This window comes from Streptomyces sp. NPDC031479 (assembly GCF_055581065.1).
This window is the reverse complement of sequence record NZ_JBVIKC010000014.1, coordinates 115,344-172,393: the sequence shown is the minus strand read 5'-3', so window position 1 is coordinate 172,393 and position 57,050 is coordinate 115,344. Positions and strand designations below refer to the sequence as shown.

At 73.5% G+C, this 57,050-nt stretch carries 47 protein-coding genes and 2 tRNA genes (2 of these 49 cut by a window edge); 33 read left to right on the top strand and 16 right to left on the bottom strand.

What is annotated here, in order from left to right; all coding sequences use genetic code 11:
- From sepX to ACZ5D2_RS18255, 3 genes are all read left to right on the top strand, one after another.
- On the top strand, positions 1-971 hold the 3' portion of the coding sequence (gene sepX / locus ACZ5D2_RS18265) for a divisome protein SepX/GlpR (RefSeq protein WP_371678169.1). It extends 73 nt beyond the left edge of the window; only the last 971 of its 1,044 coding nucleotides appear in the window; the start codon falls outside the window, past its left edge; the stop codon is at positions 969-971.
- Between the two features lie 74 nt (positions 972-1,045).
- Positions 1,046-1,119: transfer RNA gene (locus ACZ5D2_RS18260), tRNA-Ala, on the top strand.
- A gap of 221 nt (positions 1,120-1,340) precedes the next feature.
- Complete coding sequence (locus tag ACZ5D2_RS18255) at positions 1,341-2,666, top strand: CoA transferase (protein WP_468930372.1); 1,326 nt, start codon at positions 1,341-1,343, stop codon at positions 2,664-2,666.
- Positions 2,667-2,838: 172 nt separating this feature from the next.
- On the opposite strand, the gene ACZ5D2_RS18250 is transcribed toward ACZ5D2_RS18255, so the two are convergent.
- Positions 2,839-3,333, bottom strand: coding sequence for a GNAT family N-acetyltransferase (locus ACZ5D2_RS18250; RefSeq protein ID WP_371678171.1), 495 nt, complete (start codon positions 3,331-3,333; stop codon positions 2,839-2,841).
- A gap of 38 nt (positions 3,334-3,371) precedes the next feature.
- Here ACZ5D2_RS18250 and ACZ5D2_RS18245 point away from each other — a divergent pair, with 38 nt between their 5' ends.
- A complete protein-coding gene (locus ACZ5D2_RS18245) occupies positions 3,372-4,175 on the top strand; it encodes an exodeoxyribonuclease III (protein WP_371678172.1) in 804 nt (267 codons plus the stop codon).
- On the opposite strand, the gene ACZ5D2_RS18240 is transcribed toward ACZ5D2_RS18245, so the two are convergent.
- On the bottom strand, positions 4,157-4,882 hold the full coding sequence (locus ACZ5D2_RS18240; RefSeq protein ID WP_371681244.1) for a MerR family transcriptional regulator: 726 nt from the start codon (positions 4,880-4,882) through the stop codon (positions 4,157-4,159). The genes ACZ5D2_RS18245 and ACZ5D2_RS18240 overlap by 19 nt on opposite strands.
- 200 nt (positions 4,883-5,082) lie before the next feature.
- On the opposite strand from ACZ5D2_RS18240, the gene ACZ5D2_RS18235 reads away from it, so the two are divergent.
- The 4 genes from ACZ5D2_RS18235 to ACZ5D2_RS18220 all read left to right on the top strand — a co-directional run bounded on the left by ACZ5D2_RS18235 (position 5,083) and on the right by ACZ5D2_RS18220 (position 8,784).
- The gene (locus tag ACZ5D2_RS18235) at positions 5,083-6,720 is read left to right on the top strand and encodes a flavin-containing monooxygenase (RefSeq protein WP_371681245.1); all 1,638 of its coding nucleotides are present in this window, start codon (positions 5,083-5,085) and stop codon (positions 6,718-6,720) included.
- Positions 6,717-7,643 carry an alpha/beta fold hydrolase gene (locus ACZ5D2_RS18230; protein WP_468930368.1) on the top strand — a complete coding sequence of 309 codons (927 nt, stop codon included), beginning with the start codon at positions 6,717-6,719 and terminating at the stop codon, positions 7,641-7,643. The genes ACZ5D2_RS18235 and ACZ5D2_RS18230 overlap by 4 nt, the downstream gene beginning before the upstream one ends.
- On the top strand, positions 7,640-8,524 hold the full coding sequence (locus tag ACZ5D2_RS18225) for an SDR family oxidoreductase (RefSeq protein ID WP_371678174.1): 885 nt from the start codon (positions 7,640-7,642) through the stop codon (positions 8,522-8,524). The genes ACZ5D2_RS18230 and ACZ5D2_RS18225 overlap by 4 nt, the downstream gene beginning before the upstream one ends.
- Positions 8,525-8,598: 74 nt before the next feature.
- Positions 8,599-8,784 (top strand): hypothetical protein, encoded by a 186-nt coding sequence (locus ACZ5D2_RS18220; RefSeq protein WP_468930365.1) that lies wholly within the window; start codon positions 8,599-8,601, stop codon positions 8,782-8,784.
- 257 nt (positions 8,785-9,041) lie between these two features.
- On the opposite strand, the gene ACZ5D2_RS18215 is transcribed toward ACZ5D2_RS18220, so the two are convergent.
- Positions 9,042-12,326 (bottom strand): S41 family peptidase, encoded by a 3,285-nt coding sequence (locus ACZ5D2_RS18215; protein ID WP_468930362.1) that lies wholly within the window; start codon positions 12,324-12,326, stop codon positions 9,042-9,044.
- Positions 12,327-12,506: 180 nt separating this feature from the next.
- Here ACZ5D2_RS18215 and ACZ5D2_RS18210 point away from each other — a divergent pair, with 180 nt between their 5' ends.
- Positions 12,507-13,085 carry a TetR/AcrR family transcriptional regulator gene (locus tag ACZ5D2_RS18210; protein ID WP_371681246.1) on the top strand — a complete coding sequence of 193 codons (579 nt, stop codon included), beginning with the start codon at positions 12,507-12,509 and terminating at the stop codon, positions 13,083-13,085.
- 149 nt (positions 13,086-13,234) lie between these two features.
- On the top strand, positions 13,235-15,433 hold the full coding sequence (locus ACZ5D2_RS18205) for an MMPL family transporter (RefSeq protein WP_371678177.1): 2,199 nt from the start codon (positions 13,235-13,237) through the stop codon (positions 15,431-15,433).
- Between the two features lie 129 nt (positions 15,434-15,562).
- Here the strand turns inward: ACZ5D2_RS18205 and ACZ5D2_RS18200 are convergent, their stop codons facing one another.
- Positions 15,563-16,021, bottom strand: coding sequence for an SsgA family sporulation/cell division regulator (locus tag ACZ5D2_RS18200; RefSeq protein ID WP_468930358.1), 459 nt, complete (start codon positions 16,019-16,021; stop codon positions 15,563-15,565).
- Between the two features lie 176 nt (positions 16,022-16,197).
- Here ACZ5D2_RS18200 and ACZ5D2_RS18195 point away from each other — a divergent pair, with 176 nt between their 5' ends.
- The 4 genes from ACZ5D2_RS18195 to ACZ5D2_RS18180 are packed head-to-tail and all read left to right on the top strand — an operon-like array spanning position 16,198 to position 20,005.
- A complete protein-coding gene (locus ACZ5D2_RS18195; protein ID WP_468930355.1) occupies positions 16,198-17,259 on the top strand; it encodes an energy-coupling factor ABC transporter permease in 1,062 nt (353 codons plus the stop codon).
- A gap of 1 nt (position 17,260) precedes the next feature.
- Entirely contained in the window at positions 17,261-18,022 is a 762-nt protein-coding gene (gene cbiQ, locus ACZ5D2_RS18190; protein ID WP_468930352.1) for a cobalt ECF transporter T component CbiQ, read from the top strand.
- Positions 18,010-18,810: an energy-coupling factor ABC transporter ATP-binding protein gene (locus ACZ5D2_RS18185; protein ID WP_371678181.1), complete on the top strand. Its 801-nt coding sequence runs from the start codon at positions 18,010-18,012 to the stop codon at positions 18,808-18,810. The genes cbiQ and ACZ5D2_RS18185 overlap by 13 nt, the downstream gene beginning before the upstream one ends.
- Positions 18,811-18,838: 28 nt before the next feature.
- A complete protein-coding gene (locus ACZ5D2_RS18180) occupies positions 18,839-20,005 on the top strand; it encodes a serine hydrolase domain-containing protein (protein ID WP_371678182.1) in 1,167 nt (388 codons plus the stop codon).
- Between the two features lie 155 nt (positions 20,006-20,160).
- On the opposite strand, the gene ACZ5D2_RS18175 is transcribed toward ACZ5D2_RS18180, so the two are convergent.
- Positions 20,161-21,807, bottom strand: a complete 1,647-nt coding sequence (locus ACZ5D2_RS18175) for a penicillin-binding transpeptidase domain-containing protein (RefSeq protein WP_468930347.1) — start codon at positions 21,805-21,807, stop codon at positions 20,161-20,163.
- 134 nt (positions 21,808-21,941) lie between these two features.
- Positions 21,942-23,708: a dolichyl-phosphate-mannose--protein mannosyltransferase gene (locus ACZ5D2_RS18170; RefSeq protein ID WP_371678184.1), complete on the bottom strand. Its 1,767-nt coding sequence runs from the start codon at positions 23,706-23,708 to the stop codon at positions 21,942-21,944.
- Between the two features lie 141 nt (positions 23,709-23,849).
- Here ACZ5D2_RS18170 and rsmI point away from each other — a divergent pair, with 141 nt between their 5' ends.
- From rsmI to ACZ5D2_RS18105, 13 genes are all read left to right on the top strand, one after another.
- The gene (gene rsmI / locus ACZ5D2_RS18165; RefSeq protein ID WP_371678185.1) at positions 23,850-24,749 is read left to right on the top strand and encodes a 16S rRNA (cytidine(1402)-2'-O)-methyltransferase; all 900 of its coding nucleotides are present in this window, start codon (positions 23,850-23,852) and stop codon (positions 24,747-24,749) included.
- Between the two features lie 265 nt (positions 24,750-25,014).
- Positions 25,015-25,404: a hypothetical protein gene (locus tag ACZ5D2_RS18160; protein WP_468930442.1), complete on the top strand. Its 390-nt coding sequence runs from the start codon at positions 25,015-25,017 to the stop codon at positions 25,402-25,404.
- 10 nt (positions 25,405-25,414) lie between these two features.
- Positions 25,415-26,302: a TatD family hydrolase gene (locus tag ACZ5D2_RS18155; protein ID WP_371678186.1), complete on the top strand. Its 888-nt coding sequence runs from the start codon at positions 25,415-25,417 to the stop codon at positions 26,300-26,302.
- 674 nt (positions 26,303-26,976) lie between these two features.
- Positions 26,977-28,686, top strand: coding sequence for a ubiquitin-like domain-containing protein (locus ACZ5D2_RS18150; protein WP_468930342.1), 1,710 nt, complete (start codon positions 26,977-26,979; stop codon positions 28,684-28,686).
- 216 nt (positions 28,687-28,902) lie between these two features.
- A complete protein-coding gene (gene rsmA, locus ACZ5D2_RS18145) occupies positions 28,903-29,805 on the top strand; it encodes a 16S rRNA (adenine(1518)-N(6)/adenine(1519)-N(6))-dimethyltransferase RsmA (RefSeq protein WP_371678188.1) in 903 nt (300 codons plus the stop codon).
- A 38-nt stretch (positions 29,806-29,843) separates the two neighbouring features.
- Positions 29,844-30,785 carry a 4-(cytidine 5'-diphospho)-2-C-methyl-D-erythritol kinase gene (locus ACZ5D2_RS18140; protein ID WP_371681248.1) on the top strand — a complete coding sequence of 314 codons (942 nt, stop codon included), beginning with the start codon at positions 29,844-29,846 and terminating at the stop codon, positions 30,783-30,785.
- 74 nt (positions 30,786-30,859) lie between these two features.
- Positions 30,860-32,200, top strand: a complete 1,341-nt coding sequence (locus ACZ5D2_RS18135) for an acyltransferase family protein (protein ID WP_371678189.1) — start codon at positions 30,860-30,862, stop codon at positions 32,198-32,200.
- A gap of 28 nt (positions 32,201-32,228) precedes the next feature.
- On the top strand, positions 32,229-34,028 hold the full coding sequence (locus ACZ5D2_RS18130) for an ABC-F family ATP-binding cassette domain-containing protein (RefSeq protein ID WP_371678190.1): 1,800 nt from the start codon (positions 32,229-32,231) through the stop codon (positions 34,026-34,028).
- Between the two features lie 185 nt (positions 34,029-34,213).
- Entirely contained in the window at positions 34,214-35,896 is a 1,683-nt protein-coding gene (locus ACZ5D2_RS18125) for an outer membrane protein assembly factor BamB family protein (protein ID WP_468930336.1), read from the top strand.
- Positions 35,897-35,939: 43 nt separating this feature from the next.
- Positions 35,940-37,733: an outer membrane protein assembly factor BamB family protein gene (locus ACZ5D2_RS18120; RefSeq protein WP_468930333.1), complete on the top strand. Its 1,794-nt coding sequence runs from the start codon at positions 35,940-35,942 to the stop codon at positions 37,731-37,733.
- A 171-nt stretch (positions 37,734-37,904) separates the two neighbouring features.
- A complete protein-coding gene (locus ACZ5D2_RS18115; RefSeq protein WP_371681249.1) occupies positions 37,905-38,609 on the top strand; it encodes a response regulator transcription factor in 705 nt (234 codons plus the stop codon).
- Between the two features lie 98 nt (positions 38,610-38,707).
- A complete protein-coding gene (gene galE / locus ACZ5D2_RS18110) occupies positions 38,708-39,667 on the top strand; it encodes a UDP-glucose 4-epimerase GalE (RefSeq protein WP_468930330.1) in 960 nt (319 codons plus the stop codon).
- Between the two features lie 498 nt (positions 39,668-40,165).
- Positions 40,166-40,933, top strand: coding sequence for a LuxR C-terminal-related transcriptional regulator (locus ACZ5D2_RS18105; RefSeq protein ID WP_371678194.1), 768 nt, complete (start codon positions 40,166-40,168; stop codon positions 40,931-40,933).
- On the opposite strand, the gene ACZ5D2_RS18100 is transcribed toward ACZ5D2_RS18105, so the two are convergent.
- Positions 40,892-41,389 carry a MarR family winged helix-turn-helix transcriptional regulator gene (locus tag ACZ5D2_RS18100; protein ID WP_030231940.1) on the bottom strand — a complete coding sequence of 166 codons (498 nt, stop codon included), beginning with the start codon at positions 41,387-41,389 and terminating at the stop codon, positions 40,892-40,894. The two genes, ACZ5D2_RS18105 and ACZ5D2_RS18100, sit on opposite strands and share 42 nt — an antisense overlap.
- A gap of 145 nt (positions 41,390-41,534) precedes the next feature.
- On the opposite strand from ACZ5D2_RS18100, the gene ACZ5D2_RS18095 reads away from it, so the two are divergent.
- Positions 41,535-42,401 (top strand): trans-aconitate 2-methyltransferase, encoded by an 867-nt coding sequence (locus ACZ5D2_RS18095; protein WP_468930325.1) that lies wholly within the window; start codon positions 41,535-41,537, stop codon positions 42,399-42,401.
- 2 nt (positions 42,402-42,403) lie between these two features.
- Positions 42,404-42,775, top strand: a complete 372-nt coding sequence (locus tag ACZ5D2_RS18090; protein WP_371678196.1) for a VOC family protein — start codon at positions 42,404-42,406, stop codon at positions 42,773-42,775.
- Positions 42,776-42,847: 72 nt separating this feature from the next.
- On the opposite strand, the gene ACZ5D2_RS18085 is transcribed toward ACZ5D2_RS18090, so the two are convergent.
- Both ACZ5D2_RS18085 and ACZ5D2_RS18080 read right to left on the bottom strand, forming a co-directional pair.
- Positions 42,848-43,522 (bottom strand): TetR/AcrR family transcriptional regulator, encoded by a 675-nt coding sequence (locus tag ACZ5D2_RS18085; protein WP_285539054.1) that lies wholly within the window; start codon positions 43,520-43,522, stop codon positions 42,848-42,850.
- Complete coding sequence (locus tag ACZ5D2_RS18080; RefSeq protein ID WP_371678197.1) at positions 43,519-44,505, bottom strand: acyl-CoA desaturase; 987 nt, start codon at positions 44,503-44,505, stop codon at positions 43,519-43,521. Before ACZ5D2_RS18080 ends, ACZ5D2_RS18085 begins: the two co-directional genes overlap by 4 nt.
- A gap of 336 nt (positions 44,506-44,841) precedes the next feature.
- Here ACZ5D2_RS18080 and ppc point away from each other — a divergent pair, with 336 nt between their 5' ends.
- Positions 44,842-47,604: a phosphoenolpyruvate carboxylase gene (gene ppc, locus ACZ5D2_RS18075; RefSeq protein ID WP_468930320.1), complete on the top strand. Its 2,763-nt coding sequence runs from the start codon at positions 44,842-44,844 to the stop codon at positions 47,602-47,604.
- Between the two features lie 62 nt (positions 47,605-47,666).
- On the opposite strand, the gene pth is transcribed toward ppc, so the two are convergent.
- The 5 genes from pth to ACZ5D2_RS18050 all read right to left on the bottom strand — a co-directional run bounded on the left by pth (position 47,667) and on the right by ACZ5D2_RS18050 (position 51,902).
- Positions 47,667-48,257 (bottom strand): aminoacyl-tRNA hydrolase, encoded by a 591-nt coding sequence (gene pth / locus ACZ5D2_RS18070; protein WP_468930317.1) that lies wholly within the window; start codon positions 48,255-48,257, stop codon positions 47,667-47,669.
- Positions 48,258-48,357: 100 nt separating this feature from the next.
- A complete protein-coding gene (locus ACZ5D2_RS18065) occupies positions 48,358-48,942 on the bottom strand; it encodes a 50S ribosomal protein L25/general stress protein Ctc (protein ID WP_280917463.1) in 585 nt (194 codons plus the stop codon).
- A 182-nt stretch (positions 48,943-49,124) separates the two neighbouring features.
- Positions 49,125-50,102, bottom strand: coding sequence for a ribose-phosphate diphosphokinase (locus tag ACZ5D2_RS18060; protein WP_030231925.1), 978 nt, complete (start codon positions 50,100-50,102; stop codon positions 49,125-49,127).
- Positions 50,103-50,236: 134 nt separating this feature from the next.
- The gene (gene glmU / locus ACZ5D2_RS18055) at positions 50,237-51,685 is read right to left on the bottom strand and encodes a bifunctional UDP-N-acetylglucosamine diphosphorylase/glucosamine-1-phosphate N-acetyltransferase GlmU (protein ID WP_371678200.1); all 1,449 of its coding nucleotides are present in this window, start codon (positions 51,683-51,685) and stop codon (positions 50,237-50,239) included.
- A gap of 145 nt (positions 51,686-51,830) precedes the next feature.
- Positions 51,831-51,902 (bottom strand) — tRNA-Gln (locus ACZ5D2_RS18050).
- Positions 51,903-52,047: 145 nt separating this feature from the next.
- On the opposite strand from ACZ5D2_RS18050, the gene ACZ5D2_RS18045 reads away from it, so the two are divergent.
- Positions 52,048-53,319: a sensor histidine kinase gene (locus ACZ5D2_RS18045; protein ID WP_468930312.1), complete on the top strand. Its 1,272-nt coding sequence runs from the start codon at positions 52,048-52,050 to the stop codon at positions 53,317-53,319.
- Positions 53,320-53,406: 87 nt separating this feature from the next.
- Here the strand turns inward: ACZ5D2_RS18045 and ACZ5D2_RS18040 are convergent, their stop codons facing one another.
- Positions 53,407-53,919, bottom strand: a complete 513-nt coding sequence (locus ACZ5D2_RS18040; protein WP_266839497.1) for an SUKH-3 domain-containing protein — start codon at positions 53,917-53,919, stop codon at positions 53,407-53,409.
- Between the two features lie 5 nt (positions 53,920-53,924).
- Positions 53,925-54,473: a YwqJ-related putative deaminase gene (locus ACZ5D2_RS18035; protein WP_371678202.1), complete on the bottom strand. Its 549-nt coding sequence runs from the start codon at positions 54,471-54,473 to the stop codon at positions 53,925-53,927.
- A gap of 230 nt (positions 54,474-54,703) precedes the next feature.
- Between ACZ5D2_RS18035 and ACZ5D2_RS18030 the strand changes: the two genes are divergently transcribed.
- Together ACZ5D2_RS18030 and ACZ5D2_RS18025 are read left to right on the top strand one after the other, a co-directional pair.
- A complete protein-coding gene (locus tag ACZ5D2_RS18030; RefSeq protein ID WP_371678203.1) occupies positions 54,704-55,699 on the top strand; it encodes an SMI1/KNR4 family protein in 996 nt (331 codons plus the stop codon).
- Positions 55,700-55,706: 7 nt separating this feature from the next.
- Positions 55,707-57,050, top strand: partial view of an SUKH-4 family immunity protein gene (locus ACZ5D2_RS18025; protein WP_468930307.1) — the 5' portion only. 1,101 nt of this gene lie beyond the right edge of the window; only the first 1,344 of its 2,445 coding nucleotides appear in the window; its start codon is at positions 55,707-55,709; its stop codon lies beyond the right edge, outside the window.

The following is a 57,050-nucleotide window of genomic DNA, read 5'->3' as shown; positions in this document are numbered from 1 at the left end:
GCAGGCAGGACGAGCTGAACGAAGCCCGTCCGACGGAACGCTTCTCCACTGCCATCCGGCTTCTTTCCGGCCGGGCGGGAATGGAGCGCCGTTATGCCAAGGGGCTGCGTGAGCGCGGTGAGGAACAGGCGGAGCCCCAGCCCCACGCGGACCCGGAAGCGGCGACGGAAACGGTGAATTCCGTGGACGCCGACGCCCGGGCCTTCGGCATGTCCCCGACCAGGACCGAGCCGAGAACGAGCGAGGCCGAGCGGGTCCGCCGGCAGCAGCGCCTCCAGGTGCTCGCGCGCCGCCGGCGCACCACCGCGCTCCTCTTCCTCGCCTTCAGCGGCGGGGCGATCGCCGCCGCCGTCTGCGGGCTGCGGTACCTGTGGGCCCCGGCCGTACCCGCCCTGCTGCTGAGCGCGTACATCGTGCACCTGCGGGTCCAGGAGCGGCGGCGCTACGAGTTCACGATGGACCGGCGCCGCGCCGAGGCGGCCGCGCGCCAGCTGCGCGAGAGCCGCCTGCGCCGCCGGCCCGCCGAGGAGGCCCCCGAGGCCGGTGCCGAACCGGACCCCGCGCCGCCGGTCTCCCCGCAGGAGGCCGGGCGGCGGGCCCTCGTCGAGCAGACCGACCACGCCGAGTGGGTGGACCAGCAGCGCGAGCGGGAGCGCGGACCGGCGCGCGGGGACAGCTGGGAGCCGGTGCCGGTCCCGCTGCCGACCTACGTGACCGCCCCCGTCGCCCCCCGCGCCACCGGCCCGACGGCCCCCGACGGCTGGAGCGCGACCCGCTCCAGCACCGCGGAGCCGACCGACCCGCGCCTGCGCGCCCAGCCGGCCCTCCCGAAGCCGGCGCCCGGCCCGGACCAGAAGACCCCGGACCAGAAGACCCCGTCCACCCCCCGCCCCCGGGGCCAGGGCCGGGGCCGCACCCCGCTCTTCGACCAGTACGAGGGCGAGGACCGGCCCCGCGCCGCCAACGAGTGACGGGGTGCGGGTGACCTGCGCGGAACGCGTTTTGGAGCACCCGCCCGGGGATGCTAATGTTTCACACGTCGCAAGGGCCTGTGGCGCAGTCTGGTAGCGCACCTCGTTCGCATCGAGGGGGTCTGGGGTTCAAATCCCCACAGGTCCACAGACGACAGTTCGCGGGTTGCTCCCGTGGGCGTCACGAAATCCCGTCCGGTCGAAAGACCGGGCGGGATTTCGGCGTTTGCGGGGCTGGCGGGAACCCGTTGCCGGTGACGCCGGTCGAAGGCCCGGTCACCCGCACCGTGTGGACGCTCGCTGTCGTCGGCCGGGCGCTGGCCGGTGAGCGCCCGATCTTCCGCCCCGTGCCGGGCCCACAATGGCCGGATGCGGAGTTTTGACGGTGCGACAGGGCAGGCGTGGGCGGCGCTCGGTGGGGTGGCCGACGAGGCGGAGCGGGTGCGGTACCGGGGGGCCGGCGGCTGGGAGGGGCCCTTGCCGGTACGGGAGTTGGCGCGGGCCTGCGTGGGGGTGTGCGGGCTCGCGGCGGCGGAGCTGGGCGCCGTACGGGCCGGGGGCACGGTCCGGGACGCGGAGCCGGTGGTGGTGGACGAGGGGGCCGTGGCGACCGCGTTCGTCAGCGAGAGGCACCTGCGGGTGGACGGCCGGGCGCCGGTCTCCTTCGCGCCGCTGTCCGGGTTCTGGCGGACCGCCGACGGATGGGTGCGGACCCACGCCAACTACCCCCACCACGAAGCCGCCCTGGTACGGGCCCTGGGTGTGCCCGCCACCCCGGAGGCGGTGCGCGGCGCGCTCGCGGCGCGTCGCGCCGTGGAGGTGCAGGAACTGGTCTGTGCCGAGGGCGGGCTGGCCGTCGCCGTGGCGCGGGAGTACGGGGAGCCGCTGCCGCTGGTGGAGACCGTACGGGGTGCCGGGCGGGGGCGGGTACTGGAGCCGGCGGCGCTGCCCGCGGCCGGGGTACGGGTGCTCGACCTGACCCGGGTCATCGCCGGACCGGTCGCCACCCGGACCCTCGGGGTGCTCGGAGCGGACGTGCTGCGGATCGACCCGCCCGGGCTGCCCGAGTCCGACGACGCGTACGCCGACACCGGGTTCGGGAAGCGGTCCGCGCTGCTGGACCTCGCGCGGGCGGACGGCCGGGCCGTGCTGGAAGGGCTGCTCGGCGAGGCCGACGTGGTGGTGTCCGGGTACCGGCCGGGGGCGCTGGAACGGTTCGGGCTGGGCGGTGGGGAACTGCTCGCCCGGTGGCCCGGCCTGGTGGTGGCGGAGCTGTGCGCGTGGGGGTGGAACGGGCCGTGGGCCGGCCGGCGCGGCTTCGACTCGCTGGTGCAGGCCGGGTACGGGATCGCCGCCGCGTGCGGTGAGGACGGCCGGCCGGGGGTCCTGCCGGCGCAGGCGCTGGACCACGGGACGGGGTACCTGATGGCGGCCGGCGTGCTGCGGGCGCTCGCGGAGGGCGGCGGGCGGCTGCTGCGGTTCTCCCTCGCGGGGACGGCGTCGTGGCTGGTCCGGGACGTGCCGAGGGACGAGGGCGAGGGCGAGGGCGGGGCGGCGGGATACACGGCGGAGCCGTGGCTGCGGGAGGCGGTGTCCGGGTACGGGGTGCTGCGGCACGCCGCCAGTCCCTTCGGGGAATGGGAGCGGGGGCCGTCGCGGTGGGGGACCGACACGGCCGAGTGGCTCCGCCGCTAGGGGCGGGCCCGGGGCGGGTACGGGGCGGGCCCGGGGCGGGGGTGCCGCTGCGCGGAGCCGGGCCCTGCCCCGCCCTTTCTCCGTTTCCCGGGGTTCCGCCCCCGGACCCCGTTTCGGGGGCGGAACCCCGGACCCCGCGCCTCGACCGCCGGCGGGCCCGGTGGGTGGGCGGTCAGGGGTGCAGGGGCTTCGTCATGCAGCGGCTGGACTCGTGGAAGCGGTAGTAGCCGAACTTCTCCGACAGGGAGTACCCCGACGAGAGGTACAGGGCGATCGCCTCCGGCTGCTGGTCGCCCGTTTCGAGGACCATGCGGGTGCGGCCCGCCGCGCGGGCGTCCGCTTCGAGTTCCGCCAGGATGCGGCGGGCCAGGCCCGTGCCCCGGGCCTCCGGGACCACGTACATGCGCTTGATCTCGGCGTCGCCGTCCGAGTAACCCTCGTCACTGTGCTCCTGGCGGCGCCAGCCACCGCTCGCCACCGGGGCGTCCGAGGCGTCGTAGGCGAGGAGGTACAGGCCGATCGGCGGGACGAACATCGCCGGGTCGAGGAAGGTGGCGTCGCCCTCGCCCTCGTAGCGCGTCCGGTACTCGACCTGGACCTGGGCATCGAGCTCGACCGCGTCCGGGTGGTCGTACGGTACGGCGCGGAGGTTTATACCGTGAGACATTTGAATATCGTACGGAACCATCCCGCTATGGTGCAGGGATGCTCACTGTGACCTCCGTGAATGTGAATGGGATCCGCGCCGCCGCCAAGAAGGGCTTCGTGGAGTGGCTCGCCGGATCCGATGCCGACGTCGTGTGCCTCCAGGAGGTACGCGCCGAGGAGGGGCAGATTCCGGCCGAGGCCAGGGAGCCCGAGGGCTGGCACACCGTGTTCGCGCCGGCCGCCGCCAAGGGACGGGCGGGGGTCGCGCTGTACACGCGGCGGGCGCCGGAGCGGGTGCGGGTCGGCTTCGGGAGCGACGAGTTCGACGGCAGCGGCCGGTACCTGGAGATCGATCTCCCCGGAGTGACCGTGGCGAGCCTGTACCTGCCCTCCGGGGAGGCCGGGACCGGGAAGCAGGACGAGAAGTACCGGTTCATGGAGGAGTTCCTCCCCTACCTGCGGGGGCTGAAGGAGCGGGCGGCCGCCGACGGGCGGGAGGTCGTGGTGTGCGGTGACTGGAACATCTGCCACCGGGAGGCCGACCTCAAGAACTGGAAGACCAACCGGAAGAACGCGGGCTTCCTGCCCGAGGAGCGGGAGTGGCTCGGGAAGGTGTACGCGGAGGCCGGGTACGTGGACGTGGTGCGCGCCCTTCACCCGGACGCCGAGGGGCCGTACTCCTGGTGGTCCTACCGCGGGCGGGCCTTCGACAACGACGCCGGCTGGCGCATCGACCTGCAGGTCGCGACCCCGGGGCTGGCCGGCAAGGCCGTGAAGGCCTTCGTCGAGCGTGCCGAGACACACCCCGAGCGCTGGTCCGACCACGCGCCCGTGACCGTGGTCTACGAACTCGGCGTCTGAGGGGCCGGTGGCCTAAGGGCCGACGGGTGGGAGTGGCGCTGGTGCAGGCGGTCCATCGCCATCGTGAGTTCCGCCTCCACCACGCTCTTCGCCAGCGGGCGCAGGCGGGTGACCGGGTCGTCGGCGGTGTCGGCGCCGTCGCCGAGGTGGGTGGAGATCAGGTCGGTGAACAGGGCCGCCAGGGCGTCCGCGTGCTCGCGCACCCGGCGGCCCGTCTCCAGGACCGCCGCGAGCGGGACGCCCTCGCGGACCAGCGCCGAGGAGACGTCCAGCAGCCGGCGGCTGACGTGCACGATCTCCTCGCCGTCGGCGGCGACGTAGCCGAGGTCCAGGGACGCGGCGAGGTTCTCCGGGGTGACCTCGCCCTCGAAGTAGTCGGCCAGGGCCTCGGGGGTCAGCCGGACGGGGGTCTCCTCCGACCAGCCGATGCCGAGCAGCTCGCCGAGCTGGCCGACGTCGCGGCCCTGTTCGAAGGCGGCGGTCAGCTCCGCTATGCCGCCGAGGGTGTGGCCGCGCTCCAGCAGGGCGGCGATGGTGCGCAGCCGGGCCAGGTGGTGGTCGTCGTACCAGGCGATCCGGCCCTCGCGGCGCGGCGGAGGGAGCAGTTTGCGCTCGCGGTAGAAGCGCAGGGTGCGGACGGGTATGCCGGCCGCCTCGGCCAGTTCATCCGTCCGGTATTCGCGCACTGTGCTCCCCGACTCGGCCATAGGGTTCTCCGCCACACGCGCAGCCTAGGGCGTACCCGCAGTAACTTTCCGGGCGCGACCCCTACCCATGGGTACGGGGCTGCTCTACCCTCCCGATTGTGCCAGTGATTGCTGGCAGTGTTGCGGTGTGGTGGCTGGGACTGCGGAAGCGGAGGGCGGCGGGCATGGGCGGCATCGACGGCATCGACGGCATCGACGGCATGGGCGGACGCGAGCACGTACGCGTGGCGGTGATCGGGTCCGGTTTCGGCGGGCTCGGGGCCGCCGTACGGCTGCGGCGCGAGGGGATCACGGACTTCGTCGTCCTGGAGCGGGCCGGCTCCGTCGGCGGCACCTGGCGCGACAACAGCTATCCGGGATGCGCCTGCGACGTCCCGTCCCACCTGTACTCCTTCTCCTTCGCCCCCAATCCCGACTGGCCGCGGACCTTCTCCGGGCAGCCGGCGATCCGGGAGTACCTGGAACACGTCGCGGACGTCTTCGGGCTGCGCCGGCACATCCGGCTGAACCACGAGGTCCGGATGATGCGCTGGGACGCCGACGAGCTGCGCTGGGAGATCGAGACCTCCGGCGGGAACCTGACGGCCGACGTCGTCGTCTCGGCCACCGGGCCGCTGTCCGACCCGAAGATGCCGGAGATACCGGGACTCGCGGAGTTCCCCGGCAAGGTCTTCCACTCGGCCCGCTGGGACCACGACTACGACCTGCGGGGCAAGCGCGTCGCCATGATCGGGACCGGCGCCTCGGCCATCCAGATCGTGCCCGCCATCGCACCCGAGGTGGAGCGGCTCACCCTCTTCCAGCGGACCCCGCCGTGGGTGATGCCGCGCACCGACCGGGCGATCAGCGCGGTGGAGCGCTGGCTGCACCGGCAGCTCCCCTTCACCCGGGCGGCGCGGCGCGGGCTGCTGTGGGGGATCCGTGAGCTCCAGGTCAGCGCGTTCACCAAGCGGCCCGGCCAGCTCGGGCTGATCGAGTCCCTGGCCAAGGCCAACATGGCGCGTTCGATCAAGGACCCGGAGCTGCGGGCCAGGCTGACGCCCTCGTACCGGATCGGCTGCAAGCGGATCCTGCTCTCCAGCGAGTACTACCCGGCGCTCGCCCGGCCGGACGTGGACCTGGTCGCCTCCGGGCTGAAGGAGATCCGGGGCTCGGTGCTCGTGGCCGCCGACGGGACGGAGACCGAGGTCGACGCGATCATCTTCGGCACCGGCTTCCACGTGACGGACATGCCGATCGCCGACCGGGTGGTGGGCGCCGACGGGAAGACCCTGGCCGACGCCTGGAAGGACGGGATGCAGGCGCTGCGCGGGGCGACCGCCGCGGGCTTCCCGAACTGGATGACGATCATCGGGCCCAACACCGGCCTCGGGAACAGTTCGATGATCCTGATGATCGAGTCGCAGCTGAACTACATGGCGGACTACATGCGCCAGCTCGGCGTCCTGGGCGGGCGGACCGCGCTCGCGGCCCGGCCGTCCGCGGTGAACCAGTGGAACCGGCGCGTCCAGGCGCGGATGGAGCGGACGGTGTGGAACACCGGCGGCTGCACGAGCTGGTACCTGGACGCGCAGGGCCGCAACACCACCGTCTGGCCGGGGACGACGGGCGAGTTCCGCAAGGAGACGCGGAGCGTCGACCTGTCCGAGTACGAGGTCGTCCGCGGCCGGGAGAGGGCCGGAGAGACGGGCGGAGCGAGGGGGCCGGCCGCGGAACGGGCGGCCGCGAAGGCGGGGCGCGGCGCTGCCGGCGCCGCCGCCGCGAAGGCCGGGCCCGGGGACGCCGCCGCCGCGAAGGCCGCCTCCGCGAACACCGGTGCCGGGGAGGCGGCGGCATGAGCGGGCCCGCGCACGTCACCGCCGGGCGGTACGCTCCCCCCGCCCCCGGCCGCACCCTGACCGCCGTCTCCGCCGACGGGTCCCGCCTGCACGTCGAGGTGCACGGCGCCGAAGGGGCCCCGCCCGTGGTGCTGTCCCACGGCTGGACCTGCTCCACCGCCTTCTGGGCCGCCCAGATACGCGAACTGGCCCGGGACCACCGGGTCGTCGCCTACGACCAGCGCGGCCACGGCCGCAGCCCGGCCGGCGCGAGGACGTACAGCACCACCGCCCTCGCCGACGACCTCGCCGCCGTGCTGAAGGCCACCCTCGCCCCCGGCGAGCGGGCCGTCGTCGCGGGACACTCCATGGGCGGCATGACCGTGATGGCCTCCGCGGGCCGCCCCGAGTTCGTCGAGCACGCCGCGGCCGCCCTGCTGTGCAGCACCGGGAGCTCCGGGCTGGTCGAGGGGTCCACCGTGCTGCCGCTGCCCCCCGGGCGCGTGCGGACCCGGCTGACCCGCGCGGTGCTGGGCTCGCGCGCCCCCCTCGGGCCGGTCACGCCCGCCGCGCGCGCCGTGCTCCGGTACGCGACCATGGGCCCCGGCTCCGCGCCGGACCGGGTCGAGGCCTGCGCCCGTATCGTCCACGGCTGCCCCACGGCGGTGCGCCACGCCTGGTCGGTGGTGCTGGCCGGACTGGACCTGGACGAGGGACTCGCCCGGCTGACCCTGCCCACCGCGGTGCTCGCCGGCCGCGACGACCGGCTCACCCCGGTGGCGCACGCCCGCGGGCTGGCGGCCGCGCTGCCGCACTGCGTCGGCCTGACCGAACTCACCGGCATGGGCCACATGACCCCGGTCGAGGCGCCGGAGGCCGTGACCGGCGCCATCCGCGAACTGACGTCCCGCTATCTCGAAACCGAGAAGGAGAAGACCGCGTGAGCGCTCACAGGAGTCTGGAAGGCCAGGTCGCCGTCGTCACCGGAGCCGCCCGCGGCGTCGGCGAGCTGCTCGCCCGCAAGCTGTCCGCGCGCGGGGCGAAGGTGGCGCTGGTCGGGCTGGAGCCGGAGGCGCTCAAGGAGGTCTCCGAACGGCTGCACACCGACAGCGACCACTGGTACGCCGACGTCACCGACCACGAGGCGATGGCCCGGGTGGCGGGGGAGGTCAAGGAACGCTTCGGGAAGGTGGACGTCGTCGTCGCCAACGCGGGCGTCGCCGCCGGCGGGCCGTTCGCCGACTCCGACCCCGAGGCCTGGCGCCGGGTGATCGAGGTCAACCTGATCGGCGGGGCCGTCACCGCCCGCGCCTTCCTCCCCGTACTCATGGAGAGCCGCGGCTACTTCCTCCAGATCGCCTCGCTCGCCGCGATCACCCCGGCGCCGATGATGACGGCGTACTGCGCCTCCAAGTCCGGGGTCGAGGCCTTCGCCCACTGCCTGCGCGCCGAAGTCGGCTACCGGGGCGTCAAGGTGGGCGTCGGCTACCTCTCCTGGACCGACACCGACATGGTCCGCGGTGCCGACGAGAACGAGGTCATGCGGGAACTGCGCCGGCGGCTGCCGTGGCCCGCCAACCGCACCTACCCGCTGGGCCCGGCCGTCGACCGGATCGTGGCCGGCATCGAACGCCGCTCGCCGCACGTGTACGCGCAGGGGTGGCTGCGCGGGATGCAGGGCGTGCGCGGCTACCTGCCCGGGATCATCGCGGCGTCCGGACAGCGCGAGATGAGGCGCTTCGGACCGAGGCTCGCCACGGTTTCCAAGGGGCTCGTGGGTGCGGGCGGGGCCGCCGACGAGCAGGCGCGCACGCAGCGTCACTGATCGAAATGCGAGTGATGTCCGCCCGTGAAAGTCTGGTCGAGGCCCACCACCGACACCCCTCGTGGAGTGAAGACATGGCTATCAAGGACCAGTTCCAGGACAAGGCGGACGAGTTGGAGAGCAGGGCGCGGAAGACGGCCCGGCCGGGTGCGAAGGACGAGTCGCCCGAGCGCGCGCAGCCGCCCGGCGGCAAGAAGCCCGGTGCCAAGCAGAAGGCACCCAAGGTGCACGACGAGCTCGACGACAACTGGGACATCTGAACCGACGTACGCGACCTGGCGTACGAGGCAGGACGTACGAAGGGGCGCGACCCGGCAACGCCGCCGGGCCGCGCCCCCTTTCGCACGCCGTACGCCCTAGGCCGTCTCTTCCGGATCTTGCCTGGCCCGCGCCGCCCGGCACCGCACCTCGCCGCGTTGGCGGGCACCCGAGTACGTCCAGTACGAGGGCGCCCCGCCAACACGCCGATGCACGGCACCGGACGACGCGGGCCTGACCGACAAGATCCGGAAGCGCCCTAGCGGGGCGGCAGGTTCGGGCGCCGCAGGTCCGGTACGTCCGCGTACCCGGGCGGTACCGCGGCCGGGTCCTGCTCCAGCAGTTCCAGTGCCAGGTGCACCGCGTCGTCCAGCTGGGCGTACCGGCCCTCCGCCCAGTCGAGCGGGGTGCGCAGGATCGCCAGGTCCGGTTCCACGCCGTGGTTCTCCACCGACCATCCGTACTCCGGGAACCACGCGGCGTTCATCGGCACGGTGATGACGGTGCCGTCGCCCAGGGTGTGCCGGCCGGTCATGCCGACGACCCCGCCCCAGGTGCGCTGGCCCACCACCGGGCCCAGGCCCAGCAGTTTGAAGGCCGCGGTGATCATGTCCCCGTCGGAGGAGGTCGCCTCGTCGGCGAGGGCGACGATCGGGCCGCGCGGAGCGTTGGAGGCGTAGGAGACGGGCTGGGCGTTGCGGGTCAGGTCCCAGCCGAGGATGGAGCGGGTGAGCTTCTCCACCACCAGTTCGCTGATGTGTCCGCCCGCGTTGCCGCGCACGTCGACGATCAGGGCGGGCCGGGAGACCTCCAGGCGCAGGTCCCGGTTGAACTGGGCCCAGCCGGAGCCGCCCATGTCGGGGATGTGCAGGTAGCCGCAGCGGCCGCCGCTGATCTCGCGGACCACGGCGCGCCGTTTGGAGACCCAGTCCTGGTAGCGCAGCGGCCGTTCGTCGACGAGGGGGACGATCGCGACCCGGCGGGGCCTGCCCTCGCCCTCGGCGGGCTGGACGGTGAGTTCGACGGTGGTTCCCCCGGCCGCCGCGAGCAGCGGGTAGGGGCCGGCCACGGGGTCCACGGGCCGGCCGTCGATGTGGGTGAGGACGGCGCCCTCCCGGATGCCCGTTCCGGCGAGCGGGGAGCGGGCCTTGGAGTCGGAGGACTCGCCGGGCAGGATCCGGGAGACGGCCCAGGTCCCGTCCCGGCAGACCAGGTTGGCGCCGAGGAGTCCGATGGGCCGCTGGTAGTGCGGCGGGCCCTCGTTGCGGCGTGCGGGGGAGACGTAGGCGTGGGAGGTGCCGAGTTCGCCGAGGACCTCGCGCAGCAGGTCGGCGAACTCGTCGGGGGAGGCGACCCGTTCGACCAGGGGGCGGTACTGGCGCAGTACGCCGTCCCAGTCGATGCCGCACATGTCCGGTTCCCAGAAGTAGGCGCGGATGAGCCGGCCGGCCTCCTCGAAGGCCTGGCGCCACTCGGCGGCCGGGTCCACCTCGTGCAGGATGCGCCGCAGGTCGAGGTAGACGGTGGAGTCGCCGTCGCCGGACTCGGTGGCGGGGACCGCGCGCAGGTCGCCGTCGTCGTTGACGACGAGACGGGTGCCGTCGCCGCTGGCCGCGAACCAGTCCAGTCCGGAGGCCAGTTCGCTCTTGCGCGCCTTGGTGATGTCGAAGTGCTCCAGCGTCGGCTTGCCGCTGGTGTCGGCCGGGTTGGCGAAGGTCTCGCCGAGCGCGCCCGAGATGGGCCAGCGCAGCCAGACCAGTCCGCCGCCGTTCACCGGGTGGAGGGCCGAGTACTTCGACGCGCTGACGGGGAAGGGGGTGACCCGGCTCTCCAGGCCCTCGACCTCCACGGTCACCGAGCCGTCGCCCTCGCCGCTCTCCCCCTCGACGGGGTCGAGCCCGCCCGCGGCGGGGCGGCCGTCGGCGGAGAAGGCGAAGGGGGAGGGGGTGGCCGAGGAGAGCGGCACCAGGTAGGGACGGCAGCCCAGGGGGAAGGACAGGTCGCCGGTGTGGACGTCGTAGACGGGGTCGAAGCCGCGCCAGGACAGGAAGGCGAGGTAGCGGCCGTCACGGGTGAAGACCGGGTTCTCGTCCTCGAAGCGGCCGTTGGTGACGTCGACGATCGCGCGCGGGCCGGGTCCGGAGATCTTGGCCATCTTGATCTGCCGCAGGGACCGGCCGATGCCCGGGTGCGACCAGGTCAGCCAGCAGCCGTCGGGGGAGAAGGCGAGGTCGGTGACGGGGCCGTTGATGGACCGGATGAGCTCGGTGACCTCCCCGTCGGACTCCTCCGTCGCGTCGAGGAGCAGCAGCCGTCCGTCGTTCGAGGCGACGGCGAGGCGCTCCCCGTCCGGGTCGGCCAGCAGTTCCAGTACGCGGCCCAGCTCGCCGGAGGCCAGCCGGCGGGGCTCCCGTTCCCCGGAGGCGCGGGGGAGGTAGGCGATCTCGATCGCGTCCTCGCCCTCGGCGTCGGTGACGTAGGCGACCTGTCCGCCGCTGCCGAGCATCTCGGGCAGCCGGACCCGTACGCCCGGGGTGTCGGCGATGGTGCGGGCCGGGCCGTCGCGGTGGGTGAGCCAGTACAGGCTGCCGCGCACGACGACGGCGCTGGCCCGGCCGGTGGCGTCGACGGAGAGGGAGTCGACGTTGCTGGCGGCCGGCACCTGGTAGGTGCGCCGGCCGGCGCGCGGGCCGCCGAGGCGGACGTCCAGTCTGCGGGGCGCGGCGTCGGCGTCGAGGGAGTCGACGAGCCAGAGGTCGCCCGCGCACTGGTAGACGACGCGGGTGCCGTCGCTGGAGGCGTGCCGGGCGTAGAACGCGTCGTGGTCGGTGTGGCGGCGCAGGCCGGTGCCGTCGGGGAGGCAGGAGTAGAGGTTGCCGATGCCCTCGTGGTCGGAGAGGAAGGCGATGCGGCCGCCCACGAACATGGGCGAGTCGAGGTGGCCCTCGATGTCCTCCAGCAGCCGTTGTCCGTGCAGCCACAGGCGGCCGGTGGCGCCGCCGCGGTAGCGCTTCCAGGCGGCGGGCTCGTGCGGGGGTTTTCCGGTGAGGAGCAGGCTGCGGCGTTCGCCGCCGGGGCCGTCGGGGGCGTGGACGGCGATGTCGGAGACGGGGCCCCAGGGGAGGCGGCCGCCGGGGCTGCCGTCGGTGGGCAGGCTGTAGGCCCAGGCGAAGTAGGAGAAGGGCTGGCCGTGGGAGGACACGGCGAGGATGTCGCTGCGGCCCTCCTCGTCGGGCGGGGTCCAGCCGCAGACGCGGGTGTCGGTGGCACCCCAGTGGGTGAGGCGGCGGGCGGGTCCGCCGCCGACGGGGGCGAGGTGGATCTCGGGGTCGAGGCTGCGCCAGGTCGTGAAGGCGATGTGCCGTCCGTCCGGGGAGAAGCGGGGATGGCCGACCCTGGTCCGGTCGACGGTGATCCGCCAGGCGCGGCCGGGGCTCTGGCCGGCGGGGACCAGGGGGGCGACCCAGAGATCGTCCTCGGTGGCGAAACACAGCAGGTCGTCGTGCAGGTGCGGGAAGCGGAGGTACGCGACGTCGTGACTCACCCCCCAATGCTTTCCGCGGCAGGGGGGTGCGGCAACTCGTACAGTTGATCCACGCCACCCTCCCGATCGAAACGGAACGGTTTCGTTTCGCTAGTGGGAGGGGTAGGGTTCGAGCAGTACGAAACGGTTTCGTCCGGACGGGTGGTCGTGATGAAGGGAAGCTGCCGGGTGACCGACGTCATGTCGGTTCGGCGCAGCCGGATCACCCCCGAACGCGAGGCCGAACTCCACGGGGCGGTCCTCGACCTCCTGCGCGAGGTCGGCTACGAGGCGCTGACCATGGACGCGGTCGCCGCCCGTACGAAGTCCAGCAAGGCCACCCTCTACCGCCAGTGGGGGAGCAAGCCGGAGCTGGTCGCCCAGGCGCTGCGGTGCACCCAGCCGGTCTCCCTGCGGGAGATCGACACGGGCACCCTGCGCGGCGACTTCGCGCTCATGGTCGAGCGTTCGGACGACGCGCAGATGGCCAAGGACACCGCGCTCATGCGGGGTCTGGCCCATGCCGTGCACGAGAGCCCGGAGCTCCACAGGGCGCTGCGCGACCTGCTGGTGGACCCGGAGATCAACGGTCTCCAGGAGATGCTCCGGCGCGCGGTGGAGCGGGGCGAGATCCGGCCGGACTGTCCGGCGCTGGACTTCGTTCCGCACATGCTCATCGGGGCGTTCATCGCCCTCCCCCTGATCGAGGACCGGCCGGTGGACCGGACCTTCCTCGGCCAGTTCATCGATGCCGTGGTCTTCCCCGCCCTCGGCGTCTGAGCCACCGGTCGGCGCGCCCACCCGTTCCGGCCTTCCCCGCACACGTACTTCCTGCTGCTCCTGACACGCCGCTCTCGTCGTCGGGCCGGCTTTTGACGCCCTGATCCGTCCCGGATCCATCCCACGACCTGAAACGGGAGAACCACGACGTGGCCACCTTCCTCTACCGGCTCGGCCGAGGTGCCTTCAGGCGCCGCGGCCTCGTCGCCCTCGTCTGGGTGGCGCTGCTGTTCGCGGCCGTCTTCGGCGCCGCGACCGCTTCGGCACCCACCTCCGGCTCCTTCTCGATACCCGGGACGGAGGCCCAGAAGGCCTTCGACCTGCTGGACGAGAAGTTCCCGGGCATGTCCGCCGACGGCGCGACCGCCCGCATCGTCGTCAAGGCCCCGGCGGGCGCCAAGGTCACCGACCCGGCGCCCAAGGCCGAGGTCGAGAAGCTCATCTCGGGCCTGAAGGGCGGCGCCGGCGCCGACCAGATCGCCAGTGTCGAGGACCCGTACCAGACGAAGGCGGTGAGCCAGGACGGCTCCACCACCTACGTCAGCGTGAAGTACAAGGTCAGCGGGATGGAGCTGAAGGACGACGCCCGCGACGCCCTCAAGGACTCCGGCCACGCCGCGCAGAAGGCCGGCCTCCAGGTCGAGATCGGCGGAGACGCGCTGATGGAGGCCCCCGAGACGGGCTCCGGCGAGGTCATCGGCATCCTGATCGCCGCGGTCGTCCTCGTCATCACCTTCGGTTCGCTGATCGCGGCCGGGCTGCCGCTGCTGACCGCGCTGATCGGCGTGGGCATCGGCGTCTCCTCCATCACCGCGCTCGCCAACGTGCTGGACCTGGGCAACACCACCTCCACGCTCGCGATGATGATCGGCCTCGCGGTCGGCATCGACTACGCCCTCTTCATCGTCTCCCGCTACCGCGCGGAGCTCGCCGAGGGCCGCGAGCGCGACGAGGCCGCCGGCCGGGCTACCGGAACTGCCGGTTCCGCCGTGGTGTTCGCCGGTCTGACCGTGGTCATCGCCCTGGTGGGCCTGGCCGTCGTCAACATCCCGATGCTGACGAAGATGGGTGTCGCGGCTGCCGGAACGGTGGTCATCGCGGTGCTCGTCGCCCTGACCCTGGTCCCCGCCATCCTGGGCTTCGCGGGCAAGAAGGTGCTGCCCGCCGGTACGAAGAGCAAGCTCTTCGGCAAGGGCAAGCCGGCCGGCGCCGAGCCCAAGGCCAACGGCGGCACCCGCTGGGCCCGCTTCGTGCTGCGCCGCCCGATCGTGGTCCTGCTGGTCGGTGTGATCGGCCTCGGCGCGGTCGCGATCCCCGCGAGCAAGCTGGAGATGGGCCTGCCGGACGACGGCTCCAAGCCGGTCTCCACCAGCCAGCGCAAGGCGTACGACATGCTCTCCGAGGGCTTCGGCCCCGGCTTCAACGGCCCCCTGATGGTGGTCGTCGACGGCGACAAGGCGCTCGCCGACAAGACGGCGGACCGGATCAAGGGCCTGGACGGGGTGGCGGTCGTGATGCCGCCGGTCCAGAACGAGGCCAAGGACGCGGCGATCGTCAGCGTCATCCCGAAGGACCGGCCGTCCTCCGTCGACACCGAGGACCTGGTCCACTCGATCCGCGAGGGCAACCCCGAGGGCGTGTACGTCAGCGGCCAGACCGCGATGAACATCGACTTCTCGCAGAAGATGAACGACGCGCTGCTGCCCTACCTGGCGCTCGTGGTCGGCCTGGCCTTCCTGCTGCTGATGCTGGTCTTCCGCTCGATCCTGGTCCCGCTCAAGGCGGCCCTCGGCTTCCTGCTGTCGGTCGTCGCGGCCCTCGGCGCGGTCGTCGCGGTCTTCCAGTGGGGCTGGCTCGGCTCGCTGTTCGGGGTGGAGCAGACCGGTCCGATCATGTCGATGATGCCGATCTTCATGGTGGGCGTGGTCTTCGGCCTGGCCATGGACTACGAGGTCTTCCTGGTCACCCGCATGCGTGAGGCGTACGTCCACGGCGAGCGTCCCGGCCAGGCCGTGGTGACCGGCTTCCAGTACAGCGCCCGCGTGGTCGTGGCCGCCGCCGTGATCATGATCGCCGTTTTCTCCGGTTTCCTGGGGGCCAGCGACGCGATGGTCAAGATGATCGGCTTCGGCCTGGCCGTCGCCGTCCTCTTCGACGCCTTCGTGGTCCGCATGGCCATCGTCCCGGCGGTGCTGGCGCTGCTCGGCCACAAGGCCTGGTGGCTGCCGAAGTGGCTCGACCGCATCCTGCCGAACGTGGACGTGGAGGGCGAGAGCCTGCGCAAGCACCTCGGTGACGCCGGCTCCGCCGAGGGTCCGGACAAGGACCGCGAGCTGGTCAACGCCTGACCCGCGGACGCCGCCCGACGCGACCGGCCCCGCACCTGGACTCCAGGTGCGGGGCCGGTCGCGTCGTCGGGTCGCGCGGCGCTGGGCGTCGGGCGGCGGGCCGCGTCGTCGGGTCGCGCGGCGTTGGGCCTACCGGGTGGCGGCGGCGGCGGTGGCGGCGTACGTGCGGCGCAGGAAGCGGCGCAGTGCGGCGATGTCGAACTGGATGACGGCCACTCCCTCGGGGGAGTGGAACTCGACCACCGCCTGCACCCGGCCGCAGGGCCACACGCGGACGTCCCCGGTCCCGGTCGGGGCCAGCAGGCCCGCCTCCAGGAGGGCGCGGGGGAAGACCCACTCGTTGTCGGTGTCCTCCGGGGACAGCTCGGCGGGGAAGACGACGCGGACGGCGAGCGGCTCGGCGGCGGTGAAGCGCAGGGCCACGGGGATGGCGCGGTAGAGGGGGTCGTCGCTGATGACGCGGGCGCGCACCCGCTCCTCGACGGCCGGGGCGGCGGCGGCCCTGGTGGGCGGCGCGGGTGCCGTCGCGGTGGCGGCCCCGGCGGTCCCGGCGGTGCGGCCCGGTGGATTCTCGGCGGTGGCTGACATCGACAAGACTCCTCAAAATCGGAGCAAATAAGTCCGTTTGTCCGTCCAGCGTCGCACATTCCCACGAAAGCGCGCGGCTCCATTTGTGACGGACCCGCTCTTGCCAACCATTTGCAACTGGGCACTATTCTTGAACGGTTAAAGACTTAGTGAGGAAGAGGAAGCGGAGCCGCTCCATGCATGTGCCCGACGGATTCATCAACGCACCCGTCTCGGTGGCCGCCGGAGCAGTGGCCGCCACCGCCGTCGCCGTCAGCCTGCGCGGCGCCCGCCGCGAGCTCGACGAACGCACCGCCCCGCTCGCCGGCCTCGTCGCCGCCTTCATCTTCGCCGTGCAGATGCTGAACTTCCCGGTCGCCGCCGGCACCAGCGGCCACCTCCTCGGAGGAGCGCTCGCCGCCATACTCGTCGGCCCCTACACGGGCGTCCTGTGCGTCTCCGTCGTCCTGCTCATGCAGGGCATCCTCTTCGCCGACGGCGGCCTGACCGCCCTCGGCGTCAACATCTCCAACATGGCCGTCGTCACCGTGGTCGTCGCCTACGCCGTCTTCCGCGGCCTGCTCAAGGTGCTGCCGGCCGGCCGCCGCTCGGTCACCGTCGCCGCCTTCGCCGGAGCCCTGCTCTCGGTGCCCGGCGCGGCCGTCATGTTCACCCTCTTCTACGCCCTCGGCGGCACCACCGACGCCCCGATCGGCAAGGTGTTCACCGCGATGGCCGGCGTGCACGTCCTCATCGGCATCGGCGAGGCCGCCATCACCGCCGCGACCGTGGGCGCCGTCATCGCCGTACGGCCCGACCTGGTGCACGGCGCGCGCGGACTGGCCGCCCCGCTGAAGCTGCGCGTCGACGGCCGGCTCGTCGACGCCCCCGCCGCGGCCGCCGCCCCGGTGCCCGCCGCCGCCCGCTCCACCCGCCCGCTGTGGATCAGCGGCCTGGTCACCGCCCTCGTCCTCGCCGGGTTCGTCTCCTACTACGCCTCCTCCAGCCCCGACGGCCTGGAGAAGGTGGCCGCCGACCAGGGCATCGACGCCAAGGCCCGCGAACACGCCGCCGCCGGCTCCCCGCTCGCCGACTACAGCGTCAAGGACGTGTCCGACGCCCGCCTCTCCGGCGGCCTCGCCGGGATCATCGGCGTCGGCGGGACCGTCGTCGTCGGCACCGGCGTCTTCTGGGCCGTGCGCCGGCGCCGCGCGGAGGACCTCTCCGCCGCCGCCACGGCCGCCCCCGCGGCCCACTGACATGGGGGCCGGGCACGCGCACAAGCTGTACCGGCACGGGCACTCGCCCGTCCACGGGCTGCCGCCGCACTGCAAGATCGCCGCGACCTTCGCGTTCGTGGTCGTCGTCGTCTCCACCCCGCGCGAGGCGATGTGGGCCTTCGGCCTCTACGCCGTCCTGCTCGCGGTCGTCGCGGCGGCGGCCCGGGTCCCCGCCGGGTTCCTGCTGCGACGGCTGCTGATCGAGGTCCCCTTCGTGGCCTTCGCCGTCCTCATGCCCTTCGTCGCCGAAGGCGAACGGGTCCACGTCCTCGGCCTCTCGCTGAGCGTCTCCGGCCTGTGGGGCGCCTGGAACGTCCTGGCCAAGGGCACCCTCGGCGTGGCCGCCTCCGTCCTGCTCGCCTCGACGACCGAACTGCGCGCCCTGCTGCTGGGCCTCCAGCGCCTGAAGCTCCCGCCGCTGCTGGTCCAGATCGCCTCCTTCATGATCCGGTACGGCGACGTGATCACCGGAGAACTGCGCCGGATGTCCATCGCCCGCCGCTCGCGCGGCTTCGAGGCCCGCGGCGTCCGCCACTGGGGCGTCCTCGCCAAAACGGCGGGCGCCCTCTTCATCCGCTCCTACGAACGCGGCGAGCGGGTCTACCTCGCGATGGTCAGCCGCGGCTACGCCGGCTCGATGCCGGTGATCGACGACGTCACGGCCAGCCGCGCCCAGTGGGCCTACGCGGCCGTGCTCCCGGTGACGGCCCTCGCCGTCTGTCTGATGGGATGGACGCTGTGACCGCTCCCTCCGCTTCCGCTTCCGCCGCCGTCCCCGCCTCGCCCGCGCCCTCCCTGGAGGTGGCCGGCGTCGCCTACGCCTACCCCGACGGGCACCAGGCCCTCTTCGGGGTCGACCTCACCGTCGGCGCGGGGGAGCGGGTCGCCCTGCTCGGCCCCAACGGCGCCGGCAAGACCACCCTCGTGCTCCACCTCAACGGCATCCTCGGCGGCGGGGTCGGCACCGTGACCGTCGCCGGGCTGCCCGTGGAGAAGCGCAACCTCGCCGAGATCCGCCGCCGGGTCGGCATCGTCTTCCAGGACCCCGACGACCAGCTCTTCATGCCGACCGTCCGCGAGGACGTGGCCTTCGGCCCGGCGGCGGCCGGCCTGCGCGGCGCCGAACTGGAGGAGCGGGTCCGCGAGGCCCTCGAACTGGTCGGCATGGCCGACTTCGCCGACCGTCCGCCGCACCACCTCTCCTTCGGGCAGCGCCGCCGGGTGGCGGTGGCGACCGTACTGGCGATGCGCCCCGAGATCCTCGTCCTGGACGAGCCCTCCTCCAACCTCGACCCCGCCTCGCGCCGCGAGCTCGCCGACATCCTGCGCTCGCTGGACGTGACCGTGCTGATGGTCACCCACGACCTGCCGTACGCGCTGGAACTCTGCCCGCGCTCGGTGATCCTCAGCGAGGGCGTCATCGCCGCCGACGGCCGCACCCGCGACCTGCTGTGCGACGAGGCCCTGATGGGCGCCCACCGGCTGGAGCTGCCCTTCGGCTTCGACCCGCGTTCGGTGACCGTGGCATAAGCGCCGCCCCGCGGTTGTTGCCCCCCACGTGAACATCCAGGGTGTGGTGACCGAGGGCTACGAGCCCGTCCGAGACGCCTTCGCGCGCAATTTCGAGGTGCTGGGGGACCGGGGTGCGGCCGTCGCCGTCTACCGGGACGGCCACAAGGTCGTCGACCTGTGGGGCGGCACCAAGGACGCCGACGGCACCGAGCCCCGGACCCCCTGGACCGAGGACACCGCGCAGATCGTGCGCTCCGCCACCAAGGGCGTGGCCGCCGCCGTGCCGCTGCTCCTGCACCAGCGCGGACTGCTGGACCTGGACGCGCCCGTCGGCTCGTACTGGCCGGAGTTCAAGGCGGGCGGCAAGGAGCGGACCCTGGTCCGACACCTGCTCGCCCACCAGGCCGGGGTGCCCGCGCTGGACCGCGGACTCACCGTGGAGCAGGCGGCGGACGGGGTCACCGGGCCGCGCGCCGTCGCCGCGCAGCGGGCCCACTGGGAACCCGGGACCGCGCACGGCTACCACGCCCAGACCTTCAGCTGGCTGGTGTCCGAGCTGGTGCTGCGGGCGACCGGCCGCACGGTGGGCGGGATCCTCGCCGAGGAGATCGCCGAACCGCTGGGACTGGACTTCTGGATCGGCCTGCCGGAGGACCAGGCGCACCGGGTGGGCCGGGTGGCCCCGGTCGAGCCCCCGGCGAGTGCGGGCCTGTTGAAGACCCGGCCGAGGAGAAACGTTTCGGAGGCCTACGCGGACCCGGAGTCCCTCACCCGCCGCGCCTTCGCCGCCATCGACCCCCAGCCCGACGAGAACGACCCCGTGTACCAGGCCGCCGAACTGCCCGGTTCCGCCGGCATCGGCACGGCCCGCGCACTGGCCCGCTTCTACGGGGCCACCATCGGGGTGGTCGAGGACGGCGCCCGGATCTTCACCCCGGCGACGACCGCGCTCGCCGGTACGGAGTTCGCCTCCGGCGCCGACCGGGTGCTGGTCGTGGGCACCCGCTTCGGCCCGGGGTACATGCTGCACGGCCCGGCCTCGCCGCTGCTGTCCCCGGCCTCCTTCGGACACCCGGGACGGGGCGGCTCCCTGGGGTTCGCGGACCCGGAGGCCGGCATCGGCTTCGGCTACGTGACGAACTCCCACGCCAAGTCGGTCACGGCCGACCCCCGCGCCCAGTCCCTGGTCCGCGCGCTGCGCACCTGCCTCTGACCTCCGCGAGCGAACGCCGAGCTCCGCCGGACGCCGAGCTCCGCCGGACGCCGGCCTCCGCTGCCCCCCTGCGCCTGGGCTGTGCGCCCGGCCTGTGAGGGCCCCGCGGGGCCCGGATGGGGCCCCGCGAGGCCGCACCCGGGCGGGGGCGAGCGTCAGGAGTTGAGCACCCGGGCGACGATCGGGCCCGCCGCGTCGGCACCGTGGCCGCCGCCCTCGACCATCGCCGCGGCGGCCACGTCACCGCTGAAGCCGGTGAACCAGCTGTCGGGGGCGGCCGCGCCGTCGACCTCCGCCGAGCCGGTCTTCGCGCCCTTGTCGGAGCCGTGGACCGAGGACATCGCCCCTGCGGCGGTGCCGGCGGTGGCGGTCTGCCGCATCATCTGGACCAGCTGCGCCGAGACCCCGGGCGCCAGCCGGCGGGAGGCCGTGGCCAGGGTGCGACCGTCCAGGGAGGCCTTGACGAGCACCGGCTGGTGGAACACGCCCGTGCGGGCCGTGGCCGTGATGGAGGCGATGTTCAGCGGGTTCATCTGGACCGCGCCCTGGCCGATGTACTCGGCCGCCGCCGCGGGACCGGAGGTCCGGGGCACCGTGCCGTCCTGCGAGGGGACGCCCGTCTTCCAGTCCAGCCCGATGCCGAAGGCCTCCCGGGCCACGCTCGGCAGGGCGCCGTTGTCCTTCACGTCGTCGATCAGGCTGATGAAGGCGGTGTTGCAGGATCTGGCGAAGCTGTTCGAGAAGGGCTGCCCCTGCGAGGAGAAGCCGTCCTGGTTGCGGAAGACCTTGCCGTCCCAGGAGGCGGTCGCCGGGCAGGCCGCGGGCCGGTCCGCGGCCACCAGGCCCTTCTCCAGCAGCATCGCCGCCGTCACGATCTTCATCGTGGAGCCGGGGGCCCGCTTGCCCTGCATCGCCGCGTTGAAGCCGTCCCGGCGGTGGTTGGCCACCGCCAGGATGTCGCCGGTGCTCGGCTGGACCGCGACGACCGAGGCCTCGGCGTGGGCGGCGACGGCCTTCTCGGCCGCCGCCTGCACGTCGGCGTCCAGGACGGTCTCGATCTGTCCGGGCTTCCCCTCGACCAGCGTCACCAGGGTCCGTTTGGGGGCGTCGGGTGTGGCGGGTTCGACCCACAGCTCGACGCCGGGGGTGCCGCCGGTCTTCTGCCCGTACGTCGTGCGCAGCGCGTCCAGGACCGGGCCCAGCGACGGGTAGAGCTCCGCCGTGAGTTCCTTGCCGTGCCGGTCCACGGCCTTGACCGGCGGGCTCGCCGGGGTGCCCGCGCGCAGCCGCTCGTCGCGCTGGAGCTGCGGGTGGATCACCGAGGGCTGCCAGTCGACGAGCGGCTTGCCGGTGGTCGCGCCGCGCACGACGGTCAGCCGGGAGTCGTAGACGAGGGGCTTGGTCGCGCCCTGGTAGGAGACCTCGGCCTCGACCTTGAACGGCACGGTGGTGCCGTCGGCGGTGCCGGGGGTGATGACGGCCTTGGAGACGTACGCCGCCGACCTGTAGTCGGCCACCGCCGACTGCGCGGCCTGCGTGTTGTTCGTCAGGGCTGCCGCCGCCCGGTCGTCGCCGGCCGCCCACGCGGCCAGGAAGGCCCGCGCGGTCTCCGCGGTCTCCTTCTCGGTGACGGGCCCGCTCGCCTTCTCCCCGGCGGCCGGCCCGCCGGCGCTCATCGACCCCTTGGCGTCGCCGCCCCCGGCCCCCTCGTCCGCGACCAGGCTGTAGACCCCGTACGCGGTGCCGCCGACCATGGCGAGAAACACCCCGCCGACGATGGCGCCCTTCGCTGCCCCGTTCATCCGTCCCCTCCCCAGGAACCCCCGTTCTCTGAACATGTTCAAAGAACTCCTGGTGCGGACCTTACTCTGTGCGAGCGTGACGCCACGCTGTTGTTTACCGGACCGCGATGTCGCACGCGTCACACGGCCAACGGCTAGATCCAGGTGTCCAGCCACATGCGGCCGCGCCAGGAGTCCATCGGGAGGGTGCCGCCGGTGTAGATCGGCCAGAAGTAGATGAAGTTCCAGATGATCAGCAGGACCAGGACGCCCGCCCCGATCGCACCCACGGCGCGGCGGCGTTCGGTGGAGCCCGCCGGGCCCAGCAGGGCGCCGATCATCATCGCCACGGCCAGGCACAGGTACGGGACGAAGACCACCGCGTAGAAGTAGAAGATGGTCCGCTCCTGGTAGTTGAACCAGGGCAGCAGGCCGGCGCCCAGCGCGCAGGCGATGGCGCCCGCCCGCCAGTCGCGGCGGAAGAACCAGCGCCACAGCACGTACAGCAGCGCGAAGCAGCCCGCCCACCACAGCAGCGGGGTGCCCAGGGCCAGGACCTCGCGGGCGCACTTGCCCGCCTCGGTCGCCGGGCAGCCGTCGGTGCCGGGGGAGGGGGACTCGTAGAAGTAGGAGACGGGCCGGCCCAGGATCAGCCAGCTCCACGGGTTCGACTCGTAGGTGTGGCCCGAGGTCAGGCCCACGTGGAACTTGTAGACCTCGGTCTCGTAGTGCCACAGGCTGCGCAGCCACTCCGGGAGGAAGGACAGCGGGCTGTTCTGGTCGTACTTGGCGGCCCAGTCGCGGAAGTAGCCGCCCTTGCCGTTGTCCGGGCTCAGGATCCAGCCCGCCCAGGAGGCCAGGTACACGCCGATCGCCACCGGCACCGTCGACAGGAAGGCCGGCAGCGCGTCCCGGCGCAGCATCGCCGCGTACGGGGTGCCCGCGCCGGCGGTGCGGCGGGCGGCCGCGTCCCACAGCACGGTCAGGACGCCGAAGAAGGCCAGCACCACCAGGCCGTTCCACTTGGTGCCGAACGCCAGGCCCAGGCAGACGCCGGCCAGCAGCCGGTACGGGCGCAGGCCCAGCCGCAGGTTCTGCGCGATGTCCTGGTCGGGGCGGGCCCGGCCCTCGTCGTCGAGCGGGAGCGCCGCCGCGAGCCGGGCGCGGGCCTTGTCGCGGTCGATGACCAGCGCCCCGAAGGCCGCCAGTACGAAGAACATGAGGACCAGGTCGAGGAGGGCCGTGCGGCTCATCACCAGGTGCAGGCCGTCCACCGCGAGCAGCGCGCCGGCCAGGCAGCCGAGGAAGGTGGAGCGGAACAGACGGCGGCCGATCCGGCACAGCATCAGCACCGACAGGGTGCCGAGCACGGCCGTCATGAACCGCCAGCCGAAGGGATCGAAGCCGAACATCCACTCGCCGAGCCCGATCACCCATTTGCCGACCGGCGGGTGCACGACGTAGCCGGGGTCCAGGGGGAGCGGCACGCCGTCGGGATTCGCGAGGATCGACTTGTCGACATCCTTGGGCCAACTGGCTTCATAGCCCTGGCGGATCGTCGCCCAGGCGTCCTTGGCGTAGTACGTCTCGTCGAATATCACCGCCTTCGGGCTGCCCAGGTGGGTGAACCGCAGCACCCCGGCCACCAGCGTCACCAGCAGCGGCCCGGCCCACGCCATGAACCGCTGCCAGGTGTGCCGGCTCGCCTCCGGGACCCCGAGCGCCGTCCAGAGCTGCCCGGACGGACGGGCGTACGGGGGCACCAGGCGGGTGCGGACATCGGCGGGCGGCGCGGCCGGCGCGTAGCCGAAGCCCCGCAGGCGGCGCAGCCACAGGGACGGCTCGGGCGCGGAGTCGCCCGCGCCCGGCGGGACGGGCGGGGCCCCCGCGGGGCTGGGCGGCGGCGTCGCGGTACTGGTCACCGGGTCATCGTAGGGAACGCCCCTGTGGAGCCCCAGCCCCCACGTGGGTCGGGACGTGCGGAGCCGGTCCGGAGCGGGTGTGTCGCACGGGGCGGACGAGAGGGCCCGGAGCCGTGCCCGGACCGATGAGAAGATGGCGGGGTGACAGCTGAACAGGCCCGCGGTACCGAAGCCACCTCCCCGACCGACGGCGTGCTCGTCCTCGCCGGGACTCCCATCGGGGACCTCGCCGACGCCCCGCCCCGGCTCGGCGCCGAGCTGGAGCGGGCCGATGTGATCGCCGCCGAGGACACCCGGCGGCTGCGCCGGCTGACGCAGGGGCTCGGCGTGCACACCACCGGGCGGGTGCTGTCGTACTTCGAGGGCAACGAGTCCGCCCGGACCCCGGAGCTCGTCGAGGCCCTGGAGGCCGGCAAGCGGGTGCTGCTGGTGACGGACGCCGGGATGCCCTCGGTCTCCGACCCCGGCTACCGGCTGGTCGCCGCCGCCGTGGAGAAGGACGTCAAGGTCACGGCCGTGCCCGGACCGTCCGCCGTGCTCACCGCGCTCGCGCTGTCCGGGCTGCCGGTGGACCGCTTCTGTTTCGAGGGGTTCCTGCCGCGCAAGGCGGGCGAGCGCCTGGGCCGGCTGCGCGAGGTCGAGGGCGAGCGGCGCACGCTCGTCTACTTCGAGGCCCCGCACCGGCTCGACGACACCCTGGCCGCGATGGCCGAGGTCTTCGGGGCGGACCGGCGGGCCGCCGTCTGCCGGGAGCTGACCAAGACCTACGAGGAGGTCAAGCGCGGCGGGCTCGGCGCCCTCGCGCTGTGGGCGGCCGACGGGGTCCGCGGGGAGATCACCATCGTGGTCGAGGGCGCCCCGGCGGCCGTACCGGGCGACGTGGACGCCGAGGAGCTGGTGCGCCGGGTACGGGTGCGCGAGGAGGCGGGGGAGCGGCGCAAGGAGGCCATCGCCGCGGTCGCCGCGGAAGCAGGGCTACCCAAGCGCGAGGTCTTCGACGCGGTCGTCGCGGCAAAGAATGCGACCCAAAAGATGCCGTAGGTCGGTAAAGAGCGGGCCTGAAAAGCAAAGCTCAGACCGCGCACCGGCGACTTTTGGCATGACTGGCCCAAAGACGGTCCAACACTGGACAGGGCCTGATGCGCTCCCGCCCGAAGAGGCGTCCACTGGCAATGGCACCAGTGGAACAAGAGGAGCTGGCATGAGTGAGATCGCAGACACCCCGGTACCCGCACCCCTGGCCGTATCGGACGCCGTATCCACACCTGCCGTGCAGACCGTGCACGAGGCGTACTCCTTCGCGTGCATGAAGTGCGGGTACGGGTGGGAGCAGGCCTACGCGATAGAACACCACGTCGACGGCACGGGTCAGCCGTTCATCATGTACACGGTCAACGGCGAGCGGGTCCCCTCCCCGCTGTCCAACCCCACCTGCCTGAACTGCGGCGGGCACGTCGTACGGATCATGCGGGCGGGGCAGGTCTCCTCGGTGCTCGGCATGCTCGACCAGCTCTACCACCACCGCGTCGCACCAGGGATCGCCGGGCCCGTGCCGGCCGGCGCCGACGTCCCGCGGACTCCGAAGCCGCGCAGGCCCGCACGGCTGCACGACGCCCCCGGGCCGGTCGCGGTCGACGCGCCGGAGCGGCGCCGGAGCTGGTTCTCCCGTCTGCTGGGGCGCCTGCGCCGGTCATAAGATCGGCCGTATGACACGCGACGACAAGACGGGGGCGAAGGACACGCCGCCACCGCTGCCCGAACCCCTCCGGGTGGCGGTGGCGGATTCGCACACCCACCTCGACATGCAGGCCGGCACGGTCGAGGAGGGCCTGGCGAAGGCGGCTTCGGTGGGGGTGACCACGGTCATCCAGGTGGGCTGCGACGTGAAGGGCTCCCGGTGGGCCGCCGAGACCGCCGCCGTCCACCCCGGCGTCCATGCGGCGGTGGCCCTGCACCCGAACGAGGCCCCCCGGATCGTCCACGGCGACCCGGACGGCTGGTCCCGCCAGGGCGCACGCGCCGGCGGCGGCGACGCGGCCCTCGACGCGGCCCTGGCCGAGATCGAGGCGCTGGCCGCGCTGGACCACGTCAAGGCGGTCGGCGAGACCGGACTGGACTACTTCCGCACCGGGCCGGAGGGGATGGCCGCGCAGGAGCGCTCCTTCCGGGCCCACATCGAGATCGCCAAGCGGCAGGGCAAGGCGCTGGTCATCCACGACCGCGACGCCCACGCGGACGTGCTGCGCGTGCTGCGGGAGGAGGGCGCGCCCGAGCGGACCGTCTTCCACTGCTACTCGGGCGACGCCGAGATGGCCCGCGAGTGCGCGGCCGCCGGGTACTACATGTCCTTCGCCGGAACCGTCACCTTCAAGAACGCCGCGCCGCTGCGCGAGGCCCTCGCCGTGGCCCCGCTGGAGCTGGTGCTGGTGGAGACCGATGCCCCGTACCTCACTCCGGCGCCCTACCGCGGACGGCCCAACGCGCCGTACCTCATTCCGCTGACGGTCCGGGCGATGGCGGCGGTCCGCGGCATCGACGAGGACGCCATGGCCACGGCGCTGGCCGCCAACACGGCGCGCGCCTTCGACTACTGACACACCTGTTCGCCCGACACGCTGTGTGGTCGAACGGCTTTGGTGCGTGACGACCGCTCCCGCTAGGGTGCCGTGCCCGAACCAGCCGGGGCCGGACCAGTGGAGCGAGCGACGTGAGCGATACGCAGGGCAGTCACCGCCGTACCCCCTGGCCGGACCCCGCCCCGGCCGGCGCGCCCGAGGGGTCCCCGGGGGCGGGTCCGGGGGCCGGAGCGGGGCCCGGCCGGGCGCTCGGGGACGGCCGGGCCTACGACGCCGGGCCGGCGTTCGGTCCTGGCCCCGGCCCCGGCCCCGGCCCCGGCCCCGGCCCCGGCTTCGGCCCCGGATTCGGCTTCGGCTCAGGCCCGGGCCCCCGCCCCGGCTTCGGCCCAGGCCCCGGCTCAAGCTTCGGCTCCGGCTCCGGCTCCGGCTCCGGGCCAGGCTCCGGCCCCGGGGTCGATTCCGGATACGACTCGGGCCCCGCCCCCGACCCCGGTTCCGCCCCCCACCCCGGATCCGAGGCCGGGGTGCCCGCTCCCCGGGGCGGGGGTGAGGGGCGGCGCGCCGGGCATCGGCGCAAGGGGGCCGACCGGGAACCCGCCGCGGCCCCGGCCGGTGGCCCCGGCCGCCGCCGCGCCCCGGTTCCGCTCCCGCTCCCGCCCGAGGCCCCCGATACCGCCTCGGGGGGCGGGCCCGTGGATCAGGCCGACGCGGACGGCCTGCCCGTCGCCCGTGCCACCGGCCGCCGCCGCGCGCCTGCCGTCCCCGGTCCGGCCGTCGTCCCCGGCGGTGGCGACACGGACGTTCCGCCCGCCCCCGGCCGGCGCCGGGCCGCGCCCGCCGCGTTCGAGGGGGACGTCCCGCCCCCCGGCCGGCGCCGGGCCGCGCCCGCCGCGTTCGAGGGGGACGTCCCGCCCCCCGGCCGCCGCCGGGCCGGGACCCCCGCCGGGACCCCCGACGGAGACGCCCCGACCGCCACCGGCCGCCGCCGCGCCGGGACCCCCGGCGCGGACGCCCCGCCTCCCGGTGTCCCCGGCCGGCGCCGGGCCGCGCCCGCCGCGTTCGAGGGGGACGCGCCTCCCCCCGGCGTCCCCGGCCGGCGCCGCGCCGGGAGCCCCGACGGGGACGCCGCGCCCGCCACCGGCCGCCGGCGGGCCGCCCCCGCCGCCGACACCCCCGGCGAACCGGCCCCGGGCCACGGCGGCGGGCGGCGGCGGGCGCCCGGGGCGGCGGCCGTCGGCGGGGACGCCCCGTGGGTCACCCCGTCCGGCCGGCGCCGCCGCGGCACGGTCGTCGCCGGCGCCGCCGCGGCCCGCGACAACTGGCGGCGCATCGTGCCGCAGGCGCTGGTCGTCGCCTTCCTCGCGGGCGGCACCACCGCCTTCGTCGCCGCCGACAAGGCCGTCCGCCTCACCGTCGACGGAGTCCCCCGCACCCTGCACACCTTCGCCGGCAGCGTCGACGACCTCCTCGACGCCGAGGGCCTCGGCGTCGGTCCGCACGACCTCGTCGCCCCCGCCAGGGCGTCCGCCCTCGACGACGGAGAGCAGGTCGTCGTCCGCTACGGCCGGCCCCTCCGGCTCACCCTCGACGGACTCAGCCGCCAGGTGTGGACGACCTCCGCCACCGTCGAGGGCGCCCTGCGCCAGCTCGGGGTCCGCGTCGAGGGCGCCTACCTCTCCGCCCCCCGCACCGCGCCCGTCCCCCGCTCCGGCCTCACCCTGGGCGTCCGTACCGAACGCGGCGTCACCTTCATGGCCGACGGCCGCGAACGCACCATCCGCACCAACGCCGCCACCGTCCAGGAGGCCCTGGACCAGGCCGGCATCACCCTGCGCGGGGAGGACACCACCTCCGTGCCCCCCGACTCCTTCCCCCGCGACGGCCAGACCGTCACCGTGCTCCGGATCTCCGGCACCCGCGAGGTCCGGGAGGAGCGCATCCCGTACGAGACCGAGCGCGTCGAGGACGACACCCTCTTCGCGGGCACCGAGGTCGTCGAACGCGTGGGCCGGCCCGGCGCGCGCCGCGTCACGTACGGGCTCCGCACCGTCAACGGGGTCCGCCAGGAGCCCCGCAGGATCGCCGAGGAGGTCGTGCGGGAGCCGGTCGGCCAGCTGATCAAGGTCGGCACGAAACCGTTGCCCGCCTCCGTGGCCGGCGCCGACGGCCTGGACTGGGACGCCCTGGCCCAGTGCGAGTCCGGGGGCCGCGCCTCCGCCACCGACGCCTCGGGGACCTACGGCGGCCTCTACCAGTTCGACGTGCAGACCTGGCACGCCCTCGGCGGCAGCGGCCGCCCCCAGGACGCCCCGGGCAGCGAACAGACGTACCGGGCGAAGAAGCTCTACGTGCAGCGGGGGGCGAGCCCCTGGCCCCACTGCGGGCGCAGGCTCACCCACTGACTTCCGTCGTCGACGTGACGCCCCGCCCGTATCGCTTTGTCGACAAACCAGTCCCCGGCCGGCCCCGCGCCACCCCGTCCACGGGGCACGAGGAGCCGCCCCGGGGGCCGGGTTCCGCCCCCACGCCCACCCCGCCCCTCCACGACGGGACCGCCGCCGCGCAGCGGACACCCGGTCCGGCTCGGGATCACCCGGCCGATCTGAGACGCTTTACCGGTGAGCACCGCAGAGCAGCAGCCCCCCGCCACCCCTTCCGACGCCCTCCTCGGCCCGGCCGACATCCGAGAGCTGGCCGAGGTCCTCGGCGTACGCCCGACGAAGCAGAAGGGGCAGAACTTCGTCATCGACGCCAACACGGTGCGCCGGATCGTCCGCACCGCCGAGGTGCGCCCGGACGACGTGGTCGTCGAGGTCGGCCCCGGCCTCGGTTCGCTGACGCTCGCCCTGCTGGAGGCCGCCGACCGGGTGGTCGCCGTCGAGATCGACGACATCCTGGCCGCCGCGCTGCCCGCCACCATCGAGGCGCGGATGCCGCGGAAGAAGGACCATTTCGCGCTGGTCCACTCCGACGCGATGCTCGTGACCGAGCTGCCCGGCCCGGCACCGACCGCGCTCGTCGCGAACCTGCCGTACAACGTGGCCGTCCCGGTGCTGCTGACGATGCTCGACCGGTTCCCGACCATCGAGCGGACCCTCGTCATGGTCCAGGCGGAGGTCGCCGACCGGCTCGCCGCCCGCCCCGGGAACAAGGTCTACGGCGTCCCCTCGGTCAAGGCCAACTGGTACGCGGACGTCAAGCGGGCCGGGTCCATCGGCCGCAACGTCTTCTGGCCCGCGCCGAACGTCGACTCCGGGCTCGTCTCCCTCGTGCGCCGCGCCGAGCCGGTGAAGACCACCGCCACCAAGGCGGAGGTCTTCGCTGTCGTCGACGCCGCCTTCGCGCAGCGCCGCAAGGGCCTGCGCGCCGCACTCGCGGGCTGGGCCGGGTCGGCCGCGGGTGCCGAGGCGGCGCTGGTCGCCGCCGGGGTCCCGCCGCTGGCCCGCGGCGAGTCCCTCACCGTGGAGGAGTTCGCGGCGATCGCCGAGCACAAGCCCGCCGCCGAGAGGCCCGCCCTGTGAGCGCCCGTACGACGCGCACCGACGTGACGGGCGCCGCCGTGACGGGATCCCGTACGGCGGGCGCCGCCGCGACGGGCGCCGGCGCTGGGGTGACCGTACGGGTCCCCGCGAAGGTCAACGTCCAGCTGGCGGTGGGCGCGGCCCGCCCCGACGGCTTCCACGACCTGGCCAGCGTCTTCCTGGCCGTCTCCCTCTTCGACGAGGTGACGGCGACCCCGGCCGACGCGCTGCGGGTGACCTGCGCAGGCCCCGACGCCGACCAGGTCCCCCTGGACCGCACGAACCTCGCGGCGCGGGCCGCCGAGGTCCTCGCCGCCCGCGCCGGGATCTCCCCGGACGTACACCTCCACATCGCGAAGAACATCCCCGTCGCCGGCGGCATGGCGGGCGGCAGCGCGGACGGCGCGGCGGCGCTGCTGGCCTGCGACGCGCTCTGGGGCCTGGACACCCCGCGCGAGGACCTCCTCGCCCTCTGCGCGGAGCTGGGCAGCGACGTCCCCTTCAGCCTGGTGGGCGGCGCGGCGCTCGGCACCGGACGCGGCGAGCTGCTGACGCCCGTCGCGGCGGGGACCTTCCACTGGGTGTTCGCCGTCGCGCAGGGGGGCCTGTCCACCCCGGCGGTGTTCCGCGAGTTCGACCGGCTGACCGAGGGCGTCGACGTACCCGTCCCGCAGGCCTACCCGGTGCTGCTCGCCGCGCTCGCCTCCGGCGACCCGGACGCGCTCGCCGCGGTCCTGGTCAACGACCTCCAGCCGGCGGCGCTCTCGCTGCGGCCGCAACTGGCCGCCACCCTCGCGGCGGGCGCCGACGCGGGGGCGCTGGCCGGGCTGGTGTCGGGCTCCGGGCCCACCACCGCCTTCCTGGTCCGCGACCCGGAGGCCGCCGGGAAGGTCGCCGCGGCCCTCGAAGCGTCCGGCACCTGCCGGGCCACCCGGATCACCGCGTCCCCGGCCCCCGGGGCGACGGTGGTTCCCGCCTGACGGGCGGCTACTCAGGGCGCGGATGAGTATCCGCGCCCTGTCGGCGGCCCGCCGGCGCGCGGGACCGTGTGGGCATGACAGTCAGTGCGCGCGCCATGGCCGCGGCCACCCCCACCGCCCGGGACCGCTACGTCGACCTGCTCCGGGTCGCCTCCCTCGCCACCGTGGTGTCCGGCCACTGGCTGATGGCCGCGGTCAGCGGGGACGGCATAGGGAACCTGCTCGCCCTGGTCCCCCCGCTCCAGGTCCTCACCTGGGCCCTCCAGGTCATGCCGGTGTTCTTCTTCGTCGGCGGGTTCTCCCACGCCCTGTCCTACCGGTCGCTGGAGCGCAGGTACCCCGGCCGGCCCGGGTACGCCGTCTTCCTGCGTGCCCGCCTGCGGCGGCTGCTGCGGCCCACCCTGGTGTTCGTCCTGGTCTGGGCCGTCCTCGCACTGGCCGTGCAGCTCGCCGGGCACGGTGGCGGCCGGCTGACCGGCGCCGCGCTGCGCACGGTCACGCAGCCGCTGTGGTTCATCGGGATCTACCTCGCCATGGTCGCCCTCACCCCGCCGCTGCTGAGGCTGCACGCCCGCCACGGCTGGGCCGCGTTCGCCGCGCTGGCCGGGGCGGCCGCGCTGGTCGACGTACTGCGCTTCGCGCTCGGGGTCCCGTACGTGGAGTTCCTGAACTTCGCCCTCGTCTGGCTCGCCGTGCACCAGCTCGGCTTCCTGCGCGCCGACGGCCGGATCACCCGGCCCGCCGTCCTCGGGGCCGCCGGACTGGCCGGTGCGGTCCTGCTGGTGGCGTTCGGGCCGTACCCGCTGTCCATGGTCGGGATGCCCGGCGAGAAGGTGTCCAACATGGCGCCGCCCACCCTCGCCCTGCTCTGCCACGGCATGTGGCTGGTCGGCGCGGTCCAGCTGCTCGCCCGCCCCGCCGGCGCCTGGCTGGCCCGGCCCCGCGTCTGGCACGGGGTCGTCGCCGCCAACGGGGTCGCCATGACCGCCTTCCTGTGGCACCTCACCGCCATGCTCGGCGTGTACGCGGCCCAGCTCCTGCTCGGCATGACCCTCCCGGAGCCGGCCACCGGCGCCTGGTGGGCGCAGGTGCCGGTGCGGATCCTGCTCGCCGTGGCCCTGACCGCCCTCCTCGTGGCCTGCTTCCGCCGCTTCGAGGCCCCGGGCGCGGCCGCCCGCGGCGCCGTCCGCGACGAAGGCCCCGGCAGCGGGCCCGTCGCCGCCGCCGGGATCACCCTGTGCCTGCTGGGGATCCTGGGCCTGTCCATGACCGGCCTCGGCGGTCTCCTCCAGGGCCACAGCGCCGTCCTGATCGCCCTTCCGGTCACCGCGCCCGCCGCCATCGGCATGGCCGTCGGGGGCGCCTTGCTGGTGGAACGGTCGGGGTCGGCCCGGAGGGTTAGGCTGAGGGGCTGATCCACACCCCTTCCCTGGAGCGCGTCTGATGGCCGTCAATCTGGTCAATGTCGAGGCAGTCAGCAAGGTGTACGGCACCCGTACCCTGCTCGACGGCATCTCCCTCGGCGTGTCCGAGGGGGACCGGATCGGTGTCGTGGGCCGCAACGGCGACGGCAAGACCACCCTCATCCGGATGCTCGCCAAGCTGGAGGAACCCGACACGGGCCGGGTCACCCAGAACAGCGGCCTGCGCATGGGCGTGCTCACCCAGCACGACTCCCTCGACCCCGCCGCCACGATCCGGCACGAGATCATCCGTGACATGGCCGACCACGAGTGGGCCGGCAACGCCAAGATCCGCGACGTGCTGACCGGGCTCTTCGGCGGGCTCGACCTGCCGGGCTTCGGCCAGGGCCTCGACACCGTCATCGGCCCCCTCTCCGGCGGTGAGCGCCGCCGCATCGCGCTCGCCAAGCTGCTCATCGCCGACCAGGAACTCCTCGTCCTCGACGAGCCCACCAACCACCTCGACGTCGAGGGCATCTCCTGGCTGGCCAAGCACCTCCAGGAGCGCCGCTCCGCGCTCGTGTGCGTCACCCACGACCGCTGGTTCCTCGACCAGGTCTGCACCCGCATGTGGGACGTGCAGCGCGGTGAGGTCCACGAGTACGAGGGCGGCTACAGCGACTACGTCTTCGCCCGCGCCGAACGCGAACGCATCGCCGCCACCGAGGAGCAGAAGCGGCAGAACCTGATGCGCAAGGAGCTGGCCTGGCTGCGCCGCGGCGCCCCCGCGCGCACCTCGAAGCCGCGTTACCGCATCGAGGCGGCCAACGAGCTGATCGCCGACGTGCCGCCGCCGCGCGACACCTCCGAGCTGATGCGCTTCGCCAACGCCCGCCTGGGCAAGACCGTCTTCGACCTGGAGGACGTGTCCGTCCAGGCCGGCCCCAAGGTCCTGCTCAAGCACCTCACCTGGCACCTGGGCCCCGGCGACCGCGTCGGCCTCGTCGGCGTCAACGGCGCCGGCAAGACCTCCCTGCTGCGCGCCCTCGCCGAGGCCGCCCGTACGCAGGGCGAGGTGCAGCCCGCGGCCGGCAGCATCACCGTCGGCAAGACGGTCAGGCTGGCCTACCTCTCGCAGGAGGTCGGCGAACTCGACCCGTCGCTGCGCGTCCTGGAGGCCGTCCAGCGCGTCCGTGACCGCGTGGACCTGGGCAAGGGCCGCGAGATGACGGCGGGCCAGCTGTGCGAGCAGTTCGGCTTCACCAAGGAGAAGCAGTGGACGCCCGTCGGCGACCTCTCCGGTGGTGAGCGGCGCCGGCTGCAGATCCTGCGGCTGCTGATGGACGAACCCAACGTCCTCTTCCTCGACGAGCCCACCAACGACCTCGACATCGAGACGCTGACCCAGCTGGAGGACCTCCTCGACGGCTGGCCCGGCTCGATGATCGTGATCTCCCACGACCGGTTCTTCGTCGAGCGCACCACCGACACGGTGATGGCGCTGCTGGGCGACGCGAGCCTGCGGATGCTGCCGCGCGGCCTCGACGAGTACCTGGAGCGCCGGCAGCGGATGATCGAGGCGGCCGCTCCGGCGCCCGTCCCGGCGGCCGCCGCCAAGTCCTCCTCCTCGGGCGACTCGCGCGCCGCGAAGAAGGAGCTCCAGAAGATCGAGCGCCAGCTCAACAAGATGTCGGACCGCGAGTCGAACCTGCACGCGCAGATCGCCGAGCACTCCACCGACTACGACAAGGTGGCCAAGCTCGACGCGGAGCTGCGCGAACTGATCTCCGAGCGGGACGACTTGGAGATGCGCTGGCTGGAACTGGCCGAGGAGGCCTGAGAAGACGCCCCCGGGGGCGTCAAGCGGCCTGATAACGGCGGTGTCACGGGCTGGTCCGACCTTGGGAACAGGGGTCGAACCGGCCCGTCGCATGTCGGCCACGGGTGATAGAAAGAGTCGGTTCTTTCCGCCCCGTGACCCCCGACCCGCAGATTCCCACCGCCTGACGCCGAAGGTATGCGCTGATGACCGAGCCGCCCCAGCCGCCGAACCAGCCGCCGACACCGTCCGGTTATGGCCACCTGCCGGGCCCGCCCCAGCAGGGTTACGGACACCCGCCGCAGGGCGCGAACCCGTACGCCCAGCAGCAATCCCCGCAGTCGCAGCCGCAGCAGCAGCCGCCGCAGTCCCCGCAGCCCCCCACGGTCCCGCAGGGCGGCTACGGTTTCCCGCCGCCCGGCGCGCCCACCGTCGCGTATCCCGCCGCGTCGGTCCCCGGCGGCCCGGCCCGCGGACGGCGGACGGCCGTCGTGATCGCCGCGGCCGTCGCGGGCGTGCTCGTCCTCGGTACGGGCGCCTGGTTCGCCTTCGCCGGGGGCGACGGCGCGGACCCGAAGAAGCCGGTCGCGCAGGGCTCCACGCCCGCCGACCCGAAGCCCTCGGGCTCCCCGACCGTGGACGAGGGCGACGGCTCCGGCAACGGCGGCCCCGACCGGACCGACCTCAACGCGGGCCGCAAGTCCGGCGAGGACAAGGTCCTGTGGCTCAAGACCTCCACGCTGAAGGGCCCCGGCGCCGGTATCCCGACGAAGGGCCAGTGGGTGGTCGGCGACACCGTCGTCAAGACCGTCGACAAGAGCCTCGTCGCCTATGCGGCGACCGACGGCAAAGAGAAGTGGAAGCTCGACGTCCGCACCGAGGTCTGCGGACTCACCGGCCAGGTGACCCCCGACGGCAAGACGGTCGTCATCGTCAAGGACGGCGCGGGCGACAGCGCGACCTGCGACCAGATGAAGCTGATCGACCTCAAGGCGGGCAAGGAGGTCTGGACGAAGCAGGTCCAGAAGGAAGGCCTCTTCGACAGGGAGGTCGACGCCTCGCTCGCCTTCACCGCGGACACCCTCGTCGTCAACCGGATGGCCGGCACCTCCGCCTACCGGCTCAGCACCGGCGAAAGGCTCTTCTCCGGCACCGGCCCCGAGGGCTGCCAGCCGGCCAGCTACGCCGCCGGCAACGGCAAGCTGATCGGCATCGCCTACTGCCAGGACGACGACCACACCGTCGAGGTCCAGGACGCGGACCCGCTGACCGGCAAGAAGACCTGGTCCTACCGGCTGCCCAAGGGCTACAACGTCAACGCCGTGTACTCGGTCAACCCGACCGTCATCGACGCCTCGAACCGGGACACCAAACAGCGCGCCATCATCTCCCTCGGCAACGACGGCCAGAAGCGCGCCAGCATGTCCGCCCCGGGCAACTTCGCGCTCAACTGCGGCGGCAGCAGCAGCACCGAGGGCCTGCAGTTCTGCGGCGACCGCGCCGTCGACGGCGACACCCTGTACCTGAGCACGGCCTCCGAGGATGCCACCAACAACGAGATGGTCGCCTTCGACCTCGCCAGCGGCAAGGCCAAGTGGCGCACCGCGGCCGGGGACAAGAAGTTCTACGTGCCGCTCAAGGCCGCGAACGGACAGGTCACGGTCTACCGGACCGGCCCCCTGGACGAGCCCGGCGAGATCGTCTCCATGGCGGCGGGCGAAGGCAAGCCCAAGGTGCTCATGCGCCTGCCCTCGGGACCCTCCGCGAAGATCGAGAACTCGTTCCTCTTCGCGCAAAGGTCCTACGAGGGCGGCCGCTTCTTCCTGTCCACGACCACGCTGAACGGCGAGGGCAAGGACGAGAAGCTCCTGATGGTCTTCGGCAAGTGAACGAGTCCACCGAGCCGCCCACCGAGAGGCAGTAGCACCCCAGATGAGTACCCCGAACACCCCGCCGCCGCCCCACCAGCCGCCCAGCGGCGGCTTCGGGGCGCCCCCGCCGGCCCAGCCGCCGACGGTTCCGCAGCCGCCGGCCCAGCCGCCGGCCCAGCCGCCGACCGTCCCGCAGCCGTCGGCCCAGCCGCCGGCCGGCGCCCCGCCGCAGCCGGGCTACGGCTATCCGCACCCCCAGCAGCCGGGTTACGGCTACCCGCCGCCCCAGCAGCCGCCGCAGCCCGGTTACGGCTACCCGCAGTCCTCTCAGCAGCAGCCGGGCTACGGCTACCCGCAGCAGCCCGGCCTGGTGCAGCCCCCGGCCCAGTCCGCCCCGCCCACCGGCGGCGGCGGTACGCAGCGCAGCCAGCTGATGATCATCGGCGCCGCCCTGCTGGCCGTGGTCCTCATCATCGGCGGCGGCTTCTGGTACCTCTCCGGCGACGACGACAAGGGCGGCGGCACCCACCCGACCGCCGACGGCACCGGCGGTGCCACCGACGGCGACAAGCCCCCGGCGGCCGCGGGCGGCACGGAGAAGCCCCCGGCCAACCCCAAGTCGAAGCCGCTGGCCAACGTGGTGAGCCCGGCTCCGGCCGACGTGGTCTCCGTCGACGGTTCCTGGCTGACCGACAGCACCTACGTCAAGTCGGACATCGCGAAGGTGGTCGGCTACAACCTCGTCGACGGCGGCAAGAAGTGGGAACTCCCGCTCCCCGCCAACGTCTGCGGCGCGACCAAGCACATCAGCGACAACAAGACGGCCATCCTCTTCCAGGAGGCCCAGGCCAGCGACTCCAACAAGTACCCCCAGTGCACCCAGGTCGGCGTCATCGACCTGAACACCGGCAAGCTCGTGTGGTCGGCCACCGCCAAGTCCGCCACCGGCGGCGACAAGCCCGTGGCCTTCACCGAGGTCACCCTCAGCGGCCAGACCGTCGCCGCGGGCGGTCTCAGCGGCGGCGCCGCCTGGAACCTCGCCGACGGCAAGTCCCTCTGGGCCCCGAAGACCGACGGCGAGGGCTGCTACGACCTCGGCTACGCGGGCGGCGAGGCCCTCGCCGTGCTGCGCAAGTGCGGCCGGATCCCGAACCAGACCCTGCTCGCGCAGTCCCTCGACCCCGTCACGGGCGCGCCGAAGTCCTCGTACAAGCTCTCGCCCGGCATCGAGTGGGCGGGCATCATCTCCACGAAGCCGCTCATCGTCGCGGCCAACGTGGGCAACACCGCCAAGAACGCCACCAACGTCAGCGACCTGTTCGTCGTCGACGACGCCGGCCAGCTGAAGTCCCACATCGCGCTGTCGGGCGGCAACTACGCGCCCAAGTGCCCCGCCACCGAGGTCGAGCAGTGCTCGAACATGGTCGTCGGCAACGGCAAGGTGTACATGCCCTCGTACGAGCACCAGGGCGCGGCCTCCGTCGGCCGCACCAACGAGATCCTCTCCTTCGACCTGGAGACCGGCAAGCCCACGGCCGACCGGGCCGACGCGGGCGAGCGGTACACCATGTACCCGCTGCGCATGGACGGTCCGAACATCATCGCCTACAAGGTCCCGCCGTACGACGGGGGCGGCCAGGTCGTCAGCATCGACGGCAAGACGATGAAGGAGACCCTCCTGATGCAGAACCCGGCGGAGAAGACGAGCCAGCGCGTCGAGACGAGCTTCTCGATGGACTACTCGGAGTACCGCTACCACAACGGTCACCTCTTCATCTCCCGCACCATGGCGCGCAAGCCCTACTCCGACAAGGGCGACCCGGAGTACCTCTTCGCCTCGTTCATCGCGAACTGACGCGACCCGAGGCGGCCCCAGGCGACCCGACGCGACCCCGCCCGGACGCCGCGAGCCGTGCCGAAGCCCCCGGAAGGTCAATCCTTCCGGGGGCTTCTCGCGGTAACCGGCACGCTCCGTCGAACAAGCGTGTAGCTTGCCGGGTCAGAAGGATCTGGGGTGGGAGCCTTGATGGGCGTACGGGTCATGGTGGTCGACGAGCACCGGCTGCTGGCCGAGGCGCTCGCCTCGGCCCTGAAACTGCGCGGGCACCGGGTGCTCGCGGCGGCCGCGCCGACGGCGGGTGCCGCCGAACTGGTCATCGGCCGCGCCCCGGAGGTGTGCCTGTTCGGCACCGCCACCCCCGCCGAGCCCGGGGTCTTCGAGCCCGTCGTGCGGATCAAGCGGGAGCGTCCGCAGATCGCCGTCGTGGTCCTCGGGCCGGTGCCGAACCCACGGGGGATCGCCGCGGCGTTCGCCTCCGGCGCCTCCGGCTACGTACGCCAGGACGAGCGCATCGAGGGCGTGGAGCGGGCCCTGGCCAAGGCGCGGGCCGGGGAGGTCGCGGTCTCCCCGCAGCTGCTCCAGGGGGCCTTCGCCGAGCTGCTCAACCCCGCCGCCCAGCCCGACGACGAGGGCAGCCGGCTGCTGCGGCTGCTCACGCCCCGGGAGGTGGAGGTGCTGGTGCGGGTCGCGGAGGGCGAGGACACCCGGCTGATCGCCGCCGGGATGGCCATCGCGCCCAGCACCGCCCGTACGCACGTGCAGCGGGTGCTGATGAAGCTGGGCGTCGGCTCCCGGCTGGAGGCCGCCGCGCTGGCGGCCCGTACCGGGCTGCTGGACCGGGCGGTGTTCCCCGCCTCGGAGTCCGTGGTGGAGGGCCCGTCCGTGCGGTGAGCCGGGCGGAACGGCGATTTCCCCGGCAGCGTGGAATCCGGTAAGTCAGACTCAGTGCACGCGCGCCCGTGCGCGTCCGCGAGAGGTTTGGAGTGCGAGTGAGCAAGTACCTGGTCACCGGTGGTGCGGGATACGTCGGCAGCGTCGTGGCCGCCCATCTCCTGGAGGCCGGCCACGAGGTCACCGTCCTCGACGACCTCTCCACCGGCTTCGGCCACGGGGTCCCCGCGGGCGCGACCCTGGTCAACGCCCGTATCCAGGACGCCGCGGAGCACCTGGACGCCTCCTACGACGCGGTGCTGCACTTCGCGGCGTCCTCGCAGGTCGGCGAGTCCGTGGTCAACCCCGGCAAGTACTGGGACAACAACGTCGGCGGCACCCTCGCCCTGCTGACCGCGATGCGCGAGGCGGGCGTGCGCCGCCTGATCTTCTCCTCCACGGCGGCCACTTACGGGGAGCCCGTGGACGGGCTGCTGACGGAGACCTCCGCGACCGCCCCGACCAACCCGTACGGTGCCTCGAAGCTGGCCGTCGACCACATGATCGCGGGGGAGTGCGCGGCGCACGGCCTCGCCGCCGTCTCGCTGCGCTACTTCAACGTGGCGGGCGCCTACGGGGAGTTCGGCGAGCGCCACGACCCGGAGACGCACCTGATCCCGCTGATCCTCCAGGTGGCCCTGGGGGAGCGCGAGTCCATCGCGGTGTTCGGCGAGGACTACCCCACCCCGGACGGCACCTGCGTGCGCGACTACATCCACGTGGCCGACCTGGCGGAGGCCCACCTCTCGGCGCTGCGCGTCGCGGCGGAGGGCGAGCACCTGGTCTGCAACCTCGGCAACGGCAGCGGGTTCTCCGTCCGCGAGGTGATCGAGACGGTCCGCAAGGTCACCGGACGGGACATCCCCGAGACGGTCGGGCCGCGCCGGGCCGGCGACCCGGCGGTACTGGTCGCCTCCGCGCGCACCGCGCAGGAGCGCCTGGGCTGGGTTCCGACCCGCTCGGACCTCACCCGCATCGTGACGGACGCCTGGAACTTCGCCCGCGCCGCGCGTTCCTGACCCGTACGGCGCATCCCGCGCCCATCCCGCCCGGAGCCACCGTGCCCGTGCCCGCCCACGCCCCCGCCCACGCCCCGGGCGGGGGCGTGCGTGTGCCGTGCGGACGCGCCGTGCGGGCGCCGCGCGCGGGCGCGAGGCGCGCGTACCCCGGGTGAAATGCCCCCCGTGCAACTGCCCGTGGCACACCCCGGTCGGAATTCCGCCCCAGGACCTTGCGGACAGGTGAATTCAAGCCATCGGTGGACCCGTTGAGGACCCTCCCACCGGAAAATCCCTGGGAAAACTTCTGCTATTCGGCCAACCACGAGACAGGACCCGCTCTACGCTGATGCGTGACACCGGTGGGGGCCGGTGTTGATTCAGGGGTCGAGACGCGCCGGGTACGGCGTCCGGTCCGGGGTAGTGCACAGATGTCGCGGCGGCGGCCGCGGCGGCAGTGGGCCACCCGGTCCGGGCGTCGTACCCGTAGTCGTCCGTTCCCCGACCCTTGGGGGTTTTGTGGTCCGTATCCGGGTTCTGGTGGTCGACGACCACCGCATCTTCGCCGAGTCTCTGGCAGCCGCGCTCGCGGCCGAGCCGGACGTGGACGTGTCCGCGGCCGGCAGCGGTCCCGCCGCCTCGCGCTGCCTCGAACGCGCGGCGGCCGAGGGGCGCCGCTTCGACGTGCTGCTCGTCGACGCCGACCTCGGCGCCGCCGGCGCCGCGGTGCCCGCCCAGCGGGAGGCCGGTTCCGCGCCGCCACCGCCCGTCTCCGACGGGATCGCCCTGGTCGCGGGGGTGCGCGTGGCCCACCCCGGGGTGCGCACCGTGGTCCTCGCCGAACGCGACGATCCGCGCCGGGCGGCGCTCGCCCTCCAGGCGGGGGCCTCCGGATGGGTGGCCAAGGACTGCTCCCTCTCGCGGCTGCTGGCCGTCGTCCGCGGGGTGCTGCGCGAGGAGACCCACCTGCCGCCGGCGCTGCTCACCGGCGTGCTGCGGGAGCTGACCGCGGCGCGCAAGCACCGCAGCGACAGCGAACGGCTCGTGGAGTCCCTCACCCCGCGCGAGCACGAGGTGCTGCGCTGCATGGTGGCGGGGCTGGGCCGCAAGGACGTGGCCGCCCGTCTGTTCCTCTCCCCGCACACCGTCCGCACCCACATGCAGAACGTGCTGGGCAAGCTCGGCGTGCACTCCACCCTGGCCGCCGTCGCGCTGGCGCGGCGGGCCGGGGTGCGCCCGGCCGAACTATCCGGGGATGTTGTCGAACGGAGCGGTCAGCTGGCGTAGCAGCCCGGCGAGATCGCCGCGCTGGGCCGTGGAGAGCTGGGCCAGGATCGCGCGTTCCTGGGCCAGCAGCCCGGCGAGCGACTGGTCGGCGCGGTCGCGCCCCTCGGGCGTCAGCCGGACCAGGACCCCGCGCCGGTCGCTGGGGTCGGGCAGCCGTTCGACCAGGCCCTTCTTCGCGAGCCGGTCGATGCGGTTGGTCATGGTGCCCGAGGTGACCAGAGTCTGCGTCAGCAGCTGGCCGGGGGAGAGCTGGTAGGGCGCGCCCGCGCGCCGCAGCGAGGTCAGTACGTCGAACTCCCACGGCTCCAGGCCGTGCTCGGAGAAGGCCAGCCTGCGGGCGCGGTCGAGGTGGCGCGCGAGCCGGCTGACGCGGCTGAGCACCTCAAGCGGTTCCACGTCGAGGTCAGGGCGCTCTCGCCGCCATGCCGCGACCAGTCGGTCGACCTCGTCCTCCATGCCGATCAGTGTAAGGGGTCTGTCGACGTGAAGTCTCTTCAAATCGAGAATCTTGACATCGAGATACATGGGGCCGACCATGAGGGCATGGAGGGGGCCGGAACGGCTTCCGACTCCGACCGCCCACCAGCAGGGAGGCTCGAACATGCATTCCGACACCGCACCGGACGCGCGTCACGCCGCATCCGCGGACGCCGCGCCGCCGACACCCACCTGGGACCCCCGGCAGTACCTGCGGCACGCGGGCCACCGCGCCCGGCCCTTCCTCGACCTGCTCGCCCGCGTCGCCGAGCTCCCCACCGCCCCCGCCCGCATCGCCGACCTCGGCTGCGGCGCCGGCAACGTCACCGCGCTGCTCACCGGCCGCTGGCCCGACGCCCGCATCACGGGCTACGACCTCTCCCCGGAGATGCTGCGCCGCGCCGAACAGGAGTACGCCGGACCCACCCCCGGCGGCGGCAGCCTCGACTTCCGCCACGGCGACCTGACCGGCTGGGTGCCCGAGGAGACGTACGACCTGATCGTCTCCAACGCGGCCCTGCAGTGGGTGCCCGGCCACCCCGGCTCCTTCGCGCGCTGGATCGACGGCCTGCGGCCCGGCGGCACCTTCGCCTTCCAGGTCCCCGGGAACTTCACCGCCCCCAGCCACCGGCTGCTCGCCGAACTGTGCGACACCGCGCAGTGGCGGGACCGGCTCGGCGGACTCGGCGCGCGCCACGTCCGCATCCTCGAACCCGGCGAGTACCTCGACCGCCTCACCGGGCTCGGCTGCGACGCCGACGTGTGGGAGACCACCTACCACCAGTTGCTCCAGGGACCCGACCCGGTACTCGACTGGGTCAAGGGCACCGCGCTGCGGCCGGTGCTCACCGCCCTCGGCGACGACCGGCCGGCCGTCGACCGCTTCCTGGCCGAGTACCGGGAGGCACTGCGCGAGGCCTACCCGTCCGGCCCCGGCGGCACCGTCTTCCCGTTCCGCCGCATCTTCGCCGTCGCCCGCAGGGAGGCCTGACCGTGCTGAGCGCCGTCGACCACGTACAGCTGGCCGCGCCCCCCGGCTCCGAGGACGCGCTGCGCGCCTACTACCGGGACGTCCTGGGCATGGAGGAGGTCCCCAAACCGCCCGTCCTCGCCGCGCGCGGGGGCTGCTGGTTCGCCGCCGGAACGGTCCGGCTGCACCTCGGGGTCGAAGAGGACTTCCGGCCCGCCCGCAAGGCCCACCCCGGACTGCGGGTGACCGGCATCGAGGCCTACGCACACGGGCTGCGCGAGCGCGGGGCCCTGGTCGTCTGGGACGACGGCCTCCCGGGACACCGCCGCTTCTACTCCGAGGACCCGGTCGGCAACCGTCTGGAGTTCCTGGAGCCGGACCCCGCGCACACGTGAGGGGAGGCAAACGGCGCCCCGCCACCGGGAAACCCGGCGGCGGGGCGCCGTCGTGTCCGTCCGGCCCCGCGCTCAGCTCTTGCGGTGGCCCACCAGGCGGGGCCTGGCCTCCAGGTTCTCCAGCCCGTGCCAGGCCAGGTTCACCAGGTGCGCCGCCACCTCGGCCTTCTTCGGCCGCCGCGTCTCCAGCCACCACTGCCCCGTCAGCGCGACCATCCCGACCAGCGCCTGCGCGTAGAGCGGGGCCAGCTTCGGATCGAAGCCCCGGGCCTTGAACTCCAGCCCCAGGATGTCCTCCACCTGCGTGGCGATGTCACTGATCAGCGAGGCGAACGTGCCCGTCGACTGCGCCACGGGGGAATCCCGCACCAGGATCCGGAAGCCGTCCGTGTAGTTCTCGATGTAGTCGAGCAGGGCGAACGCCGCCTGCTCCAGCAGCTCCCGCGGGTGCCCGGCCGTCAGCGCACCCGTCACCCCGTCCAGCAGCTGGCGCATCTCGCGGTCCACCACCACCGCGTAGAGGCCCTCCTTGCCGCCGAAGTGCTCGTAGACCACCGGCTTGGACACCCCGGCCTTCGCCGCGATCTCCTCCACCGAGGTGCCCTCGAAACCCTTCTCCGCGAAGAGGGTGCGGCCGATGTCCAGCAGTTGCTGACGCCGTTCGGCGCCCGTCATCCGGACCCGGCGACCTCGCCTGGGCTTGTCGTTGCTGGAACTGCTGCCGTCGATCGCCACGTCCCCCATCATGCCGCGTTCGTCGTCTTTTCCTTGCGCCGGGCGTCGATGCGCCCGCCCGAAGGCCAGCGCACGTCCGAGGCCCAGCCCAGCCGCTCGAACCAGCGGATCAGCCGCGCGCTGGAATCGACCTGGCCGCGCAGGACACCGTGCCGGGCCGAGGTCGGGTCGGCGTGGTGCAGGTTGTGCCACGACTCCCCGCAGGACAGCACCGCGAGCCACCACACGTTGCCGCTGCGGTCCCGGGACCGGAACGGCCGCTTGCCCATCGCGTGACAGATCGAGTTGATCGACCACGTCACGTGGTGCAGCAGCGCCACGCGCACCAGCGAGCCCCAGAGGAAGGCCGTGAACGCACCCCACCAGGACATCGTCACCAGACCGCCCACCAGCGGCGGGATCGCCAGCGACACCACCGTCCACAGCACGAAGTCACGCGAGATCCGCCGGATCGCCGGATCCCTGATCAGGTCCGGGGCGTACTTCTGCTGGTCGGTCTGCTCCTCGTCGAAGAGCCAGCCGATGTGCGCCCACCACAGGCCCTTCATCAGCGCCGGCACCGTCTCGCCGAACCGCCACGGCGAATGCGGGTCGCCCTCGTGGTCGGAGTAGCGGTGGTGCTTGCGGTGGTCCGCCACCCAGCGCACCAGCGGCCCCTCGACCGCCATCGACCCCATGACCGCCAGCGCGATCCGCAACGGCCGCTTCGCCTTGAAGGAGCCGTGCGTGAAGTAGCGGTGGAAGCCGATGGTGATGCCGTGGCAGGTCAGGAAGTACATGAACACCATCAGGCCGAGGTCCAGCCGGCTCACCCCCCGGCCCCAGGCCAGCGGCACCGCCGCCAGCAGGGCCAGGAAGGGCACGGTGATGAACAGCAGCAGCGCGATCTGCTCCACCGACCGCTTCTGCTCACCGCCGCGCGTCGCGGACACCGCGTCAGTGGAAGGAGTGGAGGACGCGGGCGCGTCCTCGACCAGATCGGGACCGATCGTCATGGGGGTTCCCCTGGGGGGTGAGAAGTCGGCAGGCTCGCCGGAACGGACCCTACGGACCCGTAACCTACGGGATCGTAAGTATGGCAAAGGTCCCCGGCACGGCAAGGGAGCACACCACACGGGCCCGCCCCGGACCCCGGGCGCCGCGCCGCGGCGACGGCGCAGTGGCGGCGCTGCCGGGGCACAAGTACGCGCCACCTATCCTGGTGTCGTCGGACAGCGCGGTCCGCACGGGCAGCCCGGGCTGCGCACCGGTGCATCGGTAGGCACCGCCACCACGCGCCCCCCGGGAGCCCACAGCCCAGTAGCGCTCGAACACTGCAAGGAGCCGCACCTGTGAGCAGTGCTGACCAGGCCGCCCAGGCCCCCGCCACCCGCACCTCCGCGGAGACCGCGAACGCCGAGCTGCGCGCGGACATCCGCCGCCTCGGCGACCTCCTGGGGGAGACCCTCGTACGCCAGGAGGGCCAGGACCTCCTCGACCTCGTCGAACAAGTACGCGCCCTGACGCGCACCGACGGCGAAGCCGCTGCGGAGCTGCTCGGCGAGACCGACCTGGAGACCGCCGCCAAGCTCGTGCGCGCCTTCTCCACCTACTTCCACCTCGCCAACGTCACCGAGCAGGTGCACCGCGGCAAGGAGCTGCGCGCCCACCGCGCCGCCGAAGGCGGTCTCCTCGCGCGCACCGCCGACATGCTCAAGGACGCCGACCCCGAGCACCTGCGCGAGACGGTCCGCAACCTCAACGTCCGGCCCGTCTTCACCGCGCACCCCACCGAGGCCGCCCGCCGCAGCGTCCTGAACAAGCTGCGCCGCATCGCCGCCCTGCTGGAGGAGCCCGTCTCCGGCGCCGGCGAGCGCCGCCGCCACGACCTGCGGCTCGCCGAGAACATCGACCTCGTCTGGCAGACGGACGAACTGCGCGTCGTGCGCCCCGAGCCCGCCGACGAGGCCCGCAACGCCATCTACTACCTCGACGAGCTGCACGCCGGCGCCGTCGGCGACGTCCTGGAGGACCTCGCCGCCGAGCTCCAGCGCGTCGGCGTCGAGCTGCCCGCCGGCACCCGCCCGCTCACCTTCGGCTCCTGGATCGGCGGCGACCGCGACGGCAACCCGAACGTCACCCCCGAGGTCACCCGCGACGTGCTGATCCTCCAGCACGAGCACGGCATCACCGATGCCCTCGAACTGGTCGACTTCCTGCGCGGCCTGCTGTCGAACTCCATCCGCTACACCGGCGCCACCGAGGAGCTCCTGACCTCCCTCCAGGCCGACCTGGAGCGCCTCCCGGAGATCAGCCCCCGCTACAAGCGGCTGAACGCCGAGGAGCCGTACCGCCTCAAGGCCACCTGCGTCCGGCAGAAGCTCCTCAACACCCGCGAGCGCCTCGCCAGGGGCATCCCCCACGAGGAGGGCCGCGACTACCTCGGCACCGCCGAGCTGCTCACCGACCTCACCCTCATCCAGACCTCCCTGCGCGAACACCGCGGCGCGCTCTTCGCCGACGGCCGCATGGACCGCACCATCCGCACCCTGGCCGCCTTCGGCCTCCAGCTCGCCACCATGGACGTGCGCGAGCACGCGGACGCGCACCACCATGCGCTCGGCCAGCTCTTCGACCGCCTCGGCGAGGAGTCCTGGCGCTACGCCGACATGCCGCGCGAGTACCGGCAGAAGCTCCTCGCCAAGGAGCTGCGCTCGCGCCGCCCGCTGGCGCCCACCCCGGCCCCGCTCGACGCCGCCGGAGCCAAGACCCTCGGTGTCTTCGGCGCCGTCAAGGACGCCTTCGAGAAGTTCGGCCCCGAGGTCATCGAGTCGTACATCATCTCGATGTGCCAGGGCGCCGACGACGTCTTCGCCGCCGCGGTCCTCGCCCGCGAGGCCGGACTCATCGACCTGCACGCCGGCTGGGCCAAGATCGGCATCGTGCCGCTCCTGGAGACCACCGACGAGCTGCGCGCCGCCGACGTCATCCTCGACGAGATGCTGGCCGACCCCTCCTACCGCCGTCTCGTCTCGCTGCGCGGCGACGTCCAGGAGGTCATGCTCGGCTACTCCGACTCCTCCAAGTTCGGCGGCATCACCACCTCCCAGTGGGAGATCCACCGCGCCCAGCGCCGGCTGCGCGACGTCGCGCACCGCTACGGGGTGCGCCTGCGCCTCTTCCACGGCCGCGGCGGCACCGTCGGCCGCGGCGGCGGCCCCTCGCACGACGCGATCCTCGCCCAGCCCTGGGGCACCCTGGAGGGCGAGATCAAGGTCACCGAGCAGGGCGAGGTCATCTCCGACAAGTACCTCGTCCCCTCGCTGGCCCGCGAGAACCTGGAACTGACCGTCGCGGCCACCCTCCAGGCCTCCGCCCTGCACACCGCGCCCCGCCAGTCCGACGACGCCCTGGCCCGCTGGGACGCGGCCATGGACATCGTCTCGGACGCCGCGCACGCCGCGTACCGGGAGCTCGTCGAGGACCCGGACCTGCCCGCGTACTTCTTCGCGGCCACCCCGGTCGACCAGCTCGCCGACCTGCACCTGGGCTCCCGCCCCTCCCGCCGACCCGACTCGGGAGCGGGCCTGGACGGGCTGCGGGCCATCCCGTGGGTGTTCGGGTGGACCCAGTCCCGTCAGATCGTCCCCGGCTGGTACGGCGTCGGCTCCGGCCTGAAGGCCCTGCGCGAGTCGGGCCAGGACGCGGCCCTCACCGAGATGGGCGAGCGCTGGCACTTCTTCCGCAACTTCCTCTCCAACGTCGAGATGACGCTGGCCAAGACGGACCTGCGGATCGCCCGCCACTACGTCGACACGCTCGTCCCGGACGACCTCAAGCACGTGTTCGCCCGGATCGAGGCCGAGCACGAGCTGACCGTCCGCGAGGTCCTGCGGATCACCGGCGGGCAGCGGCTGCTGGACTCCCAGCCGGTGCTCCAGCAGACCTTCGCCGTCCGCGACGCCTACCTGGACCCGATCTCCTACCTCCAGGTGTCCCTGCTGGCCCGTCAGCGTGCCGCGGCCGCCCGTGGCGAGGCGGCGGACCCGCTGCTGGCCCGCGCGCTGCTGCTCACCGTCAACGGCGTGGCGGCCGGTCTGCGCAACACCGGCTGACCCGGCCCCGCCCCGCACGCACGGAAGCCCCCGCCGACGGCGGGGGCTTCCTCGTGCGCGGGTCAGGAGTTGTACGTCGACTGCGCCCGCTCCAGGCCTTCCTGGACCAGGCACTCCACGGCGTCGGCGGACCGGTCCACGAACCAGTCCAGCTCCTTGCGCTCGGTCGAGGAGAAGTCCTTCAGGACGAAGTCCGCGACCTGCATGCGGCCGGGCGGGCGGCCGATGCCGCAGCGCACGCGGTGGTAGTCCGGGCCCATCGCCTTCGTCATCGACTTCAGGCCGTTGTGCCCGTTGTCCCCGCCGCCGAGCTTCAGGCGCAGCGTCGGGTAGTCGATGTCCAGCTCGTCGTGGACCGCGACGATCTTCTCCAGCGGCACCTTGTAGAAGTCGCGCAGGGCCGTGATGGGGCCGCCCGACAGGTTCATGAACGACATCGGCTTGGCGAGCACGATCCGGCGGTTCGCGGGCCCCGGCGGGCCGATGCGGCCCTCGACGACCTGGGCGCGGGCCTTGTGCGCCTTGAACCTGCCGCCGATCCGCTCGGCCAGCAGGTCGGCCACCATGAAGCCGATGTTGTGGCGGTTGCCGGCGTACTCCGGTCCGGGGTTCCCGAGACCGACGATCAGCCAGGGCGCCGCGTCGTCCGACATCAAAAGCTCCTTAAGTGCCTGGAACGAAGACGACCGCCGTCCCGCTCCAGTGGAGCCGGACGGCGGTCGGTCAGCAACTGCTGAGGGGGTGGGGCGAGGCTCAGGCCTCGGTGCCCTCGGCCGCCTCGGCGGCCGGCTCCTCGGCCTGCGGGGCGACGACCTGCAGGACGGCGATGTCGCCGTCGACGGCCAGGGTGGTGCCGGCCGGGAGGACCAGGTCCTTGGCGTGGATGGTGGCGCCGGCCTCGAGGCCCGCGATCGAGACGGTGACCTCGGTCGGGATGTGGGTGGCCTCGGCCTCGACGGAGATGGTGTTCTGGAGGGTCTCCAGCATGTTGCCGCCGGCGGCCAGGTCGCCCTCGGTGACGATCGCGACGTCGACGGTGACCTTCTCGCCCTTCTTGACGATCAGGAAGTCGACGTGGGAGATGGAGCGCTTCAGCGGGTGCTTCTGCACGGCCTTCGGGATGACCAGCTCGGTGCCGTCGCCCGCGATGTCCAGGGAGATCAGGACGTTCGGGGTGCGGAGCGCCAGCTGCAGGCCGTGGCCCTCGACGTTGACGTGCTTCGGGGCCTGGCCGTGGCCGTAGATGACACCGGGGACCAGGGCGTCGCGACGGGCCTGGCGGGCGGAGCCCTTGCCGAAGGTGTCGCGGAGCTGGGCGGAAAGCTTGACCTCGGACATGCTCACTCCTCGTGGGGTGACGGAAGAACGGAACTGGGTCACCCGGCCGGAACGGCCTGCTACGAAGAGCGCGTCGATAACGGAGCGTCCGTCCCGGAATACGGGTACGGCCTCCCTCGCCGAGCAACTCAAGGAGTGTACCCGGCGCGGGAGGCCGCGCCCAAAAGGATCTCTGCCCGGTGTTACTGCTGCTCTTCGAAGAGGCTGGTGACCGAGCCGTCCTCGAAGACCTCGCGCACCGCGCGGGCGATCATCGGGGCGATGGAGAGCACCGTGATCTTGTCGAGCTCCAGGTCCGAGGGGTCCGGGAGGGTGTTCGTGAAGACGAACTCGCTGACCTTGGAGTTCTTCAGGCGGTCGGCGGCCGGGCCCGACAGGATGCCGTGGGTGGCCGTCACGATGACGTCCTCGGCGCCGTGCGCGAAGAGCGCGTCGGCCGCGGCGCAGATGGTGCCGCCGGTGTCGATCATGTCGTCGACCAGGACGCAGACGCGGCCCTTGACCTCACCGACGACCTCGTGGACGGTCACCTGGTTGGCGACGTCCTTGTCGCGGCGCTTGTGCACGATGGCCAGCGGCGCGTCCAGGCGGTCGCACCAGCGGTCGGCCACGCGCACGCGGCCGGCGTCCGGGGAGACGATCGTCAGCTTGGTGCGGTCCACCTTGGCGCCCACGTAGTCCGCGAGGACGTTGAGGGCGGACAGGTGGTCGACCGGGCCGTCGAAGAAGCCCTGGATCTGGTCGGTGTGCAGGTCGACCGTGAGGATGCGGTCGGCGCCCGCGGTCTTCAGCAGGTCCGCGACCAGGCGGGCCGAGATGGGCTCGCGGCCCTTGTGCTTCTTGTCCTGACGGGCGTAGCCGTAGGAGGGGATGATCACGGTGATGGAGCGTGCCGACGCGCGCTTCAGCGCGTCGATCATGATCAGCTGCTCCATGATCCACTTGTTGATCGGAGCCGTGTGGCTCTGGATCAGGAAGCAGTCCGCGCCGCGAGCCGACTCCTGGAAGCGGACGTAGATCTCACCGTTCGCGAAGTCGAAAGCCTTGGTCGGCACGAGGCCGACTCCCAGCTGGTGCGCGACCTCCTCGGCCAGCTCGGGGTGGGCGCGGCCGGAGAAGAGCATCAGCTTCTTCTCGCCGGTCGTCTTGATCCCGGTCACAGCACTGTCTCCTCAGACGTGTGGAAAGCTGCTCGCCCCCGTGTGCGTCCGTCCCGCACACGGTGAGCCAGCCGAATTGCGTGCACCTATCACGGTACGCCGTCCCGGGCGTACCTGTTTCCGGTCAGTTCACCTCAGGGGCGACCGGAGTCCTGCTCGCCGGTCGACTGCGCGGCCGTCGCGGCCGCGCTGCCGGGGCGCTTGCGGGCCACCCAGCCCTCGATATTCCGCTGCTGGCCGCGGGCCACGGCCAGGGCGCCGGGCGGCACGTCCTTGGTGATCACCGAGCCGGCGGCCGTGTAGGCGCCGTCCCCGATGGTGACGGGAGCCACAAACATGTTGTCGGAGCCCGTCTTGCAGTGTGAGCCGACGGTGGTGTGGTGCTTGTGTTCGCCGTCGTAGTTCACGAACACGCTGGCGGCGCCGATGTTCGTGTACTCGCCGATCGTCGCGTCGCCCACGTACGACAGGTGGGGCACCTTGGTGCCCTCGCCGATCGTCGCGTTCTTCATCTCGACGTACGTGCCGGCCTTGGCCTTGAGGCCGAGGTTCGTGCCGGGCCGCAGGTACGCGAAGGGGCCGACGCTCGCCTGCTCCCCGATCACGGCGCCGTCCGCCACCGTGTTGTCCACGCGGGCGCCCGCGCCCACCCGGGTGTCCTTGAGCCGGGTGTTCGGGCCGACCTCGGCCCCCTCGGCGATGTGCGTGGCGCCCAGCAGCTGGGTGCCCGGGTGGATCAGGGCGTCCTGCCCGAAGGTCACCGTCACGTCCACGAAGGTGCCGGCCGGGTCGATGACCGTCACGCCCGCGAGCATGGCCCGCTCCAGCAGGCGCGCGTTCAGCAGCGCCCGGGCCTCGGCCAGCTGGACCCGGTTGTTGATGCCGAGGATCTGGCGGTGGTCCGCGCCGACCGCCGCGCCGACGCGGTGGCCCGCCTCGCGCAGGATGCCGAGCACGTCGGTGAGGTACTCCTCGCCCTGGCTGTTGTCCGTGCGGACCTTGCCGAGCGCGTCCGCGAGGAGGCGTCCGTCGAAGGCGAAGACCCCGGAGTTGATCTCCCGGATCGCGCGCTGCGCGTCGGTGGCGTCCTTGTGTTCGACGATGGCGGTCACGGCGCCGGTGGCCGGGTCGCGGACGATGCGGCCGTAGCCGGTGGAGTCCGGGACCTCGGCGGTCAGCACGGTGACGGCGTTGCCGTCGGCCCCGTGGGTGGCGGCGAGCTGCGCGAGGGTCTCGCCGGTCAGCAGCGGGGTGTCGCCGCAGACCACGATCACGGTGCCGTCGACCGGCCCGCCGAGCTCTTCGAGGGCCATCCGGACGGCGTGCCCGGTGCCGTTCTGCTCGTGCTGGACCGCGGTGCGGACGTCGGCGTCGATCCCGGCGAGGTGCGCGGTGACCTGCTCGCGCGCGTGGCCGACGACGACCACGAGGTGTGCGGGGTCCAGCTCGCGGGAGGCGGCGACCACGTGACCGACGAGCGAGCGCCCGCAGATCTCGTGCAGGACCTTGGGGGTGGCCGACTTCATGCGGGTGCCTTCACCCGCTGCGAGTACGACGACGGCTGCCGGGCGGGTTGCGCTCACGGGTGTGCCCTTCGGCTTCGGGGGTGGACCCAGGAAGGATACCGGTGCCGAAGTGCCCCTGTTCTGGGGGACTCCCGGGGGCGGACATGCGAAAGGGTCCCGACCGGAGGTCAGGACCCGCGTGCTGTGAGCTCCCCGTGCTGAGCTCCCCTGTCAGGACTCGAACCCGAACATAAGGCACCAAAAGCCTCAGTGCTGCCAATTACACCACAGGGGATAGCAAATCCGATCGAATCGGACTTTCTGCGCTGCCGATCAAGCTGGCCGTCCTAACTATGCCGTACCACCCGCCCTCCCCGCGACGGTACTCGCGCCCGTATATGTCCGGGGTCGGCGCACGGGCCGCCCGTACGCTGGACGGCATGACCGGTACGGGGGAAGAGCGCGAGGGGACGGGCCGCGACGGGCCCTGGTGGTGGGAGCGGCGGAGGTCCGCGCTCCTGGACGTGGGGCTCGCCGCGGTGTCCGCCGCCGAGTGCGGGCTGGAGGGGCTGCCCTTCGCACGGGAGGCGGGGATCCCGGCGGCCCTGGGCGTGTCGTTCGGAGTGGTGGTGGGGGCCACGCTGCTGCTGCGGCGGCGGTGGCCGGTGGCGGTGGTGCTCGTCGGCATCGGCGTGTCCCCCGCCATGATGGGCTTCCTGCTCGGGGTGGTGGGCCTCTACACCCTCGCCGCCTGCGAGGTGCCCCGCCGGGTCACGGTGACGCTGGGCTCGATGTCGCTCGCCGCGACCTTCGTGGTCACGTACCTGCGCACCCGCGGCGACGTGGAGGCCGACGGGCTGCTCGTGGTGGTGCTGTCCGCGTTCATGGCGGTGGCGCTGACCGTGCCGCCGGTGCTGCTCGGGCTGTACGTGGGGGCCCGGCGGCGGCTGATGGAGAGCCTCCAGGAGCGCGCCGACTCCCTGGAACGGGAGCTGTCGCTGCTGGCCGACCGGGCCGAGGAGCGGGCCGAGTGGGCCCGTACGGAGGAGCGCACGCGGATCGCGCGCGAGATGCACGACGTCGTCGCGCACCGGGTGTCGCTGATGGTGGTCCACGCGGCGGCGCTCCAGGCGGTGGCCGAGAAGGACCCCGGCAAGGCCGTGAAGAACGCCGCGCTGGTCGGCGACATGGGCCGGCAGGCCCTCACCGAGCTGCGCGAGATGCTCGGCGTGCTGCGGGCCGGGTCGCCGGGGCCCGGGCCCCGGCCGGCGGTCCGCGGGCACGCCGCGCAGGCGGCGCCGGCGCTCGCGGTCGAGGACGGGCCCTGCCTCGCCGAGCTGGAGGCGCTGGTCGGACAGTCCCGGGCTGCGGGGATGAACGTCGAGATGGTCGTGCACGGCGAGGCGGAGCGGTACCCGGCGGAGGTGGAGCAGACCGCCTACCGGGTGGTGCAGGAGGCGCTGACCAACTGCCACAAGCATGCTCCGGGCGCGCGGGTCGTCGTACGGCTCGCGCACCGGGAGGGCGAGGTCGCCATGCAGGTCCAGAACGGGCCCTGCGGGGCGGACGGGGTCGAGCCCGGTCTGCCCAGCGGGGGCAACGGCCTGGTCGGGATGCGGGAGCGGGTGCTCGGGCTCGGCGGGGTGTTCGTGTCCGGGCCGACGGACGAGGGCGGCTTCAAGGTCTCCGCCGTCCTGCCGGCCTCCCGCTAGGCCGTCCGGGTCCCGCGGCCGCCCGACGGGTCCTCGGGATCCGCCGACGGGTCCTCGGGATCCGCGGGGCCGCGGCGGTTCCCGGTGTCAGGGGCCCGTGGTCAGGCGGGCCGGCTGGAGGCCGGTCAGCAGGAGGGTGAGGGCCTCGTCGAGGCCGGAGCCCAGGTACCAGTCGCCGGTGTGGTCGATCCCGTAGACCCGGCCCTCGCGGTCGATGGCCAGGTGGGAGCCGCCGTCGGCGTCGGTGCCCAGCGGGCAGAGCTGGGTGGACAGGGCCCGTCCCAGGTCGGCGAAGGTACGGGCCAGGTGCAGGCCGGACAGCGGGTCGATGCGCAGCGTGGCGGGCGCTATCTGCCGGCCCGGCCCGGGGGCGGTCACCCGCAGTCCGCCGAACTCGGCCCAGGCCTCCACGGCCGCCGGGAAGACGTTGTGCCGGTGCCCGGCGGGCGTGGTGTGGTCGCGCAGCGCGTCGGCCCAGTACTCGGCCTGCTTGATGTCCCAGCGGCCGGGTTCCCATCCGGCGGTGCGCAGCGCTGAGTCCACGGGGCCCGGGAACCGGGTCGCCGAGGAGCGGTCGTAGGAGGCGGAGGAGGCGGTCATGGCGGCTACTCGGGGTGGGTGAGGTCGACGGGGCGTACGCCGAAGTGGGTGAGGAGCGCGTCGCAGGAGCGGCAGGGCGGAGCGTAGCTGCCGTGCAGCGGGTCGCCGTCCTCGCGGATGCGGCGGGCGGTGATCCGGGAGTGCTTCAGGGAACGCCGGGCCTCGCTCGCCGTGAGCGGCTTGCGGGAGGCGCGCCGGCTGCGGGCGCCCTCGACGGCCGCGAGGTGGCGGGAGAGCAGGATCGCCTCCGGACAGCGGCCGGTGAAGCGCTCCCGCTGGCCGCTGGTGAGGGTGTCGAGGAAGTCCTGGACCAGCGGGTGCAGCACCGGCGGCCGGTCGCCCTTGCCCGCGGTCCCGGTCAGGGTCTCCCCGCGGACCGAGAGCGCGGCGGCGACGGTGGGCAGGATGCCGTCGCGGCGGAAGCGCAGCACGGGCGGCGGGGTGGGGCCGTCGGTGCTGCTCCAGCGCAGGCGGGGGTCGCCGGCGGGGCCGGCCTCCGCCGCTTCCGCGCGGTCCGTGCGGCTCGCCAGGTTTTGCGTCGTCGCCGTCTGCATGGTCGCTTCTTCCCTCCCGTGACCGCGGTGGTGGCCGCTGTTGCGCACGCCCCCGTGCTGCGGGGACAGCCTGTCAAATGTCCCCAGTGGTGTGGAAGCGGGGTCGAATATTCGTATCAATTCGGATGTTCCCGCCCCACGCGCGCACGTGGGATGCATGGGCGGGTGACCCTCTTGCCCGAGCACATAGGCTGTGGTGAACCAGCCAGATCCAGCAGGGGGCTACCGCCATGACGACAGGTCGGCTCGGGCAGCAGGCCGCGCCACCCAACGCCGCTTACTCGGGGCAGGTCGTGCACTTCCCGGACCCGGTCCGGGCCGCCCGCCATCCCCACGGAGTGCGGATGAGCGGGGACGGTCATCCCGACTTCTCGGCGTACGCGCGCGCGGCCGTGGAGATCGCCGAGCCCCCGGAGGGCTTCGGCGTGGACGAGCTGCGGCTGACGGACTTCGTGTCCGCCAACGCCGCCATGCGGGCGTCGGGCCACGCGCTGTGGGACACAGTCGGACCGGTGGCCACGCCGCACGGCTGGACCTGGCACCACGTGGCGGGCTCCCGCCGCATGGAACTGGTCCCCGTCGAGGTCAAGGCGCTGCTGCGGCACCACGCGGGCCTGGCGACGGCGCCCGTGGACCACGACAAGCGCGGCACCCGGCCCCTCCAGGAGGTGCGCCCCGCGCACCTCGGGCTGCCCAAGAGCCTGGTGTCCGTCGCCGAACAGCAGGTGCAGGGGGTGGAGGAGGACCTCGGGTACCGGCTGCCCGAGGCCTACCGTTCCTTCCTCAAGGCAGCGGGCGGCTGCGCGCCGGTGGGCGCGGGGCTCCTCGTGGAGCTCGGGCTGCTGGTCGACCAGCCGTTCTTCACGGTGCGCGAGGAGGCGGCGGTCAACGACCTCGTCTACGTCAACAAGTGCCTGCGGGACCACCTGACCAAGGACTACCTGTGCGTGGCCTTCGTCCAGGGCGGGCTGCTCGCGGTGAAGGTGAAGGGCGAGGGCGTCGGCTCCGTCTGGTTCTCCCCGTACGACGACGCGCGCGACCGGGACGGCTGGTCCGTGCAGGAGCGGGTGGAGCGGTTGCTGCTTCCGTGCGGTGCCGATTTCGATGCCTTCCTCGAACGCCTGGCGGGGAACCCGCCGGAGCTGGAGACGGTGGCCGGTCTGATGGTGGACGGCGGATTCGCGCGTTCGGTTCCGGTGGCGGGTGCCGCCCCGGGTGAGGGGTGATCACGCCGTGGTGACGTTTGCACAGGCGCAGGAGCGCGCCGAGGAATGGATCAACGGGGACGTCCCCGCGTACCAGCACCGGGAGGTGCGCGTACGGGAGTTCGGGCTGGGCTTCGTGGTGTGGGCCGAGGACCGGGCGGCCGGTCCGGTGTCCGGCGGTGGCCGGCAGCGGCTGGTCATCGCGCGGGACAGCGGTGAGGTGACCCTGTGGCCGGGCCTGCCGGTCGGCGAGGTCATCCGGCGCTACGAGGAGGAGTACGGGGCCGCTGCCGTGGCGGCCGCCGCGGAGGCCTCGGTGCCGCCGCCGCGGATCGACTCGGAGCAGACCTCCTTCATGCTGAGCCCGCCGGAGTGGCTGCAGGAGGCGGCGGACCGGGCGGGGATCCCGCCGGCGGCTCCGGCTCCGGCCCCGGCCCCGGCGGCTGCTTCCGGTGGCGCGGCCGAGCCGGTGCCGTTGCGGCGCGGGGGCGAGGCCCCCCACGGGCCGGCCGCCGGCGACGGGGTGCCGTCCGGGTCCACGCCGTGGGCGGGTACCGATGTGAACTCGGACGCGGACGGGGCCTCCGTGCCGCTGCCCGCCACGGTGTTCGCGCCGGCGCTGTCCGGCACCGATCTGGAGGACCGCCCGGCGGCTGCCTCCGGGGTGGCTCCGGAGGCCAAGACCACGCTGATGGCGGGCGGCAGCCAGCTGCCGAAGACCACGGTCGCCCCGGTGCTGGGGATGCCGGACGGGGCCGGCGGGATCGCCGACGCGCCGACGAGCCGGGCCCAGGCGCCGCGGCCGGGCGGGGGTCAGCCGCAGCCGCCGCAGCCGCCGCAGCCGCCGCATCAGCCGCTTCAGCAGCAGCCGCCGCAGCCGCCGGGTTCGCCGGGTCAGCCGGGTTCGCCGGTGCCGGCTCCGGGGGTTCCCGGTGCTCCCGGTATGCCCGGGGCTCCTGGTGCGCCCGGTGCTCCCGGGGGTGGGGCGCAGTACGCCGCGACCATGCTCGCCGGGCCCGCCGTGGTGCAGCCTCCCGGTCCCCCGGCACCGCCTGCCGCGCCCGGTGCGCCCAGTGCCCCCGGTGCGCCGGGGGCTCCCGGTGGGGGGCTCGACCATGCGGCGACGATGCTGGCCGGGCCCGCCGTCGTGCAGCCGCCCCGGCCGCCGGGTCCGCCCGGTCCGCCGACGCCGCCGCCCGGTGCCCCCGGTGCTCCCGGTGCTCCCGGTGCTCCCGGTGCTCCTGGTGCGCCCGGGGGCGGGGCGCATCATGCCGCGACCATGCTGGCGGCGCCCGGCATGGTGCCGCCGCCCGCACCGCCGGCGGCTCCCGGTGCGCCGGGTGCTCCCGGTGCTCCCGGTGGGCCCAGTGCT

Excerpts from the sequence above, each read along its gene's own strand:
- ACZ5D2_RS18255 (WP_468930372.1), top strand. The coding sequence starts at position 1,341 with ATGCGGAGTTTTGACGGTGCGACAGGGCAGGCGTGGGCGGCGCTCGGT.
- ACZ5D2_RS18250 (WP_371678171.1), bottom strand. The coding sequence starts at position 3,333 with ATGTCTCACGGTATAAACCTCCGCGCCGTACCGTACGACCACCCGGAC.
- ACZ5D2_RS18245 (WP_371678172.1), top strand. The coding sequence starts at position 3,372 with ATGCTCACTGTGACCTCCGTGAATGTGAATGGGATCCGCGCCGCCGCC.
- ACZ5D2_RS18240 (WP_371681244.1), bottom strand. The coding sequence starts at position 4,882 with ATGGCCGAGTCGGGGAGCACAGTGCGCGAATACCGGACGGATGAACTG.
- ACZ5D2_RS18235 (WP_371681245.1), top strand. The coding sequence starts at position 5,083 with ATGGGCGGACGCGAGCACGTACGCGTGGCGGTGATCGGGTCCGGTTTC.
- ACZ5D2_RS18230 (WP_468930368.1), top strand. The coding sequence starts at position 6,717 with ATGAGCGGGCCCGCGCACGTCACCGCCGGGCGGTACGCTCCCCCCGCC.
- ACZ5D2_RS18220 (WP_468930365.1), top strand. The coding sequence starts at position 8,599 with ATGGCTATCAAGGACCAGTTCCAGGACAAGGCGGACGAGTTGGAGAGC.
- ACZ5D2_RS18210 (WP_371681246.1), top strand. The coding sequence starts at position 12,507 with ATGTCGGTTCGGCGCAGCCGGATCACCCCCGAACGCGAGGCCGAACTC.
- ACZ5D2_RS18200 (WP_468930358.1), bottom strand. The coding sequence starts at position 16,021 with ATGTCAGCCACCGCCGAGAATCCACCGGGCCGCACCGCCGGGACCGCC.
- ACZ5D2_RS18195 (WP_468930355.1), top strand. The coding sequence starts at position 16,198 with ATGCATGTGCCCGACGGATTCATCAACGCACCCGTCTCGGTGGCCGCC.
- cbiQ (WP_468930352.1), top strand. The coding sequence starts at position 17,261 with ATGGGGGCCGGGCACGCGCACAAGCTGTACCGGCACGGGCACTCGCCC.
- ACZ5D2_RS18185 (WP_371678181.1), top strand. The coding sequence starts at position 18,010 with ATGGACGCTGTGACCGCTCCCTCCGCTTCCGCTTCCGCCGCCGTCCCC.
- ACZ5D2_RS18175 (WP_468930347.1), bottom strand. The coding sequence starts at position 21,807 with ATGAACGGGGCAGCGAAGGGCGCCATCGTCGGCGGGGTGTTTCTCGCC.
- ACZ5D2_RS18160 (WP_468930442.1), top strand. The coding sequence starts at position 25,015 with ATGAAGTGCGGGTACGGGTGGGAGCAGGCCTACGCGATAGAACACCAC.
- ACZ5D2_RS18155 (WP_371678186.1), top strand. The coding sequence starts at position 25,415 with ATGACACGCGACGACAAGACGGGGGCGAAGGACACGCCGCCACCGCTG.
- ACZ5D2_RS18135 (WP_371678189.1), top strand. The coding sequence starts at position 30,860 with ATGACAGTCAGTGCGCGCGCCATGGCCGCGGCCACCCCCACCGCCCGG.
- ACZ5D2_RS18130 (WP_371678190.1), top strand. The coding sequence starts at position 32,229 with ATGGCCGTCAATCTGGTCAATGTCGAGGCAGTCAGCAAGGTGTACGGC.
- ACZ5D2_RS18125 (WP_468930336.1), top strand. The coding sequence starts at position 34,214 with ATGACCGAGCCGCCCCAGCCGCCGAACCAGCCGCCGACACCGTCCGGT.
- ACZ5D2_RS18120 (WP_468930333.1), top strand. The coding sequence starts at position 35,940 with ATGAGTACCCCGAACACCCCGCCGCCGCCCCACCAGCCGCCCAGCGGC.
- ACZ5D2_RS18115 (WP_371681249.1), top strand. The coding sequence starts at position 37,905 with ATGGGCGTACGGGTCATGGTGGTCGACGAGCACCGGCTGCTGGCCGAG.
- ACZ5D2_RS18100 (WP_030231940.1), bottom strand. The coding sequence starts at position 41,389 with ATGGAGGACGAGGTCGACCGACTGGTCGCGGCATGGCGGCGAGAGCGC.
- ACZ5D2_RS18095 (WP_468930325.1), top strand. The coding sequence starts at position 41,535 with ATGCATTCCGACACCGCACCGGACGCGCGTCACGCCGCATCCGCGGAC.
- ACZ5D2_RS18085 (WP_285539054.1), bottom strand. The coding sequence starts at position 43,522 with ATGATGGGGGACGTGGCGATCGACGGCAGCAGTTCCAGCAACGACAAG.
- ACZ5D2_RS18080 (WP_371678197.1), bottom strand. The coding sequence starts at position 44,505 with ATGACGATCGGTCCCGATCTGGTCGAGGACGCGCCCGCGTCCTCCACT.
- pth (WP_468930317.1), bottom strand. The coding sequence starts at position 48,257 with ATGTCGGACGACGCGGCGCCCTGGCTGATCGTCGGTCTCGGGAACCCC.
- ACZ5D2_RS18065 (WP_280917463.1), bottom strand. The coding sequence starts at position 48,942 with ATGTCCGAGGTCAAGCTTTCCGCCCAGCTCCGCGACACCTTCGGCAAG.
- ACZ5D2_RS18045 (WP_468930312.1), top strand. The coding sequence starts at position 52,048 with ATGACCGGTACGGGGGAAGAGCGCGAGGGGACGGGCCGCGACGGGCCC.
- ACZ5D2_RS18040 (WP_266839497.1), bottom strand. The coding sequence starts at position 53,919 with ATGACCGCCTCCTCCGCCTCCTACGACCGCTCCTCGGCGACCCGGTTC.
- ACZ5D2_RS18035 (WP_371678202.1), bottom strand. The coding sequence starts at position 54,473 with ATGCAGACGGCGACGACGCAAAACCTGGCGAGCCGCACGGACCGCGCG.
- ACZ5D2_RS18030 (WP_371678203.1), top strand. The coding sequence starts at position 54,704 with ATGACGACAGGTCGGCTCGGGCAGCAGGCCGCGCCACCCAACGCCGCT.